Source organism: Streptomyces sp. H27-H1, from assembly GCF_026627445.1.
Lineage (GTDB): Bacteria > Actinomycetota > Actinomycetes > Streptomycetales > Streptomycetaceae > Streptomyces.
Genome location: NZ_JAPNLJ010000010.1, coordinates 115,344 through 171,914 on the forward strand (window position 1 = coordinate 115,344; position 56,571 = coordinate 171,914).

Consider the following 56,571-nt stretch of genomic DNA (forward strand, 5'->3'; position numbering starts at 1 on the left):
ACGATGTAGTCGCCGACTCCCAGGGTGAGGGGGTCGATCGTCTTGCGGCGCCGGGTCGGCATCCGCCCGAGGTCCTTGGTGGCGGTGCGCTGGCCGGTCAGGTCGGTCTCGGTGAGGACGGCGAGCTTGAGCGCCGGGTCGACGAAGCCGTTGTCGAGGGAGCCGCACGAGACGTGCACCAGCGAGGGTTCCAGGGCCGTGACATCGGCCTCCAGGCGGGCCGCGACGCCCTCGCCGCCGAGCACCTCGACGGTACGGGCGGCCGGACCGTGGCCCTCGGTCAGGTAGACGGTGCGCCACCCGTCGGCGATCCAGGCCTTGGTGTCGGCGATCGCCCGGGCGGTGTCGCCCCGGTAGGCCTCGGGGGCGTGCATGCCCAGGGTGAGGGTGTCCCTGCCGACCGCGGCGTCCTCGTCGGCGGCGAACGGGGACACCGACCACCACATCATGCCGAGCTCGCGCGCGTGCTCCCGTACGTCGGCGATCCCGCGGAGCGAGGCCGCGCCCACGTCGATGGGGGCCTCGCCGCCGCCCGCGGTGGCGGCCCAGGAGGCCATCAGGAACTCCTGCGAGGTCGCCACCAGGTCCGAGGCCCGCGTCCGCACCCGCTCCGGGTCGCACACGACGGCCATGGCCCCGGCGGGCAGTACGTCGATCAGCAGCTCCATGTCGTCGACCAGGACCGGGGCCAGGGACTCCATGCCCTCGACGGCGATCCCCTCGGCGAGCTTGTGCAGCAGCTCGCCGAGTTCGGGGTGGAGCTCGGCGAGGGCCGCGGCGCGCTCCCGCACCTCGTCGGTGAGCAGCAGTTCCCGGCAGGGCGGGGCCCACAGCCCGTGCGCGGCGATCTCCAGGGAGCGCTGGTCGGCGACCTTGAAGTAGCGGATCTCCTCGACCTCGTCGCCCCAGAACTCCACGCGCAGCGGGTGTTCCTCGGTGGGCGGGAACACGTCGAGGATGCCGCCGCGCACCGCGAACTCGCCACGCTTCTCGACGAGCTCCACGCGGGCGTACGCGGCGGCGGCCAGTGCGTGCGTCACCGCGCCGAGGTCCACGCTCTCGCCCTGGCGCAGGCTCACCGGGACCAGGTCTCCGAGGCCCTTGACCTGCGGCTGGAGCACGGAGCGGATCGGCGCGACGACCACGGACACCGGGCCCGTCGCGGGGTCGTCCTTGCTCGGGTGCGCGAGCCGGCGGAGCACGGCGATACGGCGGCCGACGGTGTCGCTGCGCGGTGAGAGCCGCTCGTGCGGGAGCGTCTCCCAGGACGGGTACTCCGCGACCTCGTCGGGCGGCAGCAGCGAGCGCAGCGCGGCGGCCAGGTCCTCGGCCTCCCGGCCGGTGGCGGTGACCGCGAGCACGGTCCGGTCGGTACGGGCGGCCAGCGCGGCGATGGCGAAGGGCCGCGCGGCGGCCGGGCCGACGAGGTCCACGTGCATGCGGTTGCCGTCGCCGGCCGCGGTGACCGCCTCGGCGAGTGCGGGGTCCCGGGTGACGGCGTCGAGCAGTCCGTGCAAGCTCATGAAGGCGGCTTTCCGTCCGGTGAGGTGCGGTGGGTTCCCGCGAGGCGGCAACGCGAAGGACCCGACACGTCGAACGGGCCGGGGGCTCCCACCCTACGACGCCGGGGTGACACCCGCGCGAGGGATCGGCGCCGCCGCGGATGGCGGGGGCCCGCCGCCGGCGCGGGACCGGGCGCCCGGGTGGGGCGCCGGGGCTCTGGGCAGGGCCGCCCCGCCGCCGGGGCCGGGCGGCCACGGCCCCCGCCCGGCCCACGCCGACCGGCCCCGGTCCGCCCGAAGGGGTGGACCGGGGCCGGGGCGTTCCCCCGTACGACCGACCGGCTACTCGCTGGCGATCGCGTTCAGGACGTTCATCCGGCCCGCCCGGAAGGCCGGGACCAGCGCGGCCAGCAGGCCGACCAGGGCGGAGCCGGCGAAGACTCCGAGGATCGTCGGCCACGGGATCTCGAGGATCTTCATGCCCTGCAGTGCGAGGAGCTGGTGGGCGGTGGCGCCCCAGCCCATGCCGAGCCCGAGGCCCAGCAGGGCGCCGAAGAGGGCGATGACCACCGACTCCAGGCGGATCATGCGGCGCAGCTGGCGGCGGGAGAGGCCGATGGCGCGCATCAGGCCGATCTCGCGGGTCCGCTCGACCACCGAGAGGGCCAGGGTGTTCACCACGCCCAGGACCGCGACGATGATCGCGAGGGCGAGGAGTGCGTAGACCACGTTCAGCAGCTGGCCGACCTGGTCCTTCAGGGCCTGCTTGTAGTCCGTCTGGTTGAGCACCTGGTACTGCGGGTACTCGGCCAGGTCCGCCTTGACCGCCTTGTACGCGGCGTCGTCCTGGCCGTCCTTCGCGGTGGCCAGCAGCATGAAGGGCCTCGGCAGCTTGTCGGCCGGCACGTTGGCCTCGGCGACTGCGGTGCTGATGTACTTCATGCCCTTGTCGAGGTTCGAGTCGTCGCTGGTGATCCCCGCGACCTCGAGCTTGACGGTCTTGCCGCCGGTGAAGGCGACCGTCAGCTCGTCGCCGAGCTTCACCTGGTGCTTCGTGGCGTACTCGGAGCCCACCGACATCGAGCCCGGAGCGTACGCCGCCGCGTGCTCCCCCGCGACCATCTTGCGGCGGACGTCCTTGGCGTAGGTGGGGTCCTGGGCCCCGATCGCGTCGAGTTCGGTGGTGCCGTCGGGAGCGGTGATCTTGGCGTCCACCTCGCGGTAGGCCGTGACGTGCGCCAGGCCCCCGTTCTTGCGCAGTGCCTCCTCGGCCTGCGGTACGACCGGCTGACCGGTCATGGACTGGACGATGTAGTCCGCGCCGACCGTCTTGTCGAGCTCGTCGGTGGCCGAGGCCACCATCGAGGAGCCGACCACCGACAGGCAGGCGACCAGGGCCAAGCCGATCATCAGCGCGGCCGCGGTGGCGCCGGTGCGGCGCGGGTTGCGCAGCGCGTTGCGCTCGGCGAGCCGGCCTACGGAACCGAAGGGCCGCAGTACCGGGGCGGCCAGGGCCCGGACCACGACACCGGCGAGGAGCGGGCCGATCACGATGAAGCCTATGAGGGTGAACAGGACGCCCAGGCCCAGCCACTGGGCTCCGGTGCCGGCGGCGTCGGCGGTACCGGCGAGGTACAGGGCCGCGGCGCCGATGGCGGTGAGGCTCAGGCCGACGGCGGCCCGGATCCGGCCCGCCTTCTTGTCGCCGGGGGTGCCGGACTCGCGCAGGGCCGCCATCGGGGAGACCTTGCCGGCCCGGCGGGCCGGTATGAAGGCGGAGACGACGGTGACGACGACGCCGAGCACGATGCCGACGACCGGGGTGGTCCAGGCGATCGTCAGGTCCTCGGTGGACAGGCTCATGCCCAGCTGGCTCATGAGCTGCATCAGCCCCACCGCCAGGCCGATGCCCGCGGCGACACCGAGGAGCGAGCCGACCACACCGAGCAGCAGCGCCTCGATGACCACGGACTTGAGCACCTGGCCGCTGTCGGCGCCGATGGCCCGCATCAGGCCGATCTCACGGGTGCGCTGGGCGACCAGCATCGAGAAGGTGTTGAAGATCAGGAAGATCCCGACGAGGAAGGCGATCGCGGCGAAGCCGAGCATCACCCACTTCATGATGTCGAGGAAGTCCATGTTCTTGCGGTTGTCGTCCGCGGCTTCCTTGGCGGTCTGCAGCTTGTAGGTGTCGGCGCCGACGGCGGCGGCGACATTCTGCTTGAGCTGGGCGTCGCTCACACCGGCCTTGGCGGTGACGTTGACGTGCGTGAAGGCGTCCGGGGCGCCGAGCAGCTTCCGCTGCGCGGTGGCGGTGTCGAAGTAGACGACGGTGGCACCCGGGTTGGTGACGGTGAAGGCGGCGATTCCGGTGATCTTGGAGCGGACGTCGCCGGTGACGGCGATGGTGCGGATGTCGTCACCGAGTCCGAGGTGGTGCTTCTTCGCGGTGTCGCTGTCGATCATCACGTCGGTGGGGCCGCGCGGGGCCTGCCCCTCGATGATCTTCATCGATTTCAGTTCGTTCTCGGTCCAGTTGCCCGCGAAGGTCGGGGCTCCCGTGGTCGAGCCGAGGTTCTCGTTCTTGGAGTTGACGACGGTGACCGCCATCGAGGAGACCCCGCCCTCGGCGGACTTCACTCCCTCGGCCTTCTTCACCTGCTCGACGAGCGAGCCGGCCAGCGCCTGGGGCTTGCCGGTGTCGGGGGTGTCCCCGCTGTTCTCGGCCTCCTTCGGGGTGACCGTGACATTGGAGTTGGTGACCGCGAACAGCTTGTCGAAGGTGGTGTTCATGGTGTCCGTGAACACCAGGGTGCCGCAGACGAAGGCGACGGAGAGCATGACGGCAACGGCGGAGAGCGCCATCCGTCCCTTGTGCGCGAAGAAGTTTCGCCGCGCGGTCTTCATGACGGTCATGAGGTCCGCCCACGGGCGTCGAAGTCCTTCATGCGGTCCAGGACCTGGTCGGCGGTGGGCCTGTGCATCTCGTCCACGATCCGGCCGTCGGCGAGGAAGATGACGCGGTCGGCGTAGGAGGCGGCGACCGGGTCGTGGGTGACCATGACGATGGTCTGGCCCAGTTCGTTGACCGAGCGGCGCAGGAAGCCGAGCACTTCCGCGCCGGCCCGGGAGTCGAGGTTTCCGGTGGGCTCGTCGCCGAAGATGATCTGGGGCCGGGAGGCCAGGGCGCGGGCGACCGCCACGCGCTGCTGCTGGCCGCCGGAGAGCTCGGTCGGACGGTGCTTGAGGCGGCCCGCCAGGCCCACGGTCTCCACGACCCGGTTCAGCCACTCCGCGTCGGGCTTGCGGCCCGCGATGTCCATGGGGAGCGTGATGTTCTCCAGGGCGTTGAGCGTCGGAAGCAGGTTGAAGGCCTGGAAGATGAAGCCGATCCGGTCGCGGCGCAGCTGCGTGAGCTTCTTGTCCTTCAGACCGGTGATCTCGGTGTCGTCCAGGTGGATCTGGCCGCTCGTGACCGTGTCCAGGCCGGCCAGGCAGTGCATCAGTGTGGACTTGCCGGAGCCCGAGGGACCCATGATCGCGGTGAACTGGCCGCGCTGGATGTCCACGTCCACCGAGTCGAGGGCGACGACCCGCGTCTCGCCGGAGCCGTAGGCCTTGACGACCTTCCGCGCCCGTGCCGCGACGGCCTCATGCCCTCCAGTACCCCCGTGCCTGGTTTCGGTCATAGCCGTTGTCACGGTGCTTCCCCTCGCTTGATGCCTACGGTCGTCGGTTCGTTTCGAAAGTCTGCTGCCGGGGGGTCTACGGCGCGCTGGTGCCAATCGCCGTATCCGTAGGGGTGCTAGCCCTACCCCCGGACTCCCGCCCTGTAGAAACCAGTTAAAGACTTCCGCGGCCGTTCCTCCTCCTCCCCTGGGACGAAGCGTCCCTGGACCCTTGTGAGGACGAACCCCTAGGGGTTCTCGCCCGTTGGGACGAGGCGCCCTGGGGGATACCACCCCGCGACGCCGCAGTGAGAGGGTGTCTGCGCAGGTACGCACGGGGGAAGGGTTTTTCATGGGCTCAGGGGAGAGCACGGGCGCGAGTACCGACGGCAGCGCCGGAGGCATACCCCCCGGAGGCCCGGCCGGACCCGGAGGCCCGGCCTCCGCCACGGCGGGTACGGACAAGCCGGCGGCCGCCCCGCCCGGGCGGCCCCGTAAGGCCGTCGTCGCCGCCCTGATGCTGACCATGGGCCTCGTCGCCCTCGACAGCGTCGTCGTCGCGACCGCCGTCCCGCAGATCGTCGGCGACCTCGGCGGCTTCTCCGTCTTCTCCTGGCTCTTCTCGGGCTACATCCTGGCCGCGACGGTCACCCTGCCCGTCTACGGCAAGCTCTCCGACACCTACGGCCGCAAGCCCGTCCTGCTCCTCGGCATCAGCCTCTTCCTGCTCGGCTCGCTGCTCTGCGCGACCGCCTGGAACATGGCCGCCCTCATCGCCTTCCGGATCCTCCAGGGCCTGGGCGGCGGCGCTCTGCAGGGCACCGTCCAGACCCTGGCCGCCGATCTCTACCCGCTCAGGGAACGCCCGCGCATCCAGGCCCGGATGTCCACGGTCTGGGCCACCTCGGCGCTGACCGGCCCGGCGCTCGGCGGGCTGATCGCCACGTACACCGACTGGCGCTGGATCTTCCTGCTCAACCTGCCGGTGGCCGCCGCCGCCCTGTGGATCATCAGCCGCCACCTGGTCGAGCCCACCCGGGCCCCCGGCCGTACGGGCCCCGTCGACTGGGCGGGAGCCCTCGCCGTCTTCGCCTGCGGAGGGCTGCTGCTCTTCGCGCTGGTACAGGGCGGGGTCGCCTGGCCCTGGCTGTCCACGCCCTCGCTGGGGCTGCTCGCAGCCGCCGCCGTACTGGGCGTGCTCGTCGTCTGGATCGAACGCCGGGCCGCGCAGCCCATCCTGCCCGGCTGGGTGTGGCGCCGGCGCACCATCGCCGCCGTCAACCTCGCCATGGCCGGGCTCGGCCTGCTGATGGTCGCCCCGATGGTGTTCATGCCGACGTACGCCCAGGCCGTACTGGGCCTCGGCCCCACCGGCGCCGGCCTGGTCACCTCCGCGATGACCCTGAGCTGGCCCATCAGCGCCGCTCTCGCCCAGCACGTCTACCGGCGCATCGGCTTCCGCAACACCGCCGCCACCGGGGTCGGGCTGGCCACCCTCATCCTCGGCTCCTTCACCCTGCTCCCCTACCCCGCCCCGGTCTGGCAGCCCGTACTGATCATGCTGCTGCTGGGCGGGGCCCTCGGCCTCTTCCAGCTCCCGCTGATCGTCGGCGTCCAGTCCACGGTGGGCTGGGAGGAGCGCGGCACCACGACGGCCTCGGTGCTGTTCTGCCGCAACGTCGGGCAGAGCGTGGGCGCGGCGCTGCTGGGGGCCGTCGCCAACGCCACCATCGCCGGCCGGCTGGCGGACGCCCCCGTATCCGGGCTCCCCTCGAACCTGGACGACGTGTCCAAGGCCCTGACCCACCCGGGCCTCCTCCCCCCGGACGCCGCCGCGTACCTGCGCCGGGCGGTGGCCGTCGCCGGGGACCACGTCTTCCTCGGCGCGACACTGGCGGCGGCCGCGTCGGCGCTGGTGCTGCTGCTGGTGGCGCCGCGACGGTTCCCGGTGCTGCCGGAGCAGCGGGAGGGGTGAGGGCCGCCGGCGGGTGGCCGGCCCCGAACCCCTCGGCTTGTCATGCTCGGGCCGAGGCGGTAACTCTCTGCGGAGACAACTCCCGGGGGGACCACACCACATGACGTCCGCGCTCTTCGCACTCGCCTTACTGGCCGCCCTGGCGGGCCCGATCGTCCTACGCATCCTGCAGCACCCCGGCTTCGTCACCGGCCGCGACGGACGCCTCTCCACCTCGACCACGCTCGCCCTGGCCTGGACGGTGGTCCTGGTCTGGCTGCTCGTGGCGACCCTCGGCTACGGGCTCACCGCGGGCGGCGGCGTCGACTGGTTCCAGGGCCCCGACGGGCCCCTGTCCGCACTGACCACCGTGTACCTCCCGCTGCTCGGAGGCCCGTACACCGCCCTCATCGCGGCGAAGGCGGTGGTCGGCACGCGGGTGGAGCGGGGCTCCATGGCCAAACCGGCACCGAAGGGCACCAAGCCGCGCCCGCTGCACGACCTGATCTCGAACGACGGCGGGCGGACCGACCTGGTCGACCTGCAGTACGTCGCGCTGAGCGCGGTCACGATGCTCTACGTGCTGGGGTTCTTCCTGACCGATGTGGGCGGCGGGCTGCCGAAGCTCCCGGACGAGATGTGGGTGCTGACCGCGGCGCCGGCCGGGGCGTACCTCCTGAACAAGGCGGCGCTGCGGGGCAATCCGGTGATCACGCAGGTGTCGGTGACGGACGGATTGCTGAGCGTCGAGGGCGGCGGCTTCGGGGACGCCCCCCGGATCGAGGTGGACGGCACCGTCCTGCCGACCGCCGTCTCCCCGGCGGGGGTCCTGTCGGCCCCCCTTCCCCCTGAGGCGCCGCCGGCCTTCTCGGTGGTCGTCAGCGTGCGTGGGCTCCGCAGCGACCCGGCGGCCTACGCTCCCCGCCCCGACCCCGTCGCCGGCTGACCCGCTGCGCGGGCGCTGTCCGGGGGCACCTCCCGGTGGCAGCCGGGGGGGGCTCAGCCCTCTGCCGGGGCTCGGCCCGTCAGGGCGGCCAGGCTGGAGCGGACGTGGTTCATGTGGGCTCGCATCTCGTCCTGGGACTCCCCGTGCTCCCGCAGGATCCGCTCCGTCTCCCGCCCGGCCCGCTCCTCCCGGACCCTCGCCTCCGCGATCAGCTCCGCCGCCTTCGCCTCCGCGTCCTCCTGGCCGTGCCGCGCCGCCTCCTGGGACTGCGCGAACTCCCGCTTCGCCTCCGCCAGCCGGGACTGCGCGTACCGCTCCAGCTCGGCGTGCCGGGACTCCAGTTCGGCCTCCCGCGCCGCCCGCTCCCGCTCCGCCGCGTCCCAGCGCTCCACGTGTTCCTGCTCGCGCTCCGCGAGCAGCGCGTCCGCCCGGCGGCCCGTGTCCGCCAGCGCCGCCTGCGCCTCCGCCCGCCACGCCGACGCGTCGTCCCGCGCCTCCGCCCGTGCGTCGTCCGCCTCGCGGCCCGCCCGCAGCAGCCCCTGGCGGGCCCGGACCTCCGTCTGCTCGCGCACCGCCTCCGCGTCGTCGCGCGCCAGCTCGGTCACCCGCTCGGCGTGCGCCTCGGCGGCGCCCGCCGTCGCCAGCGCGTCCGCCCGCGCGTCGCCCCGTAGGGTCCCGGCCTCCTCCTCGGCCAGCAGCAGAATCCGGCGGGCGCGTTCACCGAGCTCCGCGTACGTCTGCGGGGCCAGTCCGGAGACCTCCACGCGCAGCCGTTCCGCGTCCGCTTCCATCTGCTTGGCCAGCACGGTCAGCCGGGCCACCCGCTCCCAGGCCTCGTCCCGGCTTCCCGACAGCCGGGCGAGGTACCGGTCCACCTCTTCCGCCCGGTAGCCACGGCCACGCACGGTCGTAAAGGGTGCACTCATCCTGGAAGCGCCTCTCTCGCGGGGGTTCCAGCCAAGGATGCGTCATTTGCTCCCAGAAGCCCGAATGGCCGGGCCGAGACCCCGTTCGAGGGTCACGACCCGGCCATCCGGATCAGCGGAGGATCAGTGCGGGGTCAGAGGAGCCCGTCCCACATCTGCTCCAGCAGTACCGACCACCAGTTCTCCGGCGACGACAGCGCCGCGCTGTCCAGTCCCGCCAGATTCGCCTGGAAATCGACGGTCCAGCGGCCCGCCTGCTCCGGCGTCAGATGCTGGCGCAGCCGCCACATGTGGCCCAGCATCGCCAGCGACCGTACGAACTGCGGCAGCGAGGAGTTCACGAACTGCGGGGGTACCGGCGCCCCGCCCGGACCGCTCTCCACCGGCACCGCCACGATGTGCGCGGTCCCGTACTGCACGCACAGCGCCTTGCCGAAGTCGCTGCCCACCACCAGGTACGAGCCCGCGTCCGAGGCCGGCTGCACCTGCCGCTGCGCCGCCAGCTCGGCCAGCGTCGGCAGCGGGGCACCCGGTACGGCCTGGGCCCAGAAGAACGGCCCGAAGTCCACCGGCAGACCCGACCACATCAGCGTCTGCGCCACGATCTCCGGCACACCCTGCCGGGACACCGCGCGCTGCTCGAAGCGGAACACTCCCTGCGGCCCGAAGGCCCCCGCCAGCTCCTGTGCGATCGCGTCCAGCGGGATCGCCGGCTGCAACGGCACCTGCGCAAGCGGTGCACGCGCCGGCGCGGGGCGCGCCGGCCCGTCCGCCACCTGGTGCAGTTCGCCCTGGTGGGTCAGCAGGTGCCGCATGCCCTGCTGCCGGCCGGCGTGGTCCGTCCCGTACGGGGCCACGCTCGTGATCCGGACCTGCGGCCAGGTCTCCCGGATCATGCGCGCGCAGTAGCCGCCGGGCAGCTCGCACGACGCCAGCTCGGTGTGCAGCTCCAGTACCTGCTGCGGGGGCACGTTCATGGCCCGCAGCTCGTACAGGATCTGCCACTCCGGGTGCGGGGTGCCGGGCGCGGAACGCCGGATGAGCTGCTGCTCGGAACCGTCGGGAGCCCGGTAGCGCAGCACTGCCTGGTAGCCGGGGCCGACCGTGGGCGCGCCGGAAGCGGCCGCCTGCGGCGTCCGGTCCGCACGGCCCTGCGGCGCGGGGCCCGGCGGGCCGGGAGGGCCGGGCGGCTGCCCGGTCACGGCCGGACCGGCAAGCATCGTCGCGGCGTGGTCCAGCCCGCCGCCGGGCGCACCGGGAGCGCCGGGCGCCCCCGGCGGACCGGGCGGCTGGGGTACGCCGGGACCCGCGAGCATCGTGGCCGCGTGGTGCGCGCCACCGCCGGGCGCACCGGGGGGACCGGGCGGCCCGGGCGGCTGCCCGGCTCCCGGAGCGCCGGGCGGGCCGGGCGGCTGGGGTGCGCCGGGGCCGGCCAGCATGGTGGCGGCGTACGCGTCGCCGCGCCCTCCGGACGCTCCAGGCGTACCGGGAGCCCCTGGCGGAGCGGGAGGTCCGGGCGGCCGGCCGGTCACGGCCGGGCCCGCCAGCATGGTCGCGGCATGGTCCAGCCCGCCGCCGGGCGCACCGGGAGCCCCCGGGGCTCCGGGCGGACCCGGCGGCGCGGGCTGCTGCGGACCGCCGGGGCCCGCCAGCATGGTCGCGGCGTACGAGGGCGACTGGCCGCCGCCCGGCGTGCCGGGCGGACCCGGCGGAGTCAGGGGCGCGGGTGCTCCGGGCCGGTTGACCCGGGCCTTGCTCGTCGGCGCGTCGGCGATGTCCCCGCCGGACGCCGAGCCGGGACCCGAAACCGGACCGGACGCCGAACCGGAACCGGAACCGGCAGCCTGTCCGGACCCCGCCCCCTGCCCCGACCCCGACCCCGACTGGGGGTCCAGCGCCGGCACGACGGCGGTCTTCGGCAGTTCGCTGCCCCTGGGCATCAGGGTCGTGCGCGCCTCCGGGCCCGCCGCCGGCCGCGCCGGGGCGTCGTCCAGGTCCGACCCGGACAGCGGCGGCGCGAACACCGTCGCCGGCAGCGGTACGGACACGGAGTCCGCGGCGTTCACGTCGGTCCCGGCCCACGGTGTGGCCCCGGCCGGAACCGCGGCGGGCACCCCGTCGTTGGCGGTCGGCTCGTAGGGGACCTCTCCCCCGCGGCGCAGCGGCACCGGCTCCGCGGCGGCCGCCTCGACAGCGGCCGGAGCGGTCTGCCCGACCGGGGCCGAGGGGGCCGCGGGAGGGGCGGGCGCGACCGGAGCCGGCGGGATTCCCGCCCGGTCCGCCGCCTCCTGCAGCCACTCGGGCGGACTCAGCATGAAGGAGGTCTGCTCCGAGTCGATGCGCGGCACCGGCACCGAAGCCTCGGCCTGCGCGGCCGACGCCCCGTACTCCTCCTCGTAGCGGCGGATCACCTCACCCACCGGCAGGCCGGGCCAGAGCGTCACCTCCCCGCTGTCCCGCGCGACGACCAGCCGCTGCCGGCCGCCTCCGGACACCGGGCCGGCCGGGCGGTCCTCCGCCCACAGCACGAAACCGAGTCCGAACTCCCGTACGCGCACCTCGCGGTGCTGGTACGCGGGTACGTCCCCGTTGATCCACTCCTCGGCGCGCTCCTGCGCCTGCGCAAACGTCACCATCGCGCCGTCACCCCTCCACCGGCGTGGACGCCGGACCGGCGCCCGCGGGCGAACCCGCGGGCGAACCCGCGGCCGAACCCGGACCCGTCACGGGAACCGAGCGTGCGAATCCGCCGTCCACCATCAGACCGGCCACCGTTTCCAGTTCCGGCGGATTGCCCGCCAGCCGCTCCAGGAAGGCGTCGAAATCCGTACCGCACGGCAGCAGCAGCCGCTCCACGCGTTCCTGCACCGACCAGCCGTCCTGGTCGCGGGCATCGTCGTACGGCGAGAACCAGACCGAGCCGACCGCCTCACCGCGCACCTTCACCGCGATGAGCCCGCCCTGCGCGAAGGCCACGCACAGGTAGTCCTTGGTCAGATGGTCCCGCAGGCACTTGTTGACGTAGACGAGGTCGTTGACCGCCGCCTCCTCGCGCACCGTGAAGAACGGCTGGTCCACCAGCAGTCCCAGTTCCACGTCCAGCCCCGTGCCCACCGGCGCGCAGCCGCCCGCCGCCTTCAGGAAGGAGCGGTAGGACTCCGGGAGCCGGTAGCCGAGGTCCTCCTCGACGCCCTGGACCTGCTGCTCGGACACCGAGACCAGCGTCTTGGGCAGCCCCAGGTGCACCGGGCGCGCCTCCTGCAACGGCCTCGTCCCGCGCTTGCCGTGGTCCACCCCCGCCGTCGCCAGACCGGCGTGGTGCCTCAGCAGGGCCTTCACCTCGACCGGGACCAGCTCCATCCGGCGCGTACCGGACACGTGGTGCCAGGTCCAGCCGTGCGGGGTCGACACCGGGCCGACCGTGTCCCACAGTTCGTGGCCGGTTGCCCGCATGGCCGCGTTCGCGGACACGCAGTCCGTCAGGCGCAGCTCGTCCACGCCGAAGCCCTCCGGCGGGTCGGCGATCTCGACCGCCGCGCGCGCGTACAGCGCGAAGTCGGGGTGCCCGTTCTCCTCGATGCGGACTCCGTGGGGATGGCGCGCGGCCCGGACGGGGTCCGGGAAATGCACGACCTGCCCCGAATAAGCGGCGTTGGGTGGCGCGGCCTGATGCCCGAGCCGACCTGTCGTCATGGCGGTAGCCCCCTGCTGGATCTGGCTGGTTCACCACAGCCTATGTGCTCCGGCAAGGGCGTCACCCGCGCGTCTGCGGGGACCCCGTGCGACGGGCTGGAAGATCCGAATTGATACGAATATCCGACCCCGCTTCCACATGTCCGGAGACATTTGACAGGCTGTCCCCACAGCACGGGGGCGTGCGCGACAGCGGTCAGCACCGCGGCCACGGGAGGGAAAGCCCAACCATGCAGAACACGGCGACACGTACAGAAGCGGGCGACGCCCACTCAGGAGCCCCGGGAGCTCCGGGATCCACGGGCGCCCGGGGAACGGCAGGCCCGGCCGGCCCCACGGGAACCGGCGCCCCGGCGGACGTCCCGGCGCAGGCCCGTTCCGGGGCCGACGGCGCCGCCGCGGCCGCGGCGCACGGATCCGCGGCCGGTTCCGCGGCCGATCCCGGAGTCCCGCCCGCCCAGGGCCCCGGCGATCCCCGCCTGCGCTGGGGCGGCGGTGACGGCCGCCCCGCCGTGCCCACGCTCCGATTCCGCCGCGACGGGATCCTGCCCACCGTGGCCGCCGCCCTGTCCGTACGCGGCGAGACCCTCACCGGCACCGCCGGGAAGGCGGACCTGCCGCCCGTCCTGCACGCCCTCGTACAGGATTTCCTCGACACCCTCACGAGCGGCCAGCGCGAACGATTCACCGGCCGGTGTCCGGAGGCGATCCTGCTCTCCCGCCACCTCGCCAACGTCGAGGGCGCCCGCAGCAAGCGCGCCTCGCGCAAGCCCCTCACCCCCAGCGAGGCCCGCCGCTCCCTGAAGCACTCGAAGATCACCGCCCGCCGCATCCGCGAGGACGGCGACCCGCTCCACGGCAGCTACGCACCGCCCTGCCGCTCCTGCGAGGCCCTCCTCGCCCACTTCGGCGTACGCCCCGTCGACCTCAGCCACCGCGAGTAGCCGCCATGACGACGACCTCCGCTTCCTACGCCCGCTCCTCGGCCACCCGCTTCCCCGTCGCCGTGGACTCCGCCCTGCGCACCGCCGGCTGGGAGCCGGGCCGCTGGGACATCAAGCAGGCCGAGTACTGGGCCGACGCCCTGCGCGACCACACCACCCCCGCCGGGCACCGCCACACCGTCTTCCCGGCCGCCGTCGAAGCGTGGGCGGAGTTCGGGAACCTCACCGTCACCGCCCCGGGCCCCGGCCGCCAGATCGCGCCCACCGCGATACGCCTGGACCCCCTCACGGGCCTCCACCTCGCCCGCACCTTCGCGGACCTCGGCCGCGCCCTGTCCACGCAGCTCTGCCCGCTCGGCGTCGAGGCCGACACGCACCTGGCCGGAGGGGGCGCCCACCTCGCCCTCGACCGCGAGGGCCGCGTCTACTGCGTGGACCACACCGGCGACTGGTACCTCGGCGGCAGCCTCGACGAGGCCCTCACCCTGCTCCTCACCGGCCTCCAGCCGACCCGCCTGACGACGGGCTAGGTCGTCTCGTCCGGATCTTGCCCGGCAAGATCCGGAAGGGACTGCCTAACCGCCCAGCTCGGGCAGGGGCTCCCCGGCCGCCGGGTAGCGGCCCTGCTCCAGCCGGAACAGGTAGGCGCGCAGGTCCCCGGCGAGAGTGCCCTCCAGGTACGCCCCGAACTCCCGCGCCCCCACGGCGGCGTCCCGGTCGGCCGGGTGGACGCTGTCCCCGTACTCCGCCAGCGTGGCCGTCAGGTGTTCCGCGACCCGGGCCCGGTCGGCCCACCACCGGCGCACCGCGGCCGGGGTCCCCGCAGGTCCCCGTCGTACGCGTACTCCTGGAAGGGCTCCTCGTCGGCGGCGTCGACCAGCTGCCTGAGCTCGTCCGGATTCCGGGGCTGCCGGAAGACGTACTCGAGGTTGCCCTCGCTGCTCGCCGCGTACATCACGTTGGCCGGCGCGTTCAGCCGCCCGGTCCAGCACGTGTCCGTCTCGGCCGTGTAGAAGGGGCCCGGCACGTTCAGCCAGAGCCTCTTCTCCCACCGTCCCTGGAACAGCTTCCGGTCCTCGCCCGTCAGCTCGACCACCGGATCCCAGCCCACCGTCATCCCGCTCTCCCCCTGTCCACCGCGCCTCACAGCTCCGGCAGCCGCTCCCCGGCCTCCGGATACCGGCCTTCCTCCAGCCGGAAAACATACGCCCGCAGATCGCCGGCGAGGCCACCTCCCAGATATCCCTGAAAGTCCCGCACACCTGCGGCCGCCTCGGCCACCACCGCGTAGTCGTTGGCCTCGAAGTCCGCGAGCGATTCGGCCAGGTGCTCGGCGACCCGTCCCCGGCCCGCCCACCAGGAGCGGACCTCGGCCGGGGTCCAGTGCAGGTCTCCGTCGCAGCCGTACTCCCCGCGGACTTCGGCCCAGGCGGCCTCGGCCACCGCCCGCACCTGCGCGGGATTCTTCGGCTGCCGGAACACGTACTCGGCGCAGTACGCACTCTCCGCCGCGTACAGCACGTTGTCCGGGGCTTCCATGCGTCCGGTCCAGCAGTTGTCAGTCGTCCCCGTCCAGAACGGCCCGGGGACGTTCAGCCAGAGCCGCTCCCCTTCGTGCCCGCCCGTCCGGAAGGATTTCCGCTCCTCCTCCGTCAGCTCGGCCGCCGGATCCCACCCCATGCGCCCTACCCCCGCTCGCTCGGCAGGACCGCCGAGACCTTGAACCCGCCCGCGTCCGTCGGTCCGCACACGAACACCCCGCCCAGCCGGAGCACCCGCTCCCGCATGCCCAGCAGGCCGTTCCCGCCGCTCGGCAGCCCCGGCTCGGCCGCCTTGCCGTCGCACGGGCCGTTCTCCACCTGCATGGCCACCTCACCCTGCCGGTGTGCCAGCCGTACGGTGACCCGTGCGCCCGCGGCGTGCTTGTGGCAGTTGGTCAGCGCCTCCTGCACCACCCGGTAGGCGGTCTGCTCGACCTCCGCCACGTACACCGAGTACTCCCCGCGCACATCCAGCTCCACGGCCATCCCGGCCGCCCGCGACTGCCCGACCAGTGCCTCCAGCTCGCCCAGTGTCGGGCCGTCCTCGAAACCCGCCACCAGCGCCACCGGCGCCGACACGGCCGCCGGCTTGGCCGGCTCCGCCCGCAGCACGCCGAGCATCTCCCGCAGCTCCGTCAGCGCCTGCCGCCCCATGTCCCCGACCAGCGCGGCGTTCTTCACGGCCTTGGCGGGGTCCTTGACCGCGATCGCCTGCAGCGCCGCCGCGTGCACCACCATGAGCGACACCCGGTGTGCCACGACGTCGTGCATCTCCCGGGCGATCCGGGTCCGCTCCTCCGTACGGGCCCACTCGGCCCGTTCCTCGGCCCGGTCCGCGAGCAGCGACAGCTCCCGCTCCAGCGAGTCCGCCCGCTCCTCCAGGCTCTCCATCAGCCGTCTGCGGGCCGCCGTGTACAGCCCGAGCAGGATCGGCGGCACGGTCAGCGCCACCGCCACGAACACGGACAGCACGATGACGAGCGTGCGGCTGGCCCCCTCGTCCCCGCTGGTGCGCATGTACATCACCACGAAGGTCGCGGCCAGGGACATCGCACCCAGCGTCGCGGTGATCCGCCGGGGCACCTCGGAGGTGGCGAGCGTGTAGAGCCCGACCACCCCCAGCAGGAACCCCATCGCCGCGGGCGACACGGCGATCCCCACCAGCACCACGGCGATCGGCCAGCGCCGCCGCAGTACGAGCACCGAGCCGATCACGAGCCCGAACAGCACCCCGGAGAAGACCGGGATCCCGGCCTCATGGGCGAAGGTGACTCCCTCCACCCCGCACTCGACGGCGGACACCCCGCCGAGCCCCACGTCCAACACGGCCGATCTGCGCCGTTCCCACCACAGGGGCCCGTCCCGTCCGGCCCCCGCCTCTCCCTGCTCTTCCCCCGTACTGGTCATGCCGTCCAGCGTACGCAGCGGCCCCGGTCCACAGGCGACCGGAAATCCCGCCGAACGGCTCGGATTTGTACCGTCGCATTCAGGGCGCCCGGTGCGGCATAGTAGGTGCCGTCGACTCAACCATCAGGGCGAGATGTCCGGTTTAGTTGATTAATCCCCTGTGGTGTAATTGGCAGCACTGAGGCTTTTGGTGCCTTAAGTCCGGGTTCGAGTCCTGGCGGGGGAGCACAGCCGGTCCGGGTCCCGACCAACAAGGCCGGGGCCCTGCCTCGTTTAGGGCCTCAAACCCACCGGTATCCTTCACGGGTCCACCACCCGAAGCCGAAGGGCACACCCGTGAGCGCCAACCGCCCGGCAGCCGTCGTCGTACTCGCAGCGGGTGAAGGCACCCGCATGAAGTCGGCCACACCCAAGGTTCTGCACGAGATCAGCGGGCGTTCGCTCGTCGGTCACGTCGTCGCCGCCTCCCGCGAGCTGGACCCGAACCACCTCGTCGTCGTCGTCGGCCACGCCCGCGAACAGGTCACCGCGCACCTCGCCGCGATCGACACCGATGTCCGCACCGCGGTCCAGTTCGAGCAGAACGGCACCGGGCACGCAGTCCGGATGGCCCTCGAAGAGCTGGGCGGCCAGCCCGCCGGCACCGTGGTCGTCGTCTGCGGCGACACCCCGCTGCTGACCGGCGAGACACTCGCCGCCCTGACTGCCACGCACGAGTCCGACGGCAACGCCGTCACCGTGCTGACCGCCGAGGTCCCCGACTCCACCGGCTACGGCCGGATCGTCCGCGGCGACGACGGGGCGGTCACCGGCATCGTCGAGCACAAGGACGCCACCGACGCCCAGCGCGCCATCCGCGAGATCAACTCCGGGGTCTTCGCCTTCGACGGCGCCCTCCTCGCGGACGCGCTCGGCAAGGTCCGCACCGACAACAGCCAGGGCGAGGAGTACCTCACCGACGTACTCGGCATCCTGCGCGAAGCCGGCCACCGTGTCGGCGCGGCCGTGGGCGCGGACCACCGGCAGATCCTCGGGATCAACAACCGGGTTCAGCTCGCCGAGGCCCGCGCGCTGCTGAACGCCCGTCTGCTGGAGCGCGCCATGCTCGCCGGCGTGACGATCGTCGACCCGGCGAGCACGCTCGTCGACGTGACGGTGACTTTCGGCCAGGACGCCATCGTGCACCCCGGCACCCAGCTGCTCGGCACCACGCACATCGCCGAGGGCGCCGAGGTCGGCCCCAACACCCGCCTGAAGGACACCCGCGTCGGCGCGGGCGCCCGGGTGGACAACACGGTGGCGGACACCGCCGTCGTCGGCGAGTCCGCGAGCGTCGGACCCTTCGCGTACCTGCGTCCGGGCACGAACCTGGGCGCCAAGGCCAAGGCCGGTACGTACGTGGAGATGAAGAACGCGACGATCGGCGAGGGCACCAAGGTCCCGCACCTGTCCTACGTCGGCGACGCGACGATCGGCGACTACACGAACATCGGCGCGGCCAGCGTCTTCGTGAACTACGACGGTGAGCACAAGCACCACACGACCGTCGGCTCACACTGCAAGACCGGTTCGGACAACATGTTTGTGGCGCCCGTCACCATCGGGGACGGCGCCTACACGGCCGCCGGATCCGTGATCACCAAGGACGTGCCGCCCGGCGCCCTCGCCGTGGCCCGTGGCCAGCAGCGGAATATCGAGGGCTGGGTGGCCCGCAAGCGTCCGGGGAGTGCGGCTGCCACGGCGGCTCAGTCGGCAGTCGACGAGGACTCCGCCCAACGCTGAGGTGAACTGACCGGAAACGGCTGCGCCCGAGACGGCGTACCGTGATAGGTGAACGCAATTCGGCTGGCTCACCGTGTGCGGGACGGACGCACATGGGGGCGAGCAGCTTTCCCACGTCTGAGGAGACAGTGCTGTGACCGGGATCAAGACGACCGGCGAGAAGAAGCTGATGCTCTTCTCCGGCCGCGCCCACCCCGAGCTGGCCGAGGAGGTCGCGCACCAGCTCGGTGTCGGCCTCGTGCCGACCAAGGCTTTCGACTTCGCGAACGGCGAGATCTACGTCCGCTTCCAGGAGTCGGCGCGTGGCGCGGACTGCTTCCTGATCCAGAGCCACACGGCTCCGATCAACAAGTGGATCATGGAGCAGCTGATCATGATCGACGCGCTCAAGCGCGCGTCGGCACGCTCCATCACCGTGATCGTCCCGTCCTACGGCTACGCCCGCCAGGACAAGAAGCACAAGGGCCGCGAGCCGATCTCGGCCCGACTGGTCGCGGACCTGCTGAAGACCGCGGGTGCGGACCGCATCCTCACGGTCGATCTGCACACCGACCAGATCCAGGGCTTCTTCGACGGCCCGGTCGACCACCTTTCGGCCCTGTCGGTCCTCGCGGACTACGTGGGTGCCAAGGTCGACCGCTCCAAGCTGACGATCGTCTCCCCGGACGCCGGCCGCGTGCGCGTCGCCGACCGCTGGTGCGACCGTCTGGACGCGCCGCTGGCGATCGTGCACAAGCGTCGCGACAAGGACGTCGCCAACCAGGTGACCGTCCACGAGGTCGTCGGTGAGGTCAAGGGCCGCGTCTGCGTCCTGGTCGACGACATGATCGACACGGGTGGCACCATCTGCGCCGCCGCCGACGCGCTCTTCGCGCACGGCGCGGAGGACGTCATCGTGACGGCCACGCACGGCATCCTGTCGGGCCCGGCCGCCGACCGCCTGAAGAACTCCAAGGTCAGCGAGTTCGTGTTCACGAACACCCTGCCGGACCCGTCCGACCTGGAGCTCGACAAGATCACGGTGCTGTCCATCGCCCCGATGATCGCCCGCGCCGTGCGCGAGGTCTTCGAGGACGGCTCGGTCACCAGCCTGTTCGAAGAGCAGCAGTAGGCACAGCGGTACAGCGCTAGATCGTTTTTGGGTACGGCCTTCCCGCCGGGTACACTCCTCGAGTTGCTCGGCGAGGGAGGCCGTACCTGTTTCCGAACAGGTTCCGGTGCTCCGTTATCGACGCGCTCTTCGTAGCAGGCCGTGTTCCGGCCGGGTGACGTTCGAGTTCCTTTCCGTCACCCCACGAGGAGTGAGCATGTCCGAGGTCAAGCTTTCCGCCAAGACCCGCACCCAGTTCGGCAAGGGCGCTGCCCGTCAGGCCCGTCGCGACGGTCTCGTTCCCGGAGTCATCTACGGCCACGGCACCGACCCGAAGCACGTCGACGTCGAGGGCCACGGCCTGGCGCTGGCGCTGCGTACCGCCAACGTCCTGCTCTCCCTGGACATCGACGGCGGCGGCACCGAGCTGGTCATCCCGAAGGCCGTGCAGAAGTACCCGCTGAAGCGCTCGATCTCCCACGTCGACTACCTGATCGTCAAGAAGGGCGAGAAGGTCACCGTCGACGTCGCGATCGTCACCGAGGGCGAGCTGGCCGCCGGTAACAACATGCTGGAGACCCTCCAGAACACGATCTCCGTCGAGGCCGAGGCCACCAACATCCCGACCGAGGTCACCGTCTCCATCGCGGGCCTCGAGGCCGGCGCCACCGTGCACGCGAAGGACCTGGTCCTTCCGGCCGGCACCACCCTGGCCGTCGACGGCGACCTCGCCGTCCTGCAGGTCGTCGCCCCGCAGGGCGAGGAGCCGGCCGCCGAGGGTGCGGGCACCGAGGCCTGAGCCTCGCGCCCCTCTCTCAGCACTTGCTGAACGACCGCCGTCCGGCTCCACTGGAGCGGGACGGCGGTCGTCTTCGTATAAGGAGCTTTTGATGTCGGACGACGCGGCGCCCTGGCTGATCGTGGGTCTCGGTAACCCGGGTGCGGAGTACGCGGGCAACCGCCACAACATCGGCTTCATGGTGGCCGATCTGCTGGCGGAGCGGATGCGCGGCAAGTTCAAGGCGCACAAGGCCCGCGCACAGGTGGTCGAGGGCCGGATGGGCCCGCCGGGGCCTTCGAACCGGCGCGTCGTGCTGGCCAAGCCCCAGTCGTTCATGAACCTGTCCGGCGGCCCGGTGACCGCGCTGCGGGACTTCTACAAGGTGCCGCTCGACAAGATCATCGCGGTCCACGACGAGCTGGACATCGACTACCCGACCCTGCGGCTGAAGCTGGGCGGCGGGGACAACGGCCACAACGGGCTGAAGTCGATGACGAAGTCCATGGGCCCGGACTACCACCGGGTGCGGTGCGGCATCGGCCGGCCGCCGGGCCGGATGCAGGTCGCGGACTTCGTCCTGAAGGACTTCTCCTCCACGGAGCGCAAGGAGCTGGACTGGTTCGTGGACCGTTCGGCGGACGCCGTGGAGTGCCTGATCGAGGAGGGTCTGGAGCGCGCGCAGTCCACCTACAACAGCTGAGGCGGACAGCTGAGGCCGACAACCGCGGCCCAAAGCCGGGCCCACGACGGAGCCCCCGCCACCGGATCGATCCGGTGGCGGGGGCTCCGTCGTGGAAGGGGCAGGGGCTCAGCCGGTGTTGCGCAGGCCCGCCGCGACACCGTTGACGGTCAGGAGCAGGGCCCGGGACAGGACCGGGTCCGCTTCCTCGCCACGCTCGGCGGCCGCCCGCTGGCGGGCCAGCAGGGAGACCTGGAGGTAGGAGATCGGGTCCAGGTAGGCGTCGCGGACCGAGAAGGTCTGCTGGAGCACCGGGTTGGAGTCGAGGAGCTGCTCGCCTCCGGTGATCCGCAGGACCTCGCGGACGGTGAGCTCGTGCTCGGCCTCGATGCGGGCGAAGACGTGCTTGAGCTCGTCGGGCACGAGGGTGTCGACGTAGTGCCGGGCGATCCGCAGGTCCGTCTTGGCCAGCGTCATCTCGACGTTGGAGAGGAAGTTGCGGAAGAAGTGCCAGCGCTCGCCCATCTCGCCGAGGGCCGCGTCCTGGCCGGCCTCGCGCAGGGCCTTGAGGCCCGAGCCGACGCCGTACCAGCCGGGGACGATCTGGCGGGACTGGGTCCAGCCGAAGACCCACGGGATCGCACGCAGTCCGTCGAGCCCGGCGCCGGAGTCGGGGCGGCGCGAGGGGCGCGAGCCCAGGTGCAGGTCGGCGAGCTGGTCGACGGGGGTGGCCGCGAAGAAGTACGCGGGCAGGTCCGGGTCCTCGACCAGCTCGCGGTAGGCGTCGTGCGCGGCGTCCGAGACGATGTCCATGGCGGCGTCCCAGCGGGCCAGGTCGTCGTCGGACTGGCGCGGGGCGGTGTGCAGGGCGGAGGCCTGGAGGGTGGCCGCGACGGTCAGCTCAAGGTTCTCGCGGGCCAGCGAGGGGACGAGGTACTTGTCGGAGATGACCTCGCCCTGCTCGGTGACCTTGATCTCGCCCTCCAGGGTGCCCCAGGGCTGCGCGAGGATCGCGTCGTGCGAGGGGCCGCCACCGCGGCCGACGGTGCCGCCGCGGCCGTGGAAGAGGCGCAGGCGCACTCCGTAGCGGTGGGCCACGTCGCGCAGCCGGCGCTGGGCGCGGTGGATCTCCCACTGGGAGGTGGTGATACCGCCGAACTTCGAGGAGTCGGAGTACCCGAGCATGACCTCCTGGACGTCGCCGCGCAGGGAGACGAGGCGCCGGTAGGAGGGGTCGGCGAGCATCTCGTCGAGGATGACGTCGGCGGCCTTGAGCTCGTCGGTGGTCTCCAGCAGCGGGACGATGCCGATCTTGGCCCAGCCGCCGTGGAGGTCGATGAGGCCGGCCTCGCGGGCGAGGACGGCTGCGGCGAAGACGTCGTCGGCGCCCTGGCACATCGAGATGATGTAGGACTCGATGACCTCGGGGCCGAACTTCTCGAAGGCGTCCTTGATGGCGCCGAAGACGCCGAGGGTCTTCTGCCCGGCGGCGTCGAGCGGGGCCGGGGTGGGCGCCAGCGGGCGGCGCGAGCGCAGCTCCTTGGCCAGGAGCCGGCCGCGGTAGTCGCGCGGCATGTCGGCGTAGCGCCAGGACTCCTCGCCGAGCCGGTCGAAGAGCTGGCCCAGCGCGTGGTGGTGGGCGTCCGCGTGCTCGCGTACGTCCATGGTGGCGAGCTGGAGGCCGAAGGCGGCCAGCGTGCGGATGGTGCGGTCCATGCGGCCGTCGGCGAAGAGCGCGCCGCGGTGTTCGCGCAGGGAGGTCTGGATGAGGGTGAGGTCGGTGAGCAGCTCGGCGGTGCCGAGGTAGTCGCGCCCTTCCTCGTGCGGGATGCCCTTGGCGAGGCGCTCGCGGGTGTTGAGGAGCTTCTGCCGGACGCAGGTGGCCTTGAGGCGGTACGGCTCCTCGGCGTTCAGCCGCTTGTAGCGCGGGCTGATCTCGGGGAGGCGTTCCAGGTCGGCCTGGAGGGAGGTGAGGAGTTCCTCGGTGGCGCCGGTGTAGCGGATGGAGTTCGACAGCAGTCCGCGCAGGAAGTCGATGAGTTCCAGGGCGTCGGTGATGCCGTGCTCGTGCTGGAGGATCAGCACGTCCCGGGTCACGTCGGGGGTGACGTTGGGGTTGCCGTCGCGGTCGCCGCCGATCCAGGTGCCGAAGGTGAGCGGACGGGTACCGGCCGGGATCTCGATGCCGACGCGCTGGAGCTCGGCGGCGAGGTCCTCGAGTACGTCGCCCACCGCGCCGGCGTGCAGCTCGTCGAGGTAGTAGATCGCGTTGCGGGCCTCGTCGGCGGGCTCGGGACGGACCACGCGCAGTTCGTCGGTCTGCCAGACGAGGTCGATGTTCTCGGCGAGGCGCAGGTCGTGGCGGCGGCGCTCGCCGGCGCCCGCGACGGGCTCTTCCAGGAGGGCCGCGATGCGGCGCAGCTTGCCCAGGACGCTGCGGCGGGCCGCTTCGGTGGGGTGCGCGGTGAAGACGGGGCGGACGTTGAGGTTCTTGACCGTCTCGCGCAGGTGCTCGGGGTCGGCGTCCTTCAGCATGTCGGCCGTGCGGGCCAGCAGACCGCCCTCGGCGGCGCGGTGGGCGCGCAGCTCCTTGCCGCGGTGCACCTGCTCGGTGACGTTGGCGAGGTGGAAGTACGTGGAGAAGGCGCGCACCAGCTTGGCGGCGGTCTCCAGGTCGGTGTCGCCGAGCAGCTCGGCGGCCGCGATGCCGTCGGTGCGCGTGAGGGCTCGGACGCGTTCGACCAGGTCGAGGAGGTCTTGGCCCTCCTGACGTACGAGGGTCTCGCCGAGGAGGTCGCCGAGGCGGCGGATGTCCGCACGCAGCTCGGCATTGGCAGCGCCGGAGGTGGACGCGGCGTTGGTCGAGTGGGCCTGGTCGGCACTGCTCACAGGTGCGGCTCCTTGCAGTGTTTCGAGCGCTACTGGGAGGTGGGCCCCGGATGCGCGCGGTGGTGGCCGTCCGGACCTGGGTCCGGCGGTGCCACCGCTCCTGATGCGCAGCTCGGGCTGCCCGTGCGGACCGCGCTGTCCGACGACACCAGGATAGGTGGCCCGTACCGGTGACCAGGTCCCTGTGTCACCTAGCGGGACGACGGCCCTCGGGCGCGGGCCGATGGGCCCGGGCGAAGCACCGTGGGACCGGGGGTGCAGTGCCGTGGGACCGGCGGGCGCGGCGCCCTGGGGCCGGGGGCGCGGCGGCGCCGTGGAACCGGGCTCCGGGCGCGCTCCTCTTGCCCCGCCAGGGACCTTTGCCATACTTACGTTGCCGTAGGTTACGCGTCCGTAGGGACGGGTGGCCGGGCGGCGCGCCTGCCGACTCCCTCACCCTCAGGGGACACACCTATGACCATCAGTCCCGACGTGATCGAGGACGCCTCCGCGTCTTCCGGCGCGTCCGTGCCGTCCGCGACCCTCGGCGGTGAGAGCAAGCGGTCCGTGGAGCAGATCGCGCTGCTGCTGTTCATCACCGTCCCCTTCCTGGCAGTGCTGGTGGCGCTTCCGCTGGCCTGGGGCTGGGGGGTGAGCTGGCTGGACGTGGGCCTGATGGTGTTCATGTACTTCCTGACCTGCCACGGCATCACCATCGGCTTCCACCGCTACTTCACGCACGGATCCTTCAAGGCGAAGCGGCCGCTGCGCATCGCCTTGGCGATCATGGGCTCGATGGCGGTCGAGGGACCGCTGGTGCGCTGGGTGGCCGACCACCGCAAGCACCACAAGTACTCCGACCACGAGGGTGACCCGCATTCGCCGTGGCGGTTCGGCGAGACGGTGCCGGCCCTGATGAAGGGCCTGTGGTGGGCGCACATCGGGTGGCTCTTCGACGAGGAGCAGACCGACCAGCAGAAGTACGCCCCCGACCTGATCAAGGACCCGGCGATCCGCCGCATCTCGCGCGACTTCCTCTTCTGGACGATCTTCTCGCTGGCGATCCCGCCGGTCGTCGGCGGTCTGGTGACGATGTCGTGGTGGGGCGCCTTCACGGCGTTCTTCTGGGGCTCCCTGATCCGGGTCGCGCTGCTGCACCACGTGACGTGGTCGATCAACTCGATCTGCCACGCGGTGGGCAAGCGCCCGTTCAAGTCGCGCGACCGCTCCGGCAACGTGTGGTGGCTGGCGGTGCTGTCCTGTGGTGAGTCCTGGCACAACCTGCACCACGCCGATCCGACCTCGGCCCGGCACGGTGTGCTGCGCGGCCAGGTCGACTCCAGCGCGCGGCTGATCCGTTGGTTCGAACAGCTGGGATGGGCGTCCGACGTCCGCTGGCCGTCCGAGGCCCGCATCGACGCCCGGCGCAAGGAAGAAGTGTCGAACGCGGCATGATGGGGGGCGTGGGAAACGACGGCAGCAGCTCCAGCAGCGAGAAGCCCAGGCGCAGCCGCCGGGTCCGGATGACGGGCGCCGAACGGCGTCAGCAACTGCTGGACATCGGCCGCATCCTGTTCGCCGAGAAGGGGTTCGAGGGCACGTCGGTCGAGGAGATCGCGGCGAAGGCCGGAGTCTCCAAGCCGGTGGTGTACGAGCACTTCGGCGGCAAGGAAGGCCTCTACGCCGTCGTCGTTGACCGGGAGATGCGCCAGCTGCTGGACGGGGTGACGGGCGCGCTGACGGCCGGGCACCCGCGGGAGCTGCTGGAGCAGGCGGCCTTCGCCCTGCTGGACTACATCGAGAACTACACGGACGGTTTCCGGATCCTGGTCCGGGACTCCCCCGTGGCCCAGTCGACGGGCACCTTCGCCTCACTGATCAGTGATATCGCCACGCAGGTCGAAGACATCCTGGGCCTGGAGTTCAAGGCCCGCGGCTTCGATCCGAAGCTGGCCCCGCTCTACGCGCAGGCACTGGTGGGTATGGTGGCGCTGACCGGCCAGTGGTGGCTGGAGACGCGCCGCCCGAAGAAGGCGGAGGTGGCGGCGCACCTGGTGAACCTGGCCTGGCACGGCCTGGAGAACCTCGAGGCGAAGCCCCGCCTGGTGGGCCACCGCAAGAGCTGAGCGCACTCGCCTGCTCGCGGTGCGCGAGCGGGGACGTCGTGCCTGGTGCCCGGGTCGGGAGGCCCGGGCACTCTTGTGTTCTGAACGCGATCAAAATTACCCTCCTAATCACTATGGCAAACACCTGTCACGCGGGTAGCCTTCGGTTACTTCCCGGGGGGGAATGCCGTCTGATGTGCAGCGCAGCTCTGCCGCGCGCCGTAGGCGACCCCGTTCCACCCGGTTTCACCTGATTTTTCACCAGGGAGACCTCTTGTCTTTCATGCGCTCCTCGCGCTCCGGCCGCATTGCGGCCTGCACCGCCCTCGCCCTCGCGGCAGGCATGATCCTTTCCGGTCCGGTCTCGGCCGATGAGAAGCCCGTGTCCGCGCCGAAGGCCGAACGGCCCAAGGTCGACGACCGCGCCACGGGCGTCCGGCCGAAGGCCGCGGCGCCCAAGGCCAAGACCGACGCGCAGAAGAAGCAGCAGCCCGGCACGAAGGCTGCCGCCAATCCCGTGCCCGCGCTGTTCGACGTCGACGGTGACGGCTGGCAGGACATCCTCTATCGCGGCCTCAGCAACGCGTCGTACCTGAAGACCTTCAACGACACGCAGGACCCGGAGTACTACGTCGAAGGCGCCGGCTCCGGCGAGGACTTCAAGGACGTCATCGAGGCGGGCGACCTCAACCGCGACGGGCGCCCGGAGATCCTCACGCTCTCCGTCACCGGCAAGCTCTCGCTGCTGTCGGCGGACAAGTACGGCGCCTATCGCACCGGCTGGTCCGGCAACGGCTGGAACATCTACAACAAGGTCACCGGCGTCGGCGATGTGACCGGCGACGGCAACGCGGACCTGCTGGCCCGCACGCCCGCCGGCGCCCTGTACCTGTACCCGGGCAAGGGCACGGCCGGTTCGGGCAGCCCCTACGGCTCCCGGATCTCCCTCGGCGGCGGCTGGGGCATGTACTCCCAGATCGTCGGCGGCGGCGACTTCAACGACGACGGCAAGTACGACCTGCTGGCGGCCACGCCGGCCGGCGTGCTGTACGTCTACCCGGGCACCGGCCGTACCTCCGGCGTCTTCGGGAACCGGATCAAGAGCAGCACCGGCTGGAACATGTACAACCAGCTCCAGGTGCTCACCGCCACCCAGGGCGGCAGCTGGCTCGTGGGCCGTGACCCGAGCGGCAAGATGTGGAGCTACGGCTCGAACGGCGCCGGCGGCTTCGCCGACCGCACCGCGATGGGCACGAACTGGCAGTACACCAACCTGTTCGCCGGCCAGGGCGGCGTGCCCGCGCACGGCCGCTCCGATCTCCTGGCCCGCACCAGCGGCGGCGCCGTCTTCGCCTACTTCGGCAGGATGAACGGCGGCTTCGAAGACCGCCAGCAGGTCGCGGCGACCGGCGAAGTTCCGGTCAACCAGGTCAAGATGGCCGTGGCCTCCTCGTTCGGCGCCGAGAACACCTCCAACTGGCTCTTCTCGGGCGGCGGCGCGCTCTACAGCAACGGCACCCTCGTGGGCCATGGCTGGGACATATACAACTCCCTCGTCGGTGTGGGCGACGTGGACGGTGACGGCAACGGCGACCTGCTCGCCCGCGACAAGTCCAACGTCCTGTGGCTCTACCGGAGCTACGGCAACGGCTACCAGTTCCGCGACCGGGTCCGCCTGGGCGCCGGCTGGGGCATCTACAACAAGCTCTTCGGCGCCGGCGACGTGACCGGTGACGGCCGCGCCGACCTGCTCGCCCGCGGTACCGACGGCACGCTGTGGGCCTACCCGGGCAACGGCAGCGCCGGCTTCGGCGACCGGGTCAAGATCGGCACCGGCTGGAACGGCCTGACCAAGCTGGTCGCGACCGGCGACATCACCGGTGACGGCCGTACCGACCTCGTCGGCGTCGACTCCGCCGGGCAGGCGTTCCTGTACAAGGCGACGGGCCTGACGGGCCTGAACACCTTCAAGGACCGCACCTCCCTCGGCGGCGGCTGGAACGCCTACGTCGAGCTGCAGTAAGCGGTCCCGCACGTACGACGGCGCCCCGTCACCGGACAACCGGTGGCGGGGCGCCGTCGTACGTGGGCCGGGTCAGCCGACGGTGGGTTCCAGGAACTCCAGCCGATTGCCGACCGGATCCTCGGAGTAGAAACGGCGGTGGCCCGGGAGATGGTCGTCCCAGACGACCCCGGCGCCGCGTTCCCGCAGTCTCCTCGCGTACGCCTCTATGCCGGTGACCCGCAGTCCCGGGTGGGCCTTGCGTGCGGGGCGGAAGTCGTCCTCGACGCCGAGGTGGAGCTGGACGGGCCCGGCGGCGAACCAGCAGCCGCCGCGCGCCGCGAGCACCGGCGGCTTGGGAATCTCGGTCATGCCGAGGACCTGCGCGTAGTAGGCGCGGAGCCGGTCCTCCGAGCCGGGTGGCGCCGCGAGCTGGACGTGGTCGACGCCGGCGAGCACGGTCAGGCCTCCCTGCGGGCGATGGCGAAGATCCTGCGGAACGGGAAGACGGTGCCGCGGGGGCCCGTGGGGTAGGCCTCGCGCAGCAGGGCGCGGTACTCGTCGAGGAAGGACCCGGCGGCCTCGGCGTCTTCGGCCAGCGCGGTGAGTACGGGCCGCAGCGCGGTGCCCTTGACCCAGTCCAGTACCGGGTCGGGGCCTTGGAGCAGCTGGTGGTAGGTGGTCTCCCACACGTCGGCGGCGCAGCCGAGCTCGGTGAACCGCTGCAGGTATCCGGCGGGTTCGAGTATGTGGATGTAGCGGGCTCCGTGTCCGGCGAGCCGGGCCCTCCAGCGCGGGGTGTCGCACAGCTCGGCGAGGATCCGGTGGCTGGGGGCGGTGAAGTTGCCGGGGATCTGGAAGGCGAAGGTGCCGCCGGGGCGCAGTCCGTGGATCCAGGGGGAGAAGGATGCGGCGTGGCCGGGGACCCACTGCAAGGCGGCGTTGGAGACGATCAGGTCGTAGGGCTCCTCCGGGAGCCAGTCGGCGAGGTCGCCGTGGCGGAAGTCGAGCCGGCCGCCGCCCTGGGTGGGGCCGGCGTGTTCGGCGTCGGCGCGGTGGAGCATCTCGGGGGAGAGGTCGTAGCCGGTGATGTGGGCTTCGGGCCAGCGCTCCGCGATGAGCGCGGTGACGTTGCCGGGGCCGCAGCCGAGGTCGGCGATCCTGGCGGGCCGGGAGGGGAGCTCGGGTATCCGGGCCAGAAGGTCGAGGAAGGGCCTGGCCCGGTGGCCGGCGTGCCGGAGGTACTGCTGGGGGTCCCAGGTGGGGGCGGTCGGCGCGGTGGGCGCCTCGCTCGCGGTGGCCTCGGGTGTCGTCGTGGCGCTGTTCGACGCGGGAATCCTGGCCGGCGCGGTATCGGAATGCATGTTCGAGCCTCCTACTGGCGGTGCGGGGCGGAACCGGAAGCTGCTCCGGCCCCCTCCATGCCCCATGGTGGCGCAAAATATATCTTGACGTCAAGATGCACGAGATCGAGATACTCGATTTAAAGAGACTTCATGTCGACAGACCCTTTACACTGATCGGCATGGAGGACGAGGTCGACCGACTGGTCGCGGCATGGCGGCGGGAACGCCCTGACCTCGACGTGGAACCACTCGAGGTACTCAGCCGAGTCAGCAGGCTCGCGCGGCACCTCGACCGCGCCCGCCGACTGGCGTTCTCCGAGCACGGCCTGGAGCCCTGGGAGTTCGACGTCCTGACGTCGCTGCGGCGGGCCGGCGCGCCCTACCAGCTTTCCCCCGGCCAGTTGTTGACCCAGACCCTGGTCACCTCCGGGACCATGACCAACCGCATCGACCGGCTCGCCAAGAAGGGCCTCGTCGAGCGACTGCCGGACCCCAACGACCGCCGCGGGGTCCTGGTGCGCCTCAGCCCCGAGGGCCGCGACCGCGCCGACCAGGCGCTCGCCGGGCTGCTGGCCCAGGAACGGGCGATCCTGGGCCAGCTCTCGCGGACGCAGCGCGGCGATCTCGCGGCCCTGCTACGCCAGTTGACCGCTCCGTTCGACAACATCCCCGGCTAGTCCCTGCCCCGGCAGTCCCGGCAGGTCCGCGGGCCGTACGCCGGCCCGCCGGGCCAGGGCCACCGCCGCGAGCGTGGAGTGCACGCCCAGCTTCCCCAGCACGTTCTGCATGTGGGTGCGGACGGTGTGCGGGGAGAGGAACAGCCGCGCGGCCACGTCCTTGCGGCCCAGCCCCGCCACCATGCAGCGCAGTACCTCGTGTTCCCTCGGCGTGAGGGACTCCACGAGCTGTTCGCTGTCGGTACGGTGCTTGCGCGCCGCGGTCAGCTCACGGAGCACTCCGGTGAGCAGCGCGGGCGGGAGGTGCGTCTCCTCGCGCAGGACACCGCGGATGACGACCAGGAGCCGCGAGAGCGAGCAGTCCTTGGCCACCCACCCCGAGGCTCCCGCCTGGAGCGCCTGGGCGGCCCGGCGCGGATCGTCGCGCTCGGCGAGCACGACCGTACGGACCCCGGGATGGGACACCCGTACGCCTGCCACGAGCGCGATCCCGTCGGCGGCGGGTGGGACGGGGCCCGGCTCCCGCTGCGCGGGGACGCCCGTGGCGACGGCGGCGAGGTCGGAGTCGACGAGCATGACGTCGAAGCGGCGGCCCTCGGCCACCGCGCGTTCGAGGCAGCGCAGCGCGGCGGGGCCGCTGCCGGCCGCGGAGACGTCCACGTCCGGTTCGGCCGCGAGCGCGGCGGCGAGAGATTCGGCGAAGATGCGGTGATCGTCGACCACGAGTACCCGGATACGGACCACAAAACCCCCAAGGGTCGGGGAACGGACGGCTGCGGGTACGACGCCCGGACCGGGTGATCCGCAGGCGTCGCGGCCGCCGCCGTGACATCTCTGCACTACCCCGGACCGGACGTCGTACCCGACTTGTCTCGACCCCTGAATCAACACCGGCCCCCACCGGTGTCACGCATCAGCGTAGGGCCGGTGTCGGCGCATGGTTGGCCGAATTGCAGAAGTTTTCCGAGCCATTTTCCGGCGAGGCGCATCTGACGGGGCTCAAAGGTGGCTTGAAATCGCCTGCTTGTCGCCGCCGGAAGATCCCTTCCTGCCGGGCGCGTGCCGCGGGCAGTTGCACGAGGTGTATTTCACTCGGCGTGTGCACGCCAGGCGCCCGCGTGAAGCGCTCGCCGAGGGCGCGCCCGGAACGCACGCGCGCCCCCACCCTGATGGGGGCGGAGGCGCGGGTGGAGGGGTACGGCCGTGGGCTGCCTGCCGGGTCAGCCGCGCCGGGCGCGGGTGAAGTTCCAGGCGTCCGTCACGATGCCTGTGAGGTCCGAGCGGGTCGGGGTCCAGCCGAGGCGCTCGTGGGCCGTGCGGGCGGAGGCGACGAGGAAGGCCGGGTCGCCGGCCCGGCGGGGAGCCACGACCTCGGGAATCTCCTTCCCGGTGACCTTGCGGACCGTCTCGATGACCTCGCGGACCGAAAACCCGTTGCCGTTGCCGAGGTTGCACACCAGGTGCTCCCCCTCGGCCGCGGCGCGCAGCGCGGCCAGGTGGGCAGCGGCCAGGTCGGCGACGTGGATGTAGTCCCGTACGCAGGTGCCGTCCGGGGTCGGGTAGTCCTCGCCGAACACGGAGATGGACTCCCGTTCGCCGAGGGCCACTTGCAGGACCAGCGGGATCAGATGGGTCTCGGGGTCGTGCAGCTCGCCGAACTGCCCGTACGCCCCTGCCACGTTGAAGTAGCGCAGCGAGACCGCCGCGAGGCCGTGCGCCACGCACTCCCCCGCGATCATGTGGTCGACGGCCAGCTTCGAGGCCCCGTACGGGTTGGTGGGGGCGGTCACCGAGGACTCGGTCAGCGGCCCGTCGCCGGGCTCCCCGTAGGTCGCCGCGGTGGAGGAGAACACCAGTCTGCGCACGCCCGCCCCGCGCATGGCGGCCAGCAGGGCGAGGGTGCCGCCGACGTTGTTCTCCCAGTACTTGCCGGGGTTCACCACTGATTCGCCGACCTGCGAGGAGGCCGCGAAGTGCAGGACCCCGTCGTAGGAGGGGTCGAGGTACTCGGCGGCGTCCTGGATGCGGCCCTCGATGAACTCGGCGCCGGCCGGCACCCCGGAACGGAAGCCGGTGGAGAGGTCGTCGAGGACGGTGACCTCGTGGCCGGCCTCCAGGAGGTGGGCCGCGACCACCCCGCCCACGTATCCGGCTCCGCCGGTGACCAGGTATTTCGAAGAAGCCGTCTCGCTCACGTGCCCACTGCCTCTCGCCGGGGAAACGCACGCACCGTGCGCGTGCTGGTCACCGGCATACCGGAAACCGCGTCGCCGGGGAAATCCCCGGCCCGGATCAGGCCCCGGCACTCCCGGACGGCGGCGGGCCGGCCCGATCCAGCAGACCGGTACGGGCGGCCAGCGCGGCCGCCTCCAGCCGAGAGCCCACGCCCAGCTTCATCAGCACCCGCTGTACGTGCGTGCGCGCGGTGCTCGGTGCGATGGCCATGCCGGCGGCGATGAGCCGGGTGTCCTCGCCCTCGGCGACCCGGACCAGCACCTCCACCTCGCGCGGGGTGAGCAGCCGCAGCAGCCGGCTGCCCTCGTCGTCGGGCTGGGCCGCGGGGTTGAGCAGTTCGGCGAAGGCACCCTGCAACAGCTGCGGGGAGATCACGACTTCCCCCGCCCGGGCCTTGGCCAGGGCCCGCTCCACGCCCTCGATGCGCTCGTCGTGGCGTACGTACCCCGAGGCGCCGGCGGCGAAGGCGGCCGCGATGCCCCGCGGGCTGGGCACCGGGCCCAGGACCACCACGGCGATCTGCGGGCGCTCCCGCTTGATGCGGACGACCGGCTCGAAGACCCCGGGCTCGGCGGGCGTGGCGGTGCCCAGCAGACAGACCTCCGGGGCCCGGCTGATGACCAGCTCGGCGGCGCCCGCGGCCGGGGCGGCGGCCGCCAGGACCCGGTGGCCACGCAGTTTCAGGGCCGAGGCGAGCGCCTCGGCCAGCAGCCGGTGCTCGTCGACCACCACGACCCGTACGCCCATTGAGGCACCCACCCCCGACCCTTCTGACCCGGCAAGCTACACGCTTGTTCGACGGTCCGGTGCGGATACCGCGCAGAAGCCCCCGGAAGGGCGGGCCTTCCGGGGGCTTCGGGTTCTGCGCGGGTGGTGGCCGTCAGCCCGTCGTGAAGGAGACGAAGTTGTAGTACGGGTCGGTGGAAACGGAGGACTTCCTACTCACGGCGGTACGGGCGATGAAGAGCCTCCCGTTGCCGTAGAGGTATTCGTGGGCGTCCGGCACGTACTGGGTCTCGGCGCGCTGCGATTCCTTGTTCGACGGGTTCTGCATGAGCAGGGTTTCCTTCATCGTGCTGCCGTCGATGGAGACGACCTGGCCACCGCCGTCGTACGGCGGGACCTTGTAGGCGATGAGGTTGGAGCCGTCCATGCGCAGCGGGTACACGGTGTAGCGCTCGCCGGCATCGCCGCGATCGGCGGTCTGCTTGCCGGTCGTCAGGTCGAAGGAGACGATCTCGTTGGTGCGGCCGGAATCGGTCGTGCCCTTGTGCTCCTGGGTCGGCATGTAGACCTTGCCGTTGCCGACGACCATGTGGACGCAGTCCTCGACATCGGTGGCACCGCACTCGGGGTCGTAGTTGCCCGAGGTGAGCGAGATGCGCGTCTTCAGCTGGCCCCCGTCGTCGAGGACGAACAGGTCGCTGACACCCGTGGCGTTCTTGGCGGTGTCGTTGATGTCCACCGCGACGACCAGCGGCTTGGTGGAGACGATCTGGGCGAACTCCAGGCCCGCGGGGAGCTTGTACGAGGACTTCTGCGCGCCGGTGACCGGGTCGAGGCTCTGGGCGGACAGCTCGTAGTCCGAGGACCGGCCGCACCGGCGGATCACGGCGAGGGCCGGGCCGCCCGCGTAGCCGAGGTCCTCGCAGTTGTCCGCGTCGGTCTTGGGTGTCCACAGGGGCTTGCCGTCGGCGAGGTTCCAGGCGGCGCCGCCGTCCAGGCCGCCCGCGGCGACGGTCTGCCCGCTGACGGTGACCTCTTCGAACTTGACGGGCTTGTCGCCGCCGCTCTGGGACTTGCCGTTGGCCTTCCACAGGAGCTTGCCGGTGTTCAGGTCGATGACGCCGACCTGGTTGCACGGCTGGTACTGCTTCTCGGCCGTCGGCAGAGCCTCGTCGAAGAGGATCGCCGTCTTGTTGTCCGAGACCCAGCGGCTCGCGCCGCAGACGTTGGCGCCGAGGGGGATCTCCCACTTCTTGGCGCCGTCGGCCACGTTGTAGCCGACGACCTTGCCCATGTCGGACTTGGCGTAGGTGGTGTCGGTGAGCCAGGAGCCGGGGATCTGGACGAGCTCGGCCGACACCGGCATCGGAACGTTGACCAGGGTCTTCGACTTGGTCTTGGCCGGTGCCTTCTCGGTGCCGCCCGGGGCCTTGTCGCCGCCGGCGGCGGGGCTCGCGCTGCCGCCGGCCACGGGCTGGTCGTCGGAGCCCTTGTCCTCGCCGGAGACGTACCAGAAGCCGCCGCCGACGATGAGGACGATGGCGAGCAGGGCCGCGCCGACGATCATCAGCTGGGTGCGAACGTCGTTGCTGCCGCCGGCGGCGGGGGCCGCCGGGCTCTGGGCCGCGTACATGGGCGCGGTGCCGGGCTGCGGCTGCTGCGGGTAGCCGTAGGACTGCTCCTGCGGATACCCTCCCCCAGCTACCGCTGGGAGGTGCTCCCGGGAGGCCTGCCCGGCGGGCGGACCGGCCGGAACCGTCGGCGGCTGGGGCGGGAGCGGCGGAGGGCCGGCCGGCATGGCGGGGGGCACGGGCGGGGGCGCGCCGAACCCGCCGGACGGCGGCTGGCTGGGGGGCGGCGGGGTACTCATCGGTGCTACTGCCTCTCGGTGGGCGGTTCGGCGGACTGCTCGTTCTCGCGGCGGTCGCTCACTTGCCGAAGACCATCAGGAACTTCTCGCTCTTGTTTTCGGCCTGCAGGTGGGAGGCGGAGACGAACAGCCGGCCGTCCACGTAGTCCACGGCCGGGGAGAGGAAGGAGCTCTCCACCGGTGCGGCGGGTCCGGACGGGTTGCGCAGGACCGCGGTGGGCGTGCCCCCGCCGGCCGGGATCGTGAGGACCTCGCCGCCCTTCTCGCTCTCCGCCTCGCGGTAGACGACGACCTGACCGCCCGCCGCCTTCAGCGGGGTGAGGGTGCGCCCCTCGCCGGCCGGGGTGCGCCACTTCACCTTGCCGGTGCCGAGGTCGAAGGCGACGATCTCGTTCGCCTTGCCGATGTCGGCCTTGGCGGGCAGGTAGAGGGTGTTCGCGTCCACGTAGGAGGAACCACAGCTCTGGAGCGAGCGGTTGAAGAGGCCGCCGCAGCCGACCGGGAAGCTTCCTTCGCCGGAGACGGTGGTGCGCTGCTTGCCGTCGGGTCCGAGGACCACGATGGAGCGCTCCTTGCCCTCGCTGTTGGAGAGGTCGAGGACGATCGGGTCCAGGGAGTAGACGTTCTTGACCTGGAAGCCCTTGGGGAGCTTGTAGATCCAGGTGTTCTTGCCGGTGGCCGGGTCGGCGTCCATGACCTGGACGGTCTTGTCGGTGTCCTGGCAGGTCGCGATGGCGAGCATCTTGCCGTTCATGGCGACGAAGTCGGTGGGCCGGCAGCCCTCTTCCCGCTTGTTGTCGAAGAGCTTGTCCCCGGTGCTGACCTTGAACGCGCTGGTCGTGCCCATCCGGTTGACGACGAGGGCGTCGCCGGTGAGGGCGAGGTCTGGGGTGGTGAAGATGTCGAAGAGGCCTTCCTTCGGGACCTCCTTCGACCATCCCTCCTTGCCGGCCTTGAGGTCGATCATCCGCATCTGGTTGCAGACTGCGCTGCTGGACTCGCCGTCCTTGTACATGACGACGGTCTTGCCGTCCGCGGTCATGTCGGTGACCCCGCAGATCACGGTGGGGAGCGTGAGGGTCCACTTCTCCTTGCCGTCCTTGACCCCGTAGCCGGTGACCGACTTCCAGAGGGTCTTGACCACGGTGTCCCCGACGATCCACTGCCCCTTGGAGTCGACGCCCGCGCCGGGGCCGTCGATCTTGCTGGTCTTGAACCAGAGGACCTTGCTCTCGCCCTGCTTGCGACCGGCGTTGAGGTCCTGCTCCTCCTCACCGCCGTTGCCGCTGCCGTCGCCCTTGTCCACGGAGGCGGAGGCGGAGGGCGAGGCCTTGTCGTCGGCGGGCGGCGTGGTGTCCTGCCCGATGACCTTGTCGGCGGCCTTGTCCTTGCCGGAGAAGAGCAGGAAATAGCCGCCGGTGCCCAGGACGAGGACGCCGGCCACGGCGGCCGCGATCAGCACGGCGAGCTTCTTCTTCGGCCCGGCGGGCGGCCCCGGCGGCATGCCGGGGCCGCCGGGGAAGCCGGGGGCGCCGGGGGGCATGTGCGGGGGCGGCGGCGGGAAGCCGTAGCCCCCGGGCGGCTGCTGACCGTAGGGGCCCTGCGGCTGGGACTGCTGCGCGTAGGGGTTCTCGGCCTGCGGCGGGAACCCGTAACCGGACGGCGGCGGCCCGGGCAGGTGCCCGTAACCGGAAGGGTTCGGCGGCTGGTTCGGCGGCTGGGGCGGCTCGGTCATCAGCGCATACCTTCGGCTTCGGGTGTGGGAGGAAGCCCTTTCTATCACTGCCGGCGAGAACTGCGCCGGGCCGGTCCGCTCCCTGTTCCCAAGGGCGGACCGGCCCGTGATACCGCCGTTATCCGGCCAGTTGGAGTGCGCGGGCCCCGGAGGCTACGCCTCCTCGGCGAGCTCCAGCCAGCGCATCTCCAACTCGTCCCGGTCCGCGATGAGTTCCCGCAGCTCGGCGTCGAGCTTGGCGACCTTGTCGAAGTCGGTTGAGTTCTCGGCGATCTGGGCGTGCAGATTGCCCTCGCGGTCCGACATCTTGTTGAGCTGCCGCTCGATCTTCTGCAGCTCCTTCTTCGCTGCTCGCGCGTCCCCGGAGGCCGAGGACTTTCCGGCGGAGGCCGGGGCCGCCGGAGCGGCCGCGTCGATCATCTTCTGGCGGCGTTCCAGGTACTCGTCAAGACCGCGCGGCAGCATCCGCAGGCTCGCGTCACCGAGCAGCGCCATGACGGTGTCGGTGGTGCGCTCGATGAAGAACCGGTCGTGCGAGATCACGATCATCGACCCCGGCCAGCCGTCGAGGAGGTCCTCCAGCTGGGTCAGCGTCTCGATGTCGAGGTCGTTGGTGGGCTCGTCGAGGAACAGGACGTTGGGCTCGTCCATCAGCAGGCGCAGGATCTGCAGTCGGCGCCGCTCACCACCGGAGAGGTCGCCGACGGGCGTCCACTGCTTCTCCTTGGTGAACCCGAACTGCTCGCACAGCTGGCCGGCCGTCATCTCGCGGCCCTGGCCGAGGTCGACGCGGTCGCGGACGCGCTGTACGGCCTCCAGGACACGCAGGGACGGGTCGAGTTCGCCGACCTCCTGGGAGAGGTAGGCCAGCTTGACGGTCTTGCCGACCGTCACGGAGCCGGCGGCCGGCTGGACCTCGCCCTGGGTGCGGGCGGCCTCGCCGAGGGCGCGCAGCAGGGAGGTCTTGCCTGCGCCGTTGACGCCGACGAGCCCGACGCGGTCGCCGGGGCCCAGGTGCCAGGTGAGGTGCTTGAGGAGCGTCTTGGGGCCGGCCTGGACGGTCACGTCCTCCAGGTCGAAGACGGTCTTGCCGAGGCGGGCGTTGGCGAACTTCATCAGCGCGGACTTGTCGCGCGGCGGCGGCACGTCGGCGATCAGCTCGTTGGCGGCCTCGATGCGGTAGCGCGGCTTGGAGGTCCGGGCGGGGGCGCCGCGGCGCAGCCAGGCGAGCTCCTTGCGCATCAGGTTCTGCCGCTTGCCCTCCTCGGTCGCGGCGATGCGGTCGCGCTCGGCGCGGGAGAAGACGTAGTCGCTGTAGCCGCCCTCGTACTCGTGGACGTCACCGCGCTGCACGTCCCACATGCGGGTGCAGACCTGGTCGAGGAACCACCGGTCGTGCGTGACGCAGACGAGCGCGGAGCGGCGCTCCTGGAGGTGCTTGGCCAGCCAGGAGATGCCCTCCACGTCGAGGTGGTTGGTGGGCTCGTCGAGTACGAGGAGGTCCTGGTCGGCGATGAGCAGCTGGGCGAGCGCGATGCGGCGCCGCTCGCCACCGGAGAGCGGGCCGATGACCGTGTCGAGACCCTGGCCGAACCCGGGCAGGTCGAGGCCGCCGAAGAGGCCGGTCAGGACGTCGCGGATCTTGGCGTTGCCGGCCCACTCGTGGTCGGCCATGTCCCGGATGATCTCGTGCCGGATGGTGGCCTTGGGGTCCAGGGAGTCGTGCTGGGTCAGGACGCCCATGCGCAGGCCGCCGGACTGGGTGACCCGGCCGGTGTCGGGTTCCTCCAGTTTGGCGAGCATCCGGATGAGGGTGGTCTTGCCGTCGCCGTTGCGGCCTACGACACCGATCCGGTCCCCCTCGGATACGCCGAGGGAGATGCCGTCGAGCAGGGTACGTGTGCCGTACACCTTGCTGACTGCCTCGACATTGACCAGGTTGACGGCCATCAGGAGCGCTCCAGGGAAGGGGTGTGGATCAGCCCCTCAGCCTAACCCTCCGCGAAGTGCCGGACCGTTCCGCCGGAAGCCGGCCGCCCGGCGCCGTGCCGATCGAGGCGGGGGCGGTCGTTTCAGCGGTCGCCTCGGGGGCCGTTCCGGGGGTCGTTTCGGGGGCCGTTTCGGCGGTGGCTTCCGCGGTCCTTCCAGCGGTGGCTCCGGCCGTGGTTTCGCTTCCGCCCGAGTACGGCGTCAGCCCAGCCAGATCACGCGGACGATGGAGATCTCCCGCAGCCGCTCGGGCGCCAGGAACACCAGGAACCCGCGGCCACCGAAGATGTCGAGCGTCCGCAGGCCGCCGCCCTCGATGGGTCCGCGTCCCACGTCACCCGCATCCCGGCCGAGGATCGTGAGCTGGTCGGCGAGACGCTCGATCTCGGTCACGACCTCGGGCGGCAGCCCGCCGACGACGTGCGCGGCATCCGGGTTGTAGTGCCACGTCCAGTCGTCGCTCACGCAGCGGCCTCGCGGCGCGCGGCTGCGAGGATCTCCTGGATCTCGGCGACGATCTTGTCGAGGCTCTCCCGGTCACCGGCGGTATCGGCGATCGCCTCCAGCTCCCGCAGCCGCGCCGCGCGGGCGGGATGCCGCTGGATGGCCACGAACTCGCCCCACCACTGGAGGAACGCCCGCAGCGGGGCGATCGTGCTCTGCTCCGAGCTCTGCTCCGCCGCACGGTCCAGGTGCGCGACGAACGCGGGGAGGTGGGCCGGGGCGATCTGGGCCACGGCCACGCGCAACGCGGCCGGGGTGAGGGCCGGCATCGGGATCAGCGGCCTGCCCGTCACGGACTGCTCGGTCATTGGAGCGCCTCCCGCGTCACACTCGTCCGGTCCGCCCTCAGCCTAGTCCCGGGTCAGGCTCCCCGAAGGACTGTTGCCCCTGCCGCGGGGCTCGTGGCCAGGTGGGTGCTGCGGCACGTGCCGGAAGCGTCCAGGGCCGCCGCCACCTTCGCCGCCGACTGCGCGTCGCGGACGAGGAATGCCGTCGTGGGGCCGGATCCGGAGACCAGCGCGGCCAGCGCCCCGGCCCGCGTACCCGCCGCGAGGGTGTCGGCCAGCGACGGCCGCAGCGAGAGGGCCGCGGGCTGGAGCCCGTTGGCCAGGGTGGCGGCCAGCTCGTCCGGGTCGCCGGAGGCCAGGGCCGCGAGGAGGGCCGGGGAGGCCTGCGGAGCGGGTACCTCGGTACCGGCGGTGAGCCTGTCGAACTCCCGGAACACCGCCGGGGTGGACAGTCCGCCGTCGGCCACCGCGAACACCCAGTGGAACGTACCGGCGGCCACCGGGGTCAGGATCTCCCCGCGTCCGGTGCCCAGCGCCGCCCCGCCGACCAGGCTGAACGGCACGTCGCTGCCCAGCTCCGCGCAGATGGCGAGGAGTTCCCCGACCGGGGACTTCAGCTCCCAGAGGGCGTCGCAGGCGAGCAGGGCGGCCGCCCCGTCGGCGCTGCCGCCCGCCATGCCGCCCGCCACCGGGATGCGCTTTTCGATGTGGAGGTGGACGTCGGGGCTCAGGCCGGCCCGCTCCGCCAGGATCTCCGCCGCCCGGGCGGCGAGGTTGGTGCGGTCGAGCGGCACCTTGTCGGCGTCCGGTCCGGCGCAGGTCACGGTCAGCTCTTCGGCGGCGGTCGCGGTGACCTCGTCGTACAGGGAGACCGCGAGGAAGACGTTCGCCAGGTCGTGGAAGCCGTCCGGCCGGGCCGCTCCCACCGCCAGCTGGACGTTGACCTTCGCGGGGACCCTCACGGTGATCGACCCGTTCACAGCGCGGGCCTCTCCGCGGTCGGCTTGTGTTCGGCGATCGCCGCGAACTCCTCGACGGTGAGGGCTTCACCGCGGGCCTGCGGGGAGACACCGGCGGCGACTAGGGCCGCCTCGGCGCCCGCAGCCGACCCGGCCCAGCCGGACAGCGCGGCGCGCAGCGTCTTGCGGCGCTGCGCGAAGGCCGCGTCGACGACCGCGAAGACCTCGGCCTTGGAAGCGGTGGTCTTGACCGGCTCGGCCCGGCGGACCAGTGAGACGAGCCCGGAGTCGACGTTCGGAGCGGGCCAGAACACCTTGCGGCCGATGGCCCCGGCCCGCTTGACGTCCGCGTACCAGTTGGCCTTGACGGAGGGGACTCCGTACACCTTGTTGCCGGGCTCGGCGGCGAGCCGGTCGGCGACCTCGGCCTGGACCATGACCAGGGTCCGTTCGATGCTCGGGAAGCGGTCGAGCATGGTGAGCAGGACCGGCACGGCCACGTTGTACGGCAGGTTCGCGACGAGCGCGGTGGGCGGCGGGCCGGGCAGTTCCTTGACCAGCATCGCGTCGGAGTGGACCAGCGTGAAGCGGTCCTTGCGATCCGGCATCCGCGCCTCGATGGTGGCGGGCAGCGCGGCGGCCAGGATGTCGTCGATCTCGACGGCGACGACCCGGTCGGCGACCTCCAGCAGTGCGAGCGTCAGCGAGCCCAGTCCGGGGCCCACCTCGACGACCACGTCGTCCGGCCGGACCGCGGCGGTGCGCACGATGCGGCGCACCGTGTTGGCGTCGATGACGAAGTTCTGGCCCTTCTGCTTCGTCGGCCGTACGCCGAGTACGGCGGCCAGCTCCCGGATGTCGGCCGCCCCGAGGAGGGCCGAGGTTTCGGGCGGGGCGGTCTCCGGCGCGGAGGTTTCGGGCTGCTGCTCTGCGGTGCTCACCGATAAAGGGTACGGCCGCAGTGCGGCCACGGACTCGCCCCCCGCGTGACGTAGAGCTTCTTCGCGCGGTACGTCTGTTCCGGGCCCGGCGCGTCCTGCGGGCGGCCGCTGCCGCCGAGGGCCTGCCAGGTCTGCACGTCGAACTGGTACAGCCCCCCGTAAGTCCCCGACGCGTCCGTGGCGCCGGCCCGGCCGCCCGACTCACAGCGGGCCAACGCACCCCAGTCGAGGCCGTCGGCGCCCCGCACGGAGGTGGGCAGCGGCTTGGTGCCGATCTTGACGAGCTGGCTGACGGGCTCGCGGACGGTCTCCTCGGCGACCCGGCGGGGCTTTTGCCGGACCCCGTTGACGGTGCGCATGCTGTACGTGACCCTGCGCGCGCCGGGGCGGCCCGAGCGCTCGACGACTTCGGTGCCGGCGAAGAGGGCGGGGTCCTTGACCCGGTCGGTCCGGTAGGGGATGCGTTCCTCGCGGATCTCGCGGGTGCCGGTGATCCGGAGCACGGTGACGGTCTGGCCGTCGCGCGGGAAGGAGCCGGCGGGCACAGAGGTGGTGTCCTGGCCGTGGAGGGTGATGCCGGCTTCGTCGAGGGCCTCCTGGACGGTGGCCGCGTTGGTGCGGATGGCCCGCTCGCGGCCGTCGGCCATGAAGGTGATGCTGCGCTCGGTGCGGACGGCGAGGGTCAGGCCGCTCCGGGGGACGGGGGCGGTGCGGAGTGTGGAGAGGTAGGCGCCTTCGGCGCGGATGCCGAACTGGCGCAGTGCGCCGTCCACGGTGCGGGCGGTGGTCCACACCTCGCGGCGCTGGCCGTCGAGGGTCAGGCTCAGCGGGCGGCCGTAGCGCAGGACGATCTCGTCGCCGTCGCCCAGGGCCTCGTCCGCGGCCGGGGCGACGAGGTCGTGGGGGCCGATGCCGAGTCCTTCGGCGGCGAGCAGTTCGTCCACGTCGTCGGCGAAGGTGTGCAGGGTCCGCGGGACTCCGTCGACGGTGAGGCGTACGGCCTTGTCGGCGGCGACGAAGGCGGTGGTGCCGCCCGCCAGGAACGCGACGACCAGGGCCTGGGGCACGAGGCGCCGCCAGGTGTCGCGGGGTGCGGGGGCGCCGCCCCGGCGCCGGGTGCGGGGGCCGGTGCCGACGGCGGGTCCGGCCGGCGCGGGCACCGTGGCGAGTCCGCCCCTGCGCCGCCCGGTCCCCGCCGGAGCCGGTCCGGCGGGGGCGGGGTCGAAGGGCGCGGCCGGCCCGGCGCGGCGGCGGCCGGTGGCCGGGGCGTCCGGCTCGGGGGCGAGGACGGGAACGGCCGCCGGGGCGGGGGTCCGGCCGCGTGCCCGGCGGCCCGCCCCGGGCTCGGCGGCCGTCCGTCGGCGCCCGCCGCCCCGGGGGGCCGGCACCCCGGGCTCCGGGTGCGGCTCCGCGTCCGGGTCCGCGTACGGCCCCGGTCCGGCGTCCTGATCGGGGTCCCCGGCCCAGGGGTCGCGGCCACCGGGCGGCGGCCAGGCCACATCGCTCATCGCGCTCGCTCCACTGGTCCGTCCGGCTGCTTCGGGCACGGCACCCTAGCGGAGCGGCCGTCACGCTACAAAGCGGAACGGCTACGGAACGTGGCGTACGGGTGAGAGTTGGGGCGGCGGCCCCTGAAGGTCCCCGGCAGCGGCTCAGCGGGCCCTCAGTAGTCGAAGGCGCGGGCCGTGTTGGCCGCCAGCGCCGTCGCCATGGCGTCCTCGTCGATACCGCGGACGGCGGCCATGGCCCGTACGGTCAGTGGGATGAGGTAGGGCGCGTTGGGCCGCCCGCGGTACGGGACCGGTGTCAGGTACGGGGCGTCCGTCTCCACGAGCACCAGTTCCAGCGGGGCCACCGCGAGGGCTTCGCGCAGCGGCGCCGCGTTCTTGAAGGTGACGGTCCCGGCGAAGGACATGTAGTAGCCGGCGGCGGCGCACTCCCGGGCCATCTCCGCGTCGCCGGAGTAGCAGTGGAAGACGGTCCGCTCGGGGGCGCCCTCCTCGCGCAGGACGCGCAGGACGTCCGCGTGCGCCTCGCGGTCGTGGATGACCAGGGCCTTGCCCTGCCGCTTGGCGATCTCGATGTGCGCGCGGAAGGAGCGCTCCTGCGCGGCCATGCCCTCCGGGCCGGTCCGGAAGTGGTCGAGGCCGGTCTCGCCGACCGCCTTCACGTGCGCGAGGGACGCCAGGGCCTCGATCTCGGCGAGCGCGTCGTCGAGGGCGGCCTCGCCGCCGCCCGTCCGGGCAGCCTGCCTGGACCATCCTCCCCCAGCCCCAGGGGGCTGGGAGGTGCCCCCTGGGTCCCCGTGCACGATCCGGGGGGCTTCGTTGGGGTGCAGGGCCACGGCCGCGTGAACGTTTCCGTACGCGGCGGCCGTCTCGGCGGCCCAGCGGGATCCCTTCACGTCGCAGCCCACCTGGACGACGGTCGTGACCCCGACCGAGGCGGCCTTGGCCAGGCCCTCCTCGACGGTGCCGGACTGCATGTCCAGGTGGGTGTGGGAGTCGGCGACCGCCACCCGGAGCGGTTCGGGCAGCGGGGGCGGTGCGTCGTTCGACGTACTACGGCTCATACGGCCGATCTTATGACCGGCGGAAGAACCCCAGCAGCCGGGCCATCAGCCCGGGCTGTTCCACCGGTACCGGTCCGGGGGCGTCGTGCGGGGCGGTCTTGCGCTGCTTCGGGGCCCTCACGGTGTACCCGGCGGGCACCGGGCCGGCGATCCCCGGGGCCGCGCGGTGGTGGTAGAGCTGGTCGATCATGCCCGCGACCGACTTGACCTGGCCCTCCCGCATGATCCGCACCACGTGTCCGCCGCAGTTCATGCAGGTCGGGTTGGACAGGGGAGAGGGGACCCGTTCGCCGTCCACCGTGTAGACGATGAAGGGCATGCCCCTGCCGTCTACGTGGTGCTCGATCTCGTACCCCTGCTCCCAGCCGTAACCGCACTTCATGCACGCGAAGGCGTACGCCTCGTGCACCGTCGGCACGGCAGCGGGGGCGGGGCCTCTCGCCGGGACGGCCGGCGCGGCAACGGTTGACGTGACGGTTGAAGTGACGGGTGCCGCGACTGGTTGGGGTTCAGCGATCTCACTCATGCCAGCTCCTCTTGTCCACTGGTGCCATTGCCAGTGGACGCCTCTTCGGGCGGGAGCGCATCAGGCCCTGTCGACTGTTGGACGGTCTTTGGGCGAGTCATGCCCAAAGCGCCCGGTGCGCGGTCTGAGCTTTGCTTTTCAGGTTAGCTCTTTACCGACTGACGGCGACTTTTGTGCCGCGTTCTTTGCCGCGACGACCGCGTCGAACACCTCGCGCTTGGGTACCCCGGCCTCGGCCGCGACCGCCGCGATGGCCTCCTTGCGCCGCTCCCCCGCCTCCTCGCGCACCCGTACCCGGTTCACCAGCTCCTCGGCGTCCACATCGCCGGGGGCCGCGGCCGGGGCGCCTTCGACGACGACGGTGATCTCGCCGCGCACGCCTTCGGCGGCCCAGGCGGCCAGCTCGCCGAGCCCGCCGCGCTTGATCTCCTCGTAGGTCTTGGTCAGCTCGCGGCAGACGGCGGCGCGGCGCTCGGCTCCGAAGACCTCGGCCATCGCGGCCAGGGTGTCGTCGAGCCGGTGCGGGGCCTCGAAGTAGACGAGGGTGCGGCGTTCGGCGGCGACCTCGCGGAGCTTGCCGAGGCGCTCGCCCGCCTTGCGCGGCAGGAAGCCCTCGAAGCAGAAGCGGTCGACCGGCAGCCCGGAGAGTGCGAGCGCGGTGAGTACGGCGGAGGGCCCGGGTACGGCCGTGACCTTGATGTCCTTCTCCACGGCGGCGGCGACGAGCCGGTAGCCGGGGTCGGAGACGGAGGGCATGCCGGCGTCCGTCACCAGCAGGACGCGCTTGCCGGCCACGAGTGCCTCGACCAGTTCGGGGGTGCGCGCGGACTCGTTACCCTCGAAGTACGACAGGACGCGCCCGGTGGTGTACACGCCGAGCCCCTGCGTCAGCCGGCGCAGCCGACGGGTGTCCTCGGCGGCGATCACGTCGGCCCGTTCCAGCTCGGAGGCGAGCCGCGGCGGGGCGTCGGCGAGGTCGCCGATGGGGGTCCCGGCGAGGACGAGGACGCCCGCCCCGTGCACGTCGGAGGGGGCCGGGGAGGGGGCTTCGGCGGAGCGGGGCTGGTCAGTGGTCACCGTCCCATCCTCTCAGCCGCCCCAACCGCCGCGCCCCACACTCCCGTCCCCCTGGGTCTGGCACAGGCTCGTTCCCTACGATGTGCCGGTGACCAGTACCGCGACGCCGCCGCCCAGCCCTGCGGGGGCCCCGCCCGCCACCGAGGCCGGACCCGGCCCGGACCCCGCCGCCCAGCCGTCCGCCTGGCTGCGCCGCCTGCGCGGCTTCGGCTACCAGCCGCCCGCCGGGGCGAAACGGCAGTCGGACGTCCGCACCCGTCTGGTGCCCCCGTACGCACGGCCGTCCGAGCAGCTGTGGGCGCAGCTGGGGGTCGGGCCAGCCACCGCGGAACGCTGGCAGAGAGTGCTGGCCTGGGCCGGTCCGCTGCTGGTGGCCCTGGTCGCCGGGGTGCTGCGGTTCGCCCACCTGGGCAACCCGAAGGCGGTGATATTCGACGAGACGTACTACGCCAAGGACGCCTGGGCCACGATCAAGCAGGGCTACGAGGCGAGCTGGCCCAAGGACATCGACAAGTCGATCCTCGCCAACCCCGACGGCGTCCCCCTCCCGCTGGACCCGGGCTACGTCGTGCACCCGCCGGTCGGCAAATGGGTGATCGGCCTGGGCGAGTGGATGTTCGGCTTCGACCCGTTCGGCTGGCGGTTCATGACCGCGCTGCTCGGCACCCTGTCCGTGCTGATGCTGTGCCGGATCGGGCGCCGGCTGTTCCGCTCCACGTTCCTGGGCTGCCTGGCCGGCCTCCTGCTGGCGGTCGACGGCCTGCACCTGGTGATGAGCCGGACCGCCCTGCTCGACCTGGTGCTGATGTTCTTCGTGCTGGGGGCCTTCGGATCGCTGGTCATCGACCGGGACAAGGCTCGGGCCGGACTCGCGGCCGCGCTCCCGGTGGACGAGGAGGGACGGGCCCGGCCGGATGCCGTGATCGCGGAGACGCTGCGGCTGGGCTGGCGCCCGTACCGGCTGCTGGCCGGGGTCTGTCTGGGCCTGGCCTTCGGTACGAAGTGGAACGGCCTGATCGTGCTCGCCTTCTTCGGCGTGCTGACCGTCCTGTGGGACGCGGCCGCACGACGCACGGCGGGCGCGGGCGCCCCGTACACGGCGATGCTGCGCCGCGACGCGCTGCCCGCCTTCCTCTCCACCGTCCCGGTGGCGATCTCCGTCTACGTGGCCTCGTGGCTCGGCTGGATCCTCTCCCCCGACAACGGCAAGGGCGGCTACTTCCGCGACTGGGCCGCCAAGAACGACCAGCACAGCTCGTGGTCCTTCCTGCCGGAGTGGCTGCGGAGCATGTGGCACTACGAGACGGAGGTCTACAAGTTCCACGTGGGCCTGACCTCGGGCCACACCTACGAGTCGAACCCGTGGAGCTGGCTGGTCCTGGGCCGTCCCGTCTCCTACTTCTACGAATCCCCGTCGCCCGGCACCGACGGCTGCCCGGCGACGGAGACGGCCAAGTGCGCGCGCGAGGTGCTGGCGCTCGGCACGCCGCTGCTGTGGTGGGCGGGCTGCTTCGCCCTGCTGTACGTGCTGTGGCGGTGGTTCTTCCGCCGCGACTGGCGGGCGGGCGCGATCGCGTGCGCGCTCGGCGCGGGCCTGCTGCCCTGGTTCAACTACCAGGAGCGGACCATCTTCTTCTTCTACGCGGTGGTCTTCGTCCCGTACCTGTGCCTGGCGGTGGCCATGATGATCGGCGCCCTGCTGGGCCCGGCCGGCTCCTCGGAACGCCGCCGCGCCCTGGGGGCGGTGGCGGCGGGTGTCCTCGTGCTCCTGATCGTGTGGAACTTCATTTATTTCTGGCCGATCTACACCGGACAGACCATCCCGATGGATTCCTGGCAGAACCGGATGTGGCTGGACACCTGGGTCTGACGGCGCGGGTGTGAGCTTGCCCGGACTTGGCGACAAACCCCTGGACCGCGCATCTGTTCGGCGTAAAGTCTGCGCCAGGGGGCCTTGAACGCGTTCAGCGATCGGGGGCCGTGGCACGGGGGACGGGGACAGGGCAATGAACGGGGCCGCAAAGGGCGCCCTCATCGGCGGGGTGTTCCTCGCGATGCTGGGCGGGGCCGGGTACGGGGTGTACTCGCTGGTGGGGGACGCCGGCGGGAGCGACGCCAAGAACACGAGCGCGACCGGCCCCGTGACCCCCGCCAAGGGCACGGGGCCGGTCAGCGACAAGGACGCCGCGGCGACCGCCAAGGCCTTCTTCGCCGCATGGTCGGCGGGGGACGCCCGGGCGGGGGCCGATCTGACGAACAATCCGGCAGAGGCGCAGGGCGCCCTCGGCGACCTCACGACCAAGGCCTACGTGTCCAAGGTGTCGATCACCCCCGGCGCGCAGACCGGGACCACGGTGTCGTACTCCGTCGCCGCGGAGGTCACCTACGAGGGGGTCACCAAGCCCCTCGCCTACGAGTCGAAGCTGACCGTGGTCCGCGGCAACACCACGGGGCTGCCGCTCGTCGACTGGCAGCCCTCGGTGCTCCACCCGCAGCTCCAGAAGGGCGAGAAGCTGCGCGGCGGCGCCCCGGCCGACCCGCCCGTCAAGGCCGTCGACCGCAAGCACCGGGAGCTGACGGCCGAGAAGTACCCGTCGCTGCGCCCGGTGCTCGACAGCCTGCGCGCGACGTACGGGGAGCGGCTGGGCGGCAAGAGCGGCGCCGAACTGTGGATAGAGCCGGTCGCGCAGGAAGCCCCCCGGCGGACCCTGCTGACGCTGGTCGAGGGCACGCCGGGGGAGATCGAGACCGTCCTGGACGCGGACGTCCAGGCGGCTGCCGAGCGGGCGGTCCTGAAGTTCCCGCAGGCATCGGTGGTCGCCGTCCAGCCGAGCACCGGGAACATCCTGGCCATCGCCGACCATCGCGCCGACGGCTTCCCCGCGTCCCTCAGCGGAGCCCGCGCACCGGGCTCGACGATGAAGATCGTGACCGGCGCGATGCTGCTGGACCGGGGTCTGGTGGCTGCGGGCAAGGTCGCCGAGTGCCCGGCGGAGGTGTCGTGGGAGGGGAGGACCTTCAAGAACCTGAAGGGATTCAAACTCGACGGCAAGACCTTCGCGACGAGCTTCGCCCAGTCCTGCAACACCGCCTTCATCAAGCAGATCAAACCGGTCGGCGACATCGACGCGCTCCCGAAGGAGGCGCGTGAGGTCTTCGGCATCGGCGCCGGCATCGAGTGGAAGGTGGGCGTGCCCACCGTCGACGGCAAGGTCCCGGACGCGACGGGCCCGGCGGCGGCGGCCGCGTACATCGGGCAGGGCCAGATCCAGATGAACCCGCTGACGATGGCCTCGATCACGGCGACCGCCCGGACCGGGGTGTTCCGCCAGCCCGTGGTCGTCAAGGCCTCCCTGGACGGCCGCCGGCTCGCGAAGGCCTCACGGTCGATGAAGCCCTCGGTGGCGGCGCAGCTGGTGCGGATGATGAAGCTGACGGCCACCGAGGGCACGGCCCGGGGTGCGATGTCCGCGGTCGGCGGCTCCGACAAGGGCGCCAAGACCGGCTCCGCGGAGGTCGACGGGGCGCAGAGCCCGGACAGCTGGTTCACCGGCTTCAGCGGTGACGTGGCGGCCGCGGCGATGGTCGAGGGCGGCGGGCACGGCTCCGACGCGGCGGGTCCGATCGTGGCGGCCGTCCTGAACGCGGGCTGACGGTCCGGCGCGGCCGGCGCTCAGCGCTCCCGTACATCGGCCTGCGCGGCCCCCGCGTGCCGGATCAGCTCGCGCGGGTCCATGGGGAACACCGTGTGCGGGGTCCCCGCGGCCGCCCAGACCACGTCGTGGGCCAGCAGGGAGCGGTCAGCGAGGACCCGGGTGCGGGTGCGGTGCCCGAAGGGCGGGACCCCACCGATGGCGTATCCGGTGGTCTCCCTGACCAGGGCCGCGTCGGCCCTGGTCACGGCGCCCGCGCCGAGCTCGCGGCGCACCGCCTCCACGTCCACCCGGGAGGCCCCGTCCATGAGGACCAGGACGGGAACCCCGTCGGCGGCGAAGATCAGCGACTTCACGATCTGGCTGAGCTCGCACCCGATCGCGGCGGCCGCGTCGGCGGCGGTCCGGGTCCCGTCGGGGAAGCTCCGTACGTCCGGCTCCAGGCCCAGTGCGGCGAGGGCTTCGGCGAAGAGGGGATGCGCGGTGGTCGTCATGGAGGAACGCTAGCGCTCCCGTCCCCGTATGCGCGACGCCCCTTGCCCGCCCGGCCGGGTGGGAGGGCGGGTCCCGCTACAGCGCGGAGCGCAGGGCCCGGACCAGTGCCTGGGCGCGCGGGTCGGCGGTGACTGACTTGGCGTGGGCGTTGGTGACGTAGCCGAAGCCGATGCCCGCCTCCGGGTCCGCGAAGGCCAGGGAGCCGCCGCGGCCGGGGTGCCCGAAGGAGGCCGGGGACAGCAGCGGGGAGGACGGGCCGTGCAGCATGTAGCCGGGGCCGAAGCGGGTGTTGACCACCAGGACGCGGTCCGGTCCGGACGAGAACTCCTTGGCGGCGAGTGCGGTGGTGGCCGGTGTGAAGATGCGCGCCCCGTCCTGCACCACCCCGATGGTGGCCGCGTAGAAGCGGGCCAGTGCGCGGGCCGTGCCGATGCCCGCCGAGGCCGGCAGTTCTGCCGCCCGGTAGGCGGGGTCGTTCTCGTCGGGCAGCGGGTCGATGGCCGCGAAGGCGCGGCGGGTGAGGGAGTCCGGGTCTGCGTAGGCCTCGGAAACGTTGCGCCTGGGCCGGGTCCTGAGCATGCCGGCGCTCTCCGGCGGCTCGACCGGCGCCACCCGGCCCACCCGGTGGGCCTCGGCCTCCGGCAGGCCGATCCAGAAGTCGATGCCCAGCGGCTCCGCGATGTCCTCGGCCAGGATGCTCCCCAGCGAGCGGCCGGTCGCCCGCAGCACCAGCTCGGACAGCAGCCAGCTGAAGGTCTGCGCGTGGTAGCCGTGCTCGGTGCCGGGCTCCCAGAAGGCTTGCTGGGCGGCGACCGCGCGCGGTCCGCTGACCCCGTCCGCGGCCTCGGCGACGGTCAGCCCGCGGTCCAGGGCCGGGACTCCGGCGCGGTGCGCGAGCAGGTCGCGGACCCGGGTCCGGTCCTTGCCGCCGGCCTTGAACTCGGGCCAGTACGAACCCACCGGCGCGTCCAGGTCGAGCAGTCCGCGCTGCTGGAGCAGCAGCGGTACGGCGGCGGCCACGCCCTTGGTCGCGGAGCGGACGATCTGCACGGTGTCCTCGGCCCAGGGGTCCGTGCCCTCCGCGTCCTTGGTGCCGGCCCAGAGGTCGACGACCTTGCGCCCGTCGCGGTACACGGCCACCGCCGCGCCCCGGTCCCCGAGCACCTGGAAGTTGCGTACGAACGCGTCCTTGACGGGCTCGAAGCCCTCCGCCACCACACCCTTGATGTCCACGGGCCGTACAACAACCCCCGACCGGCGGTTATGCCACCGAAGCCGTCAGCCGACGACGACCGAGCGCGGGTCGAAACCGAAGGGCAGCTCCAGCCGGTGCGCCCGCATCAGCTGCTCGTCGCACAGCACGTCCTGGGTCCTGCCGTCCGCCACGATGGTGCCCTCGCTGAGGATCACCGCGCGCGGGCAGAGCTCCAGCGCGTAGGGCAGGTCGTGGGTCACCATCAGCACGGTGACGTCCAGCGAGCGCAGGATGTCCGCGAGCTCCCGCCGCGAGGCCGGGTCCAGGTTGGAGGAAGGCTCGTCCAGCACCAGGATCTCGGGCCGCATGGCCAGGACGGTCGCCACCGCGACCCGGCGGCGCTGCCCGAAGGAGAGGTGGTGCGGGGGCCGGTCCGCGAAGGCGGCCATCCCGACCTGTTCCAGGGCGCCGCGCACCCGCTCTTCCAGCTCGGGGCCGCGCAGCCCGGCGGCGGCCGGGCCGAAGGCCACGTCCTCCCGGACGGTCGGCATGAACAGCTGGTCGTCGGGGTCCTGGAAGACGATGCCGACCTGTCGGCGGATCCGGGCGAGGTTGCGCTTCTCCACGGGCAGGCCGGCCACAGTGACGGAGCCGACGCCACCGGTCAGGATGCCGTTGAGGTGGAGCACGAGGGTGGTCTTGCCGGCGCCGTTGGGGCCGAGCAGTGCCACCCGTTCCCCGTGCCCGACGGTGAGGTCGACTCCGAAGAGGGCCTGGTGGCCGTCGGGGTAGGCGTAGGCGAGTCCGGAGACCTCGAGTGAGGCCGATGCCTTCATTGCATCCATTTGCATCTCCTTACAGTGCCACTTCCACTACGTTGGGTCTCCTGCACCAGCAGCGGTCAGGGCTTGGCCGTCATGCGCATCCTCGGAGGCACGTGAGAAGCCGCCCCAGGCGGAGGAGTCACCTCATCAGACAGACGGCTGTCAGCATGACTGCCAGTGCTGTCAAAGGGAGCGCAGAGGCGCGCGCCCACTCTGTGGGCGTTGCCGTCACCTCGTCGATCACCGGCATGGAGCCGGCGTAGCCGCGGCTGACCATCGCGAGGTAGACCCGCTCGCCGCGTTCGTAGGACCGGATGAACAGGGCTCCCGCGGTCTTCGCGAGGACCCCCCAGTGCCGGATCCCGCGCGCTTCGAAGCCGCGGGAGCGCCGGGCGATGGACATGCGGCGCAGCTCGTCGGTGATGACGTCCCCGTACCGGATCATGAAGGAGGCGATCTGGACGAGCAGCGGCGGCAGCTTGAGCCGTTGCAGGCCCAGCAGCAGGGCCCGCAGTTCGGTGGTGGAGGCCAGGAGTACGGACGCGGCCACGCCGAGGGTGCCCTTGGCCAGTACGTTCCAGGCGCCCCAGAGGCCGGAGACGCTGAGGGACATGCCGAGGAATTCGACCCGCTCGCCCTGGGCCACGAAGGGCATCAGGACGGCGAAGGCGACGAAGGGCACCTCGATCAGGAGCCGGCGCAGCAGGAAGCCGGCCGGGATCCGGGCCACGGCGGCGGCCGCCGCGATGAGGACGGCGTACAGGCCGAAGGCCCACACCGCCTCGCGCGGGGTGGACACGACGACGACCACGAAACCGAAGGTCGCGGCGAGTTTGCAGTGCGGCGGCAGGTCGTGGACCGGCGAGTGCCCGGGCCGGTAGAGCTTGTGGGCGTGGCCTGCGCCCATGTCAGGCGGCCGGTACGGCCGTGGAGGAGGCCGTCAGGTCGGCGCTGCGACGGCGGCGGACGGTCCAGAACACCCCGGTGCCCACGACGACGGTCGCGCCGACGCCGATGACTCCGGCGAGGCCGCCGGAGAGGCGGGCGTCGGTGACGTCCTTGACGCCGTAGTCGGCGAGCGGGGAGTCGGCGGCGGCGTGATCGGTGACCTTCTGGTCGATGCCCTTGTCCGCGGCGACCTTCTCCAGTCCGTCGGGGCTGGACGAGGCGTAGAAGGAGACGAAGCCGGCCAGGGCCAGCGCGGCGACCAGGCCGGTGATCCACACCGGCTTCGTGGAGCGGGCGGCGAGGCCGACCGGCACGGCGGGCGGGGCGTCGACGAGTTCGCCGTGGACGCGCAGCTTCAGCGGGGCGGACAGGCCGCGGGCGCCGTGGACGAGGTCGGGGCGGACGGCGATCACGGCGCCGACGGTGGCGGCGGTGATGGCGGCCTCACCGATGCCGATGAGGACGTGGACGCCGACCATGGCGCCGAACACCTTGCTCAGCGGTACGTCGGTGGTGCCGCCGATCGCGTAGATGAGGGTGAAGGCGGCGGCTGCGGCGGGCACCGAGAGCAGGGCCGCGACGAAGGCGGCGACGGTGACCGAGCGGCGGCTGTCGGGCAGCAGCTTCACCAGGGCGCGGAAGACGGCGTAGGCGACGACCACGGTGACGACGGCCATGTTCACGACGTTGACCCCGAGGGCGGTCAGGCCGCCGTCGGCGAAGAGGACGCCCTGCATGAGCAGGACCACGGAGACGCACAGCACGCCCGTACAGGGGCCTACGAGTATCGCCGCGAGTGCGCCGCCCAGCAGGTGGCCGCTTGTTCCGGCGGCTACGGGGAAGTTGAGCATCTGGACGGCGAAGATGAAGGCGGCGACGAGACCGGCGAGCGGCGCGGTGCGCTCGTCGAGCTCCCGCCGGGCGCCACGGAGGCTGACGGCCACGGCTCCGGCGGCGACGACACCTGCGGCTAGGGAGACGGGGGCATCGATGAAGCCGTCGGGCACATGCATGGTTCTGCTCCGCTTCCTGCGGTCCGACGAGCGGTCCGTTGAACTGTCCGTAGAACTGACAAAATCTTCAGCCGTTCAAGAATAGTGCCCAGTTGCGAACGATTGGCAAGAGCGGTGGCATGACAAATAGCTCCGCGCGGTTTCGTGGGAATGTGCGAGGCTGGGGGCAATACGGACGCAAATGTTCCGATTCAAGGAGTCTTGTCGATGTCAGCCGCCGCCGAGAATCCGTCAGCATCAGTCACCGCCTCCCGGGGCGCGACCGCCACGGCCCCCTTCATCGAGGAGCGGGTGCGCGCCCGCGTGATCACCGACGACCCCCTCTACCGGGCCATCCCGGTCTCGCTGCGCTTCGTACCCGCCGAGCCGCTGGCCGTACGGATCGTCTTCCCCGCCGACCTCTCCCCCGACGGCACCGACAACGAGTGGGTCTTCCCCCGCGCCCTCCTGGAGGCCGGCCTGCAGGCCCCGACCGGGACGGGCGACGTCCGCGTCTGGCCCTGCGGCCGCGTACAGGCCGTCGTCGAGTTCCACTCCCCCGAGGGTGTCGCGGTGGTCCAGTTCGACATCGCCGTCCTGCGCCGCTTCCTGCGCCGTACGTACGCGCCCGCGCCCCCGGCCACCCGTTAGGCCCAGCCGGGCACGTCCGGTCCGGCATACAGGAACGGCCCCGCACCTTTCGGTGCGGGGCCGTTCCTGTCGTACTGCCGACCGGGCGGTCAGACGTTGGCCAGCTCGCGGTCCTTGTCCGGACCGGAGCCGTCCGCGGATTCCCCGAGGTGCTTGCGCAGGCTCTCGCCCTCCACGTCCACGTTCGGCAGGATCCGGTCGAGCCACTTCGGCAGCCACCAGGCCTTGTGGCCGAGCAGCGCGAGGACGGCCGGGACGATGGCCATGCGGACGACGAAGGCGTCGAAGAAGACGGCGATGGCCAGACCGAAGCCGATCATCTTGACCATCTGCTCGCTGGCTCCGATGAAGCCGGAGAACACCGCGATCATGATGACGGCCGCGGCCACGACCACCCGGGCGCTGTACTGGAACCCGGTCACGACGGCCTGGCCCGGCCGCTCTCCGTGGACGTACGCCTCACGCATGCGGGTGACCAGGAAGACCTCGTAGTCCATGGCCAGACCGAAGACCACGCCCACCATGAAGATCGGCATCATCGACATGATCGGGCCGGTCTGCTCCACCCCGAAGAGCGAGCCGAGCCAGCCCCACTGGAAGACCGCCACGACGGCGCCGAGGGCGGCGACCACCGAGAGCAGGAAGCCGAGGGCCGCCTTGAGCGGGACCAGGATCGAGCGGAAGACGAGCATCAGCAGCAGGAAGGCGAGGCCGACGACGAGTGCCAGGTAGGGCAGCAGCGCGTCGTTCATCTTCTGCGAGAAGTCGATGTTCATCGCGGTGGCGCCGGTGACGAGCACCTTGCCGCTGTCGCTGCCCTCACGGATCTCGTGGACCAGGTCCTCGGTCGCGACGGAGGACGGGCGGTCCTTCGGGACGACCGTGATGACGGCGGCGTCCTTGGCCTCGTTCTGGGCGGGCGGCACGACCGCGGCCACGCCGTCCAGACCCTTGATCCGCTCGACCGTCGCGTCGGCGAGCGCCTTGTCCCCGTCCACGACGACCATCAGCGGGCCGTTGAAGCCGGGGCCGAAGCCCTCGGAGAGCAGGTCGTACGCCTGGCGCTGGGTGGTGGAGACCGGCTGGGCGCCGTCGTCCGGCAGGCCCATCTCCAGCCTGCTCGCCGGGATCGCGATGACGCCGAGGCCGATCACGCCCGCGAGCAGCACCATGACGGGGCGGCGCAGGACGAAGCGGGCCCAGCGGGTGCCGCCGTTGGGCTTGGCCTCGGCGCCTTCGGCGACCGGCTTGCCCTTGCCGAACAGCTTGCTCTTCGTACCGGCGGGCAGCACCTTCTTGCCGGCGAATCCGAGGATGGCCGGGACCAGCGTCAGGGCGACGAGGACGGCGATGACCACGGTGCCGGCGGCGGCGAAGCCCATCTTGGTGAGCATCGGGATGTTGACGACGGCCAGGCCCACGAGGGCGATGACCACGGTCAGACCGGCGAACACGACGGCGGAGCCGGCGGTTCCGGCGGCGCGGCCCGCGGCTTCCTCGCGCTCGCGCCCCTCGGCGAGCTCCGTGCGGTAGCGGGAGACGATGAAGAGGGCGTAGTCGATGCCGACCGCGAGGCCGATCATCATCGCGAGGGTGGAGGTGGTGGAGCCGAGGTCCAGCACGTTGGCGAGCGCGGTGATGGAGGAGATGCCGATGCCCACGCCGATCAGCGCGGTCAGCAGCGGCAGTCCGGCCGCGATGAGCGAGCCGAAGGTGATGACGAGGACGATCGCGGCGATCGCGATGCCGATGATCTCGCCGGAGCCCGTCTCGGGGGCGGCCATCAGGGCGTCGCCGCCGATCTGGACGTTCAGCCCGTCGGCCTTGGCGGCCGTCCCGGCCTCGGTGAGGGCCTCACGGGTGGCGTCCGTCAGCTCCATGCCGCTGACCTTGTACTTGACGCTCACGTAGGCGGTGGAGCCGTCCTGGCTGACGGCCTTGGTCTCGTACGGGTCGGCGACCGAGGAGATCTGATCCTTGCCCGGGCCGTCCTTCAGCTCGCCGACGATCTTCTCGACCTGGGGCTTGACGGCCTCGGAGTCGACCTTTTCACCGGCCGGGGCCTTGATCACGATGCGGGCGGTGGCGCCGTCGGCGGACATGCCCGGGAAGCGCTGTTCCAGCAGGTCGAAAGCCTTCTGGGCTTCCGTGCCGGGTATGGAGAACGAGCCTGAGGTGGGTGCGGACGCCGAAGCCGCGCCGAAGCCGGCGACGAACAGCAGCGCCACCCAGACGAGGGCGACGAATCGGCGGCGCCGGAAGGCACCCCTGCCGAGTCGGTAGAGGAAGGTAGCCACGTCGGTGGTTCCCCGTTCGGGTCGTGGGATGGATCAGGGCATGGAATGCCGTTCCGACGACGAGAGCGGCGTGTCAGGAGTAGGCAGGAATCGAGCGCGGGGACAGCGCGGTTGGGCGGCTGCGCGGGTGAGCAGCCTGGGCGGGATCAGACTCCGAGGGCGGGGAAGACCACGGCGTCGATGA

At 72.0% G+C, this 56,571-nt stretch carries 49 protein-coding genes and 1 tRNA gene (2 of these 50 running past the window's edge); 16 read left to right on the top strand and 34 right to left on the bottom strand.

The window, feature by feature from the left end; translation table 11 throughout:
* The 3 genes from mfd to OTB20_RS13660 all read right to left on the bottom strand — a co-directional run.
* A protein-coding gene (gene mfd / locus OTB20_RS13650) for a transcription-repair coupling factor (RefSeq protein WP_267817471.1) crosses the window boundary here: on the bottom strand, nt 1-1,523 show its 5' end (the start). 2,014 nt of this gene lie to the left of the window's left edge; only the first 1,523 of its 3,537 coding nucleotides appear in the window; the start codon lies at nt 1,521-1,523; its stop codon lies off the left edge, out of view.
* A 321-nt stretch (nt 1,524-1,844) separates the two neighbouring features.
* Nucleotides 1,845-4,418, bottom strand: coding sequence for an ABC transporter permease (locus OTB20_RS13655; RefSeq protein ID WP_267817473.1), 2,574 nt, complete (start codon nt 4,416-4,418; stop codon nt 1,845-1,847).
* A complete protein-coding gene (locus OTB20_RS13660; protein WP_420716385.1) occupies nt 4,415-5,191 on the bottom strand; it encodes an ABC transporter ATP-binding protein in 777 nt (258 codons plus the stop codon). Before OTB20_RS13660 ends, OTB20_RS13655 begins: the two co-directional genes overlap by 4 nt.
* A 331-nt stretch (nt 5,192-5,522) precedes the next feature.
* Between OTB20_RS13660 and OTB20_RS13665 the strand changes: the two genes are divergently transcribed.
* Together OTB20_RS13665 and OTB20_RS13670 are read left to right on the top strand one after the other, a co-directional pair.
* A complete protein-coding gene (locus tag OTB20_RS13665) occupies nt 5,523-7,145 on the top strand; it encodes an MFS transporter (RefSeq protein ID WP_267817475.1) in 1,623 nt (540 codons plus the stop codon).
* A 100-nt stretch (nt 7,146-7,245) separates the two neighbouring features.
* A complete protein-coding gene (locus OTB20_RS13670) occupies nt 7,246-8,070 on the top strand; it encodes a hypothetical protein (RefSeq protein ID WP_267817477.1) in 825 nt (274 codons plus the stop codon).
* A gap of 53 nt (nt 8,071-8,123) precedes the next feature.
* Here OTB20_RS13670 and OTB20_RS13675 read toward each other — a convergent pair whose 3' ends face one another.
* From OTB20_RS13675 to OTB20_RS13685, 3 genes are all read right to left on the bottom strand, one after another.
* Complete coding sequence (locus tag OTB20_RS13675) at nt 8,124-8,996, bottom strand: DivIVA domain-containing protein (protein WP_267817479.1); 873 nt, start codon at nt 8,994-8,996, stop codon at nt 8,124-8,126.
* A 134-nt stretch (nt 8,997-9,130) separates the two neighbouring features.
* The gene (locus tag OTB20_RS13680) at nt 9,131-11,632 is read right to left on the bottom strand and encodes an SUKH-4 family immunity protein (RefSeq protein WP_267817481.1); all 2,502 of its coding nucleotides are present in this window, start codon (nt 11,630-11,632) and stop codon (nt 9,131-9,133) included.
* A gap of 7 nt (nt 11,633-11,639) precedes the next feature.
* On the bottom strand, nt 11,640-12,689 hold the full coding sequence (locus OTB20_RS13685; RefSeq protein WP_267817483.1) for an SMI1/KNR4 family protein: 1,050 nt from the start codon (nt 12,687-12,689) through the stop codon (nt 11,640-11,642).
* Between the two features lie 479 nt (nt 12,690-13,168).
* On the opposite strand from OTB20_RS13685, the gene OTB20_RS13690 reads away from it, so the two are divergent.
* The gene (locus OTB20_RS13690) at nt 13,169-13,633 is read left to right on the top strand and encodes a YwqJ-related putative deaminase (protein WP_267817592.1); all 465 of its coding nucleotides are present in this window, start codon (nt 13,169-13,171) and stop codon (nt 13,631-13,633) included.
* A gap of 5 nt (nt 13,634-13,638) precedes the next feature.
* A complete protein-coding gene (locus tag OTB20_RS13695; protein WP_267756481.1) occupies nt 13,639-14,163 on the top strand; it encodes an SUKH-3 domain-containing protein in 525 nt (174 codons plus the stop codon).
* Nucleotides 14,164-14,208: 45 nt separating this feature from the next.
* Here the strand turns inward: OTB20_RS13695 and OTB20_RS13700 are convergent, their stop codons facing one another.
* The 4 genes from OTB20_RS13700 to OTB20_RS13715 are packed head-to-tail and all read right to left on the bottom strand — an operon-like array spanning nt 14,209 to nt 16,581.
* Nucleotides 14,209-14,439, bottom strand: a complete 231-nt coding sequence (locus tag OTB20_RS13700; RefSeq protein WP_267817485.1) for a hypothetical protein — start codon at nt 14,437-14,439, stop codon at nt 14,209-14,211.
* Nucleotides 14,394-14,750, bottom strand: coding sequence for a hypothetical protein (locus OTB20_RS13705; RefSeq protein ID WP_267817487.1), 357 nt, complete (start codon nt 14,748-14,750; stop codon nt 14,394-14,396). Before OTB20_RS13705 ends, OTB20_RS13700 begins: the two co-directional genes overlap by 46 nt.
* A gap of 26 nt (nt 14,751-14,776) precedes the next feature.
* Nucleotides 14,777-15,313 carry a hypothetical protein gene (locus OTB20_RS13710; protein WP_267817489.1) on the bottom strand — a complete coding sequence of 179 codons (537 nt, stop codon included), beginning with the start codon at nt 15,311-15,313 and terminating at the stop codon, nt 14,777-14,779.
* A 5-nt stretch (nt 15,314-15,318) separates the two neighbouring features.
* On the bottom strand, nt 15,319-16,581 hold the full coding sequence (locus OTB20_RS13715; RefSeq protein WP_267817491.1) for a sensor histidine kinase: 1,263 nt from the start codon (nt 16,579-16,581) through the stop codon (nt 15,319-15,321).
* Between the two features lie 154 nt (nt 16,582-16,735).
* Between OTB20_RS13715 and OTB20_RS13720 the strand changes: the two genes are divergently transcribed.
* The 5 genes from OTB20_RS13720 to pth all read left to right on the top strand — a co-directional run bounded on the left by OTB20_RS13720 (nt 16,736) and on the right by pth (nt 20,934).
* Nucleotides 16,736-16,807: transfer RNA gene (locus OTB20_RS13720), tRNA-Gln, on the top strand.
* A 110-nt stretch (nt 16,808-16,917) separates the two neighbouring features.
* Complete coding sequence (gene glmU / locus OTB20_RS13725) at nt 16,918-18,363, top strand: bifunctional UDP-N-acetylglucosamine diphosphorylase/glucosamine-1-phosphate N-acetyltransferase GlmU (RefSeq protein ID WP_267817493.1); 1,446 nt, start codon at nt 16,918-16,920, stop codon at nt 18,361-18,363.
* 133 nt (nt 18,364-18,496) lie between these two features.
* Nucleotides 18,497-19,474 (top strand): ribose-phosphate diphosphokinase, encoded by a 978-nt coding sequence (locus OTB20_RS13730; protein WP_112451977.1) that lies wholly within the window; start codon nt 18,497-18,499, stop codon nt 19,472-19,474.
* 196 nt (nt 19,475-19,670) lie between these two features.
* Nucleotides 19,671-20,252, top strand: coding sequence for a 50S ribosomal protein L25/general stress protein Ctc (locus OTB20_RS13735; RefSeq protein ID WP_267817494.1), 582 nt, complete (start codon nt 19,671-19,673; stop codon nt 20,250-20,252).
* Between the two features lie 91 nt (nt 20,253-20,343).
* A complete protein-coding gene (gene pth, locus OTB20_RS13740) occupies nt 20,344-20,934 on the top strand; it encodes an aminoacyl-tRNA hydrolase (RefSeq protein WP_267817495.1) in 591 nt (196 codons plus the stop codon).
* 108 nt (nt 20,935-21,042) lie between these two features.
* Here the strand turns inward: pth and ppc are convergent, their stop codons facing one another.
* Nucleotides 21,043-23,802, bottom strand: coding sequence for a phosphoenolpyruvate carboxylase (ppc, locus tag OTB20_RS13745; protein WP_420716386.1), 2,760 nt, complete (start codon nt 23,800-23,802; stop codon nt 21,043-21,045).
* A gap of 453 nt (nt 23,803-24,255) precedes the next feature.
* On the opposite strand from ppc, the gene OTB20_RS13750 reads away from it, so the two are divergent.
* The 3 genes from OTB20_RS13750 (at nt 24,256) to OTB20_RS13760 (ending at nt 27,909) form a co-directional block, all read left to right on the top strand.
* Nucleotides 24,256-25,236 (top strand): acyl-CoA desaturase, encoded by a 981-nt coding sequence (locus OTB20_RS13750; RefSeq protein WP_267817497.1) that lies wholly within the window; start codon nt 24,256-24,258, stop codon nt 25,234-25,236.
* Nucleotides 25,236-25,907: a TetR/AcrR family transcriptional regulator gene (locus OTB20_RS13755; protein ID WP_267756575.1), complete on the top strand. Its 672-nt coding sequence runs from the start codon at nt 25,236-25,238 to the stop codon at nt 25,905-25,907. Before OTB20_RS13750 ends, OTB20_RS13755 begins: the two co-directional genes overlap by 1 nt.
* Before the next feature lie 262 nt (nt 25,908-26,169).
* Nucleotides 26,170-27,909 carry an FG-GAP repeat domain-containing protein gene (locus tag OTB20_RS13760; protein ID WP_267817596.1) on the top strand — a complete coding sequence of 580 codons (1,740 nt, stop codon included), beginning with the start codon at nt 26,170-26,172 and terminating at the stop codon, nt 27,907-27,909.
* Nucleotides 27,910-27,981: 72 nt separating this feature from the next.
* On the opposite strand, the gene OTB20_RS13765 is transcribed toward OTB20_RS13760, so the two are convergent.
* Complete coding sequence (locus tag OTB20_RS13765; protein ID WP_267817498.1) at nt 27,982-28,347, bottom strand: VOC family protein; 366 nt, start codon at nt 28,345-28,347, stop codon at nt 27,982-27,984.
* A 2-nt stretch (nt 28,348-28,349) separates the two neighbouring features.
* Nucleotides 28,350-29,252 carry a trans-aconitate 2-methyltransferase gene (locus OTB20_RS13770; RefSeq protein ID WP_267817499.1) on the bottom strand — a complete coding sequence of 301 codons (903 nt, stop codon included), beginning with the start codon at nt 29,250-29,252 and terminating at the stop codon, nt 28,350-28,352.
* A gap of 161 nt (nt 29,253-29,413) precedes the next feature.
* Between OTB20_RS13770 and OTB20_RS13775 the strand changes: the two genes are divergently transcribed.
* Nucleotides 29,414-29,911, top strand: coding sequence for a MarR family winged helix-turn-helix transcriptional regulator (locus tag OTB20_RS13775; protein ID WP_267756510.1), 498 nt, complete (start codon nt 29,414-29,416; stop codon nt 29,909-29,911).
* On the opposite strand, the gene OTB20_RS13780 is transcribed toward OTB20_RS13775, so the two are convergent.
* From OTB20_RS13780 to rsmI, 14 genes are all read right to left on the bottom strand, one after another.
* Nucleotides 29,870-30,655 (bottom strand): response regulator transcription factor, encoded by a 786-nt coding sequence (locus OTB20_RS13780; RefSeq protein WP_267817500.1) that lies wholly within the window; start codon nt 30,653-30,655, stop codon nt 29,870-29,872. The two genes, OTB20_RS13775 and OTB20_RS13780, sit on opposite strands and share 42 nt — an antisense overlap.
* A gap of 476 nt (nt 30,656-31,131) precedes the next feature.
* The gene (gene galE / locus OTB20_RS13785) at nt 31,132-32,106 is read right to left on the bottom strand and encodes a UDP-glucose 4-epimerase GalE (protein WP_267817501.1); all 975 of its coding nucleotides are present in this window, start codon (nt 32,104-32,106) and stop codon (nt 31,132-31,134) included.
* A gap of 97 nt (nt 32,107-32,203) precedes the next feature.
* The gene (locus OTB20_RS13790; RefSeq protein WP_267817598.1) at nt 32,204-32,893 is read right to left on the bottom strand and encodes a response regulator transcription factor; all 690 of its coding nucleotides are present in this window, start codon (nt 32,891-32,893) and stop codon (nt 32,204-32,206) included.
* Between the two features lie 133 nt (nt 32,894-33,026).
* Nucleotides 33,027-34,742 (bottom strand): PQQ-binding-like beta-propeller repeat protein, encoded by a 1,716-nt coding sequence (locus OTB20_RS13795; protein WP_267817502.1) that lies wholly within the window; start codon nt 34,740-34,742, stop codon nt 33,027-33,029.
* 58 nt (nt 34,743-34,800) lie between these two features.
* Nucleotides 34,801-36,477 carry a PQQ-binding-like beta-propeller repeat protein gene (locus OTB20_RS13800; protein ID WP_267817503.1) on the bottom strand — a complete coding sequence of 559 codons (1,677 nt, stop codon included), beginning with the start codon at nt 36,475-36,477 and terminating at the stop codon, nt 34,801-34,803.
* A gap of 153 nt (nt 36,478-36,630) precedes the next feature.
* Entirely contained in the window at nt 36,631-38,427 is a 1,797-nt protein-coding gene (locus OTB20_RS13805; RefSeq protein WP_267817504.1) for an ABC-F family ATP-binding cassette domain-containing protein, read from the bottom strand.
* Nucleotides 38,428-38,667: 240 nt separating this feature from the next.
* Nucleotides 38,668-38,931, bottom strand: a complete 264-nt coding sequence (locus OTB20_RS13810; RefSeq protein ID WP_267756520.1) for a hypothetical protein — start codon at nt 38,929-38,931, stop codon at nt 38,668-38,670.
* Nucleotides 38,928-39,278: a hypothetical protein gene (locus tag OTB20_RS13815; RefSeq protein WP_267756522.1), complete on the bottom strand. Its 351-nt coding sequence runs from the start codon at nt 39,276-39,278 to the stop codon at nt 38,928-38,930. The genes OTB20_RS13810 and OTB20_RS13815 overlap by 4 nt, the downstream gene beginning before the upstream one ends.
* 53 nt (nt 39,279-39,331) lie before the next feature.
* Nucleotides 39,332-40,237 (bottom strand): 4-(cytidine 5'-diphospho)-2-C-methyl-D-erythritol kinase, encoded by a 906-nt coding sequence (locus tag OTB20_RS13820; RefSeq protein WP_267817505.1) that lies wholly within the window; start codon nt 40,235-40,237, stop codon nt 39,332-39,334.
* The gene (rsmA, locus tag OTB20_RS13825) at nt 40,234-41,157 is read right to left on the bottom strand and encodes a 16S rRNA (adenine(1518)-N(6)/adenine(1519)-N(6))-dimethyltransferase RsmA (RefSeq protein ID WP_420716387.1); all 924 of its coding nucleotides are present in this window, start codon (nt 41,155-41,157) and stop codon (nt 40,234-40,236) included. Before rsmA ends, OTB20_RS13820 begins: the two co-directional genes overlap by 4 nt.
* Nucleotides 41,154-42,665: a ubiquitin-like domain-containing protein gene (locus OTB20_RS13830; protein ID WP_267817506.1), complete on the bottom strand. Its 1,512-nt coding sequence runs from the start codon at nt 42,663-42,665 to the stop codon at nt 41,154-41,156. The genes rsmA and OTB20_RS13830 overlap by 4 nt, the downstream gene beginning before the upstream one ends.
* A gap of 155 nt (nt 42,666-42,820) precedes the next feature.
* A complete protein-coding gene (locus OTB20_RS13835; RefSeq protein WP_267817507.1) occupies nt 42,821-43,729 on the bottom strand; it encodes a TatD family hydrolase in 909 nt (302 codons plus the stop codon).
* A gap of 10 nt (nt 43,730-43,739) precedes the next feature.
* The gene (locus tag OTB20_RS13840) at nt 43,740-44,111 is read right to left on the bottom strand and encodes a hypothetical protein (protein WP_267817600.1); all 372 of its coding nucleotides are present in this window, start codon (nt 44,109-44,111) and stop codon (nt 43,740-43,742) included.
* 282 nt (nt 44,112-44,393) lie between these two features.
* A complete protein-coding gene (gene rsmI / locus OTB20_RS13845) occupies nt 44,394-45,278 on the bottom strand; it encodes a 16S rRNA (cytidine(1402)-2'-O)-methyltransferase (protein WP_267817602.1) in 885 nt (294 codons plus the stop codon).
* A gap of 142 nt (nt 45,279-45,420) precedes the next feature.
* Between rsmI and OTB20_RS13850 the strand changes: the two genes are divergently transcribed.
* Together OTB20_RS13850 and OTB20_RS13855 are read left to right on the top strand one after the other, a co-directional pair.
* Nucleotides 45,421-47,202, top strand: a complete 1,782-nt coding sequence (locus OTB20_RS13850; protein WP_420716388.1) for a dolichyl-phosphate-mannose--protein mannosyltransferase — start codon at nt 45,421-45,423, stop codon at nt 47,200-47,202.
* 136 nt (nt 47,203-47,338) lie between these two features.
* Nucleotides 47,339-48,985 (top strand): penicillin-binding transpeptidase domain-containing protein, encoded by a 1,647-nt coding sequence (locus tag OTB20_RS13855; protein ID WP_267817508.1) that lies wholly within the window; start codon nt 47,339-47,341, stop codon nt 48,983-48,985.
* Between the two features lie 20 nt (nt 48,986-49,005).
* Here OTB20_RS13855 and OTB20_RS13860 read toward each other — a convergent pair whose 3' ends face one another.
* The 5 genes from OTB20_RS13860 to OTB20_RS13880 form a co-directional block, all read right to left on the bottom strand.
* A complete protein-coding gene (locus tag OTB20_RS13860) occupies nt 49,006-49,479 on the bottom strand; it encodes a YbaK/EbsC family protein (protein WP_267817509.1) in 474 nt (157 codons plus the stop codon).
* Nucleotides 49,480-49,555: 76 nt separating this feature from the next.
* Complete coding sequence (locus OTB20_RS13865) at nt 49,556-50,713, bottom strand: serine hydrolase domain-containing protein (RefSeq protein ID WP_267817510.1); 1,158 nt, start codon at nt 50,711-50,713, stop codon at nt 49,556-49,558.
* Nucleotides 50,714-50,758: 45 nt separating this feature from the next.
* Nucleotides 50,759-51,526, bottom strand: coding sequence for an energy-coupling factor ABC transporter ATP-binding protein (locus OTB20_RS13870; RefSeq protein ID WP_267817511.1), 768 nt, complete (start codon nt 51,524-51,526; stop codon nt 50,759-50,761).
* Nucleotides 51,527-51,638: 112 nt separating this feature from the next.
* On the bottom strand, nt 51,639-52,406 hold the full coding sequence (gene cbiQ, locus OTB20_RS13875) for a cobalt ECF transporter T component CbiQ (RefSeq protein WP_267817512.1): 768 nt from the start codon (nt 52,404-52,406) through the stop codon (nt 51,639-51,641).
* A 1-nt stretch (nt 52,407) separates the two neighbouring features.
* Entirely contained in the window at nt 52,408-53,460 is a 1,053-nt protein-coding gene (locus OTB20_RS13880) for an energy-coupling factor ABC transporter permease (protein WP_267817513.1), read from the bottom strand.
* A gap of 207 nt (nt 53,461-53,667) precedes the next feature.
* Between OTB20_RS13880 and OTB20_RS13885 the strand changes: the two genes are divergently transcribed.
* Nucleotides 53,668-54,090: an SsgA family sporulation/cell division regulator gene (locus OTB20_RS13885; protein WP_267817514.1), complete on the top strand. Its 423-nt coding sequence runs from the start codon at nt 53,668-53,670 to the stop codon at nt 54,088-54,090.
* An 89-nt stretch (nt 54,091-54,179) separates the two neighbouring features.
* Here the strand turns inward: OTB20_RS13885 and OTB20_RS13890 are convergent, their stop codons facing one another.
* Nucleotides 54,180-56,387, bottom strand: coding sequence for an MMPL family transporter (locus tag OTB20_RS13890; RefSeq protein ID WP_267817515.1), 2,208 nt, complete (start codon nt 56,385-56,387; stop codon nt 54,180-54,182).
* Between the two features lie 146 nt (nt 56,388-56,533).
* On the bottom strand, nt 56,534-56,571 hold the 3' end of the coding sequence (locus OTB20_RS13895) for a TetR/AcrR family transcriptional regulator (RefSeq protein WP_267817516.1). The gene runs 553 nt beyond the window's last position; the window shows 38 of its 591 coding nt (coding positions 554-591); its start codon lies beyond the right edge, outside the window — the gene reads right to left on this strand; the stop codon is at nt 56,534-56,536.

What these genes read in the sequence shown, in the direction of transcription:
- OTB20_RS13655 (WP_267817473.1), bottom strand. Translation starts at nt 4,418, where the DNA reads ATGACCGTCATGAAGACCGCGCGGCGAAACTTCTTCGCGCACAAGGGA.
- OTB20_RS13660 (WP_420716385.1), bottom strand. Translation starts at nt 5,191, where the DNA reads ATGACCGAAACCAGGCACGGGGGTACTGGAGGGCATGAGGCCGTCGCG.
- OTB20_RS13665 (WP_267817475.1), top strand. Translation starts at nt 5,523, where the DNA reads ATGGGCTCAGGGGAGAGCACGGGCGCGAGTACCGACGGCAGCGCCGGA.
- OTB20_RS13670 (WP_267817477.1), top strand. Translation starts at nt 7,246, where the DNA reads ATGACGTCCGCGCTCTTCGCACTCGCCTTACTGGCCGCCCTGGCGGGC.
- OTB20_RS13675 (WP_267817479.1), bottom strand. Translation starts at nt 8,996, where the DNA reads ATGAGTGCACCCTTTACGACCGTGCGTGGCCGTGGCTACCGGGCGGAA.
- OTB20_RS13680 (WP_267817481.1), bottom strand. Translation starts at nt 11,632, where the DNA reads ATGGTGACGTTTGCGCAGGCGCAGGAGCGCGCCGAGGAGTGGATCAAC.
- OTB20_RS13685 (WP_267817483.1), bottom strand. Translation starts at nt 12,689, where the DNA reads ATGACGACAGGTCGGCTCGGGCATCAGGCCGCGCCACCCAACGCCGCT.
- OTB20_RS13695 (WP_267756481.1), top strand. Translation starts at nt 13,639, where the DNA reads ATGACGACGACCTCCGCTTCCTACGCCCGCTCCTCGGCCACCCGCTTC.
- OTB20_RS13705 (WP_267817487.1), bottom strand. Translation starts at nt 14,750, where the DNA reads ATGACGGTGGGCTGGGATCCGGTGGTCGAGCTGACGGGCGAGGACCGG.
- OTB20_RS13710 (WP_267817489.1), bottom strand. Translation starts at nt 15,313, where the DNA reads ATGGGGTGGGATCCGGCGGCCGAGCTGACGGAGGAGGAGCGGAAATCC.
- OTB20_RS13715 (WP_267817491.1), bottom strand. Translation starts at nt 16,581, where the DNA reads ATGACCAGTACGGGGGAAGAGCAGGGAGAGGCGGGGGCCGGACGGGAC.
- OTB20_RS13735 (WP_267817494.1), top strand. Translation starts at nt 19,671, where the DNA reads ATGTCCGAGGTCAAGCTTTCCGCCAAGACCCGCACCCAGTTCGGCAAG.
- pth (WP_267817495.1), top strand. Translation starts at nt 20,344, where the DNA reads ATGTCGGACGACGCGGCGCCCTGGCTGATCGTGGGTCTCGGTAACCCG.
- OTB20_RS13750 (WP_267817497.1), top strand. Translation starts at nt 24,256, where the DNA reads ATGACCATCAGTCCCGACGTGATCGAGGACGCCTCCGCGTCTTCCGGC.
- OTB20_RS13755 (WP_267756575.1), top strand. Translation starts at nt 25,236, where the DNA reads ATGGGGGGCGTGGGAAACGACGGCAGCAGCTCCAGCAGCGAGAAGCCC.
- OTB20_RS13760 (WP_267817596.1), top strand. Translation starts at nt 26,170, where the DNA reads ATGCGCTCCTCGCGCTCCGGCCGCATTGCGGCCTGCACCGCCCTCGCC.
- OTB20_RS13770 (WP_267817499.1), bottom strand. Translation starts at nt 29,252, where the DNA reads ATGCATTCCGATACCGCGCCGGCCAGGATTCCCGCGTCGAACAGCGCC.
- OTB20_RS13775 (WP_267756510.1), top strand. Translation starts at nt 29,414, where the DNA reads ATGGAGGACGAGGTCGACCGACTGGTCGCGGCATGGCGGCGGGAACGC.
- OTB20_RS13790 (WP_267817598.1), bottom strand. Translation starts at nt 32,893, where the DNA reads ATGGGCGTACGGGTCGTGGTGGTCGACGAGCACCGGCTGCTGGCCGAG.
- OTB20_RS13795 (WP_267817502.1), bottom strand. Translation starts at nt 34,742, where the DNA reads ATGAGTACCCCGCCGCCCCCCAGCCAGCCGCCGTCCGGCGGGTTCGGC.
- OTB20_RS13800 (WP_267817503.1), bottom strand. Translation starts at nt 36,477, where the DNA reads ATGACCGAGCCGCCCCAGCCGCCGAACCAGCCGCCGAACCCTTCCGGT.
- OTB20_RS13805 (WP_267817504.1), bottom strand. Translation starts at nt 38,427, where the DNA reads ATGGCCGTCAACCTGGTCAATGTCGAGGCAGTCAGCAAGGTGTACGGC.
- OTB20_RS13815 (WP_267756522.1), bottom strand. Translation starts at nt 39,278, where the DNA reads ATGACCGAGCAGTCCGTGACGGGCAGGCCGCTGATCCCGATGCCGGCC.
- OTB20_RS13830 (WP_267817506.1), bottom strand. Translation starts at nt 42,665, where the DNA reads ATGAGCGATGTGGCCTGGCCGCCGCCCGGTGGCCGCGACCCCTGGGCC.
- OTB20_RS13835 (WP_267817507.1), bottom strand. Translation starts at nt 43,729, where the DNA reads ATGAGCCGTAGTACGTCGAACGACGCACCGCCCCCGCTGCCCGAACCG.
- OTB20_RS13840 (WP_267817600.1), bottom strand. Translation starts at nt 44,111, where the DNA reads ATGAAGTGCGGTTACGGCTGGGAGCAGGGGTACGAGATCGAGCACCAC.
- OTB20_RS13855 (WP_267817508.1), top strand. Translation starts at nt 47,339, where the DNA reads ATGAACGGGGCCGCAAAGGGCGCCCTCATCGGCGGGGTGTTCCTCGCG.
- OTB20_RS13860 (WP_267817509.1), bottom strand. Translation starts at nt 49,479, where the DNA reads ATGACGACCACCGCGCATCCCCTCTTCGCCGAAGCCCTCGCCGCACTG.
- OTB20_RS13870 (WP_267817511.1), bottom strand. Translation starts at nt 51,526, where the DNA reads ATGCAAATGGATGCAATGAAGGCATCGGCCTCACTCGAGGTCTCCGGA.
- cbiQ (WP_267817512.1), bottom strand. Translation starts at nt 52,406, where the DNA reads ATGGGCGCAGGCCACGCCCACAAGCTCTACCGGCCCGGGCACTCGCCG.
- OTB20_RS13880 (WP_267817513.1), bottom strand. Translation starts at nt 53,460, where the DNA reads ATGCATGTGCCCGACGGCTTCATCGATGCCCCCGTCTCCCTAGCCGCA.
- OTB20_RS13885 (WP_267817514.1), top strand. Translation starts at nt 53,668, where the DNA reads ATGTCAGCCGCCGCCGAGAATCCGTCAGCATCAGTCACCGCCTCCCGG.